Below are 56,023 nucleotides of genomic sequence, written 5' to 3' on the forward strand. Positions count from 1 at the left end.
AAGTCGGTCCTGGACGACCTGCGGGAGGGCAAGCCCACGGTGATGATGGCGCTGGCCCGCAGTGCCGCCGACCGGTCGCAGACCATCCGGCTGCGGGAGTTGTTCGGAAATCCGGCGTTGGACGCCGACGGCGCGGCGGAGCTGCGCGAAATCATCGAGGCGACCGGCGCCCTGGAGCGGATCGAGCAGATGATCCGGGTCCGCACCGAGGCCGCGCTCGGCGCCCTGCAGGGCGCGATGGTGGCGGACGAGGCGCGTGCCGCGCTTGTCGCGCTGGCCGGACAGGCGATCGACCGCCACGCGTGATCGGCGACTTTCGAACAGATCGACGAAAGTTGGTGCCGACTCACCGGAAGGTATGGACACATCGACACTCACAACTTAGTGTCGTGACCAGCACGGCAATGTTTCATCGAGGTGAACCGGCGGCGCGGTAACCACGACCCCCACCATCACCGCTACGGCATCCGGCGCGACGGCGCGCGCCCGCCTGGCAGTCACACGTCAGGAAGGGGCAGCACATGTCCATGAAGGACACTCCGCACCATCGATCCCGGCGACTGTCATCCGCCGGATCGGCACTGCTGCTGGCGGTCGCCGCCGGCACTGTCGCACTCGCCGCCGGCGCGGCCCCCGCACAGGCGCACACCATCGTCGCCACCGACTTCCAACAGGTCGAACTCGCCCGCGGCGTCACCGACATGGGCGAGCCGATGTCGCTGGCCGTGCTGCCGGACCGCTCCGTCCTGCACACCGCCCGCAACGGCACGCTGCGCCGCACCGACGCGAACGGCACCACCTCGGTGATCGGCACCCTGCCGGTCTACAACCACGACGAGGAGGGGTTGCAGGGCGTCGGGGTCGACCCGGGCTTCGCCAGCAACCGGCAGATCTTCCTCTACTACGCCCCGCCGCTCTCCACCCCCACCGGCGACGCGCCGGCCACCGGCACCGACTTCTCCGCCTGGAACGGGGTGAACCGCCTCTCCCGGTTCACCCTCAACTCCGACTTCACGATCAACCAGTCGAGCAAGGTCGACGTGCTCGACGTCCCGGCCAGCCGGGGCATCTGCTGCCACGTCGGTGGGGACATCGACTTCGACGCCGCCGGCAACCTCTACCTGTCCACCGGCGACGACACCAACCCGTTCGAGTCCGCCGGCTACTCGCCACTTGACGAGCGGACCAACCGCAACCCGGCGTACGACGCCCAGCGCAGCGCCGGCAACACCAACGACCTGCGCGGCAAGATCCTGCGGATCAAGGTGAACGCCAACGGCACGTACTCCATCCCGACGGGCAACCTGTTCGCCCCCGGCACGGCGAAGACCCGTCCGGAGATCTACGCGATGGGCTTCCGCAACCCGTTCCGGATCAGCGTGGACAAGGCCACCGGTGTCGTCTACGTCGGTGACTACGGGCCGGACGCCGGCACCACAAGCGCCACCCGCGGTCCGTCGGGCCAGGTGGAGTTCAACCGGGTCGCGGCACCGGGCAACTACGGCTGGCCGTACTGCACCGGCACCAACACCTCCACCGAGACGTACAACGAGTGGGACTTCGCCAGCAACGCCAGCGGGGCGAAGTACAACTGCACCGGCGGGCCGACCAACAACTCGTTCCGCAACACCGGCCTGACCACCCTGCCGCCGGCCCAGCCCGCCTGGATCCGGTACGCGGGCGACGCCGGCGCCCCTACCGAGTTCGGCGGCGGCTCCGAGTCGCCGATGGGGGGCCCGGTCTACCGGTACAACGCCTCGTCCACCTCCACCACGAAGTTCCCGCAGTCCTTCGACGGGCAGTTCTTCGCCACCGAGTTCGGCCGGGGCTGGATCAAGCCGATCCACGTCAACTCCGACGGCTCCCGGGGCACCATCGACACATTTCCCTGGGTCGGCAAGCAGGTGATGGACTCGGCGTTCGGCCCGGACGGCGCGTACTACGTGCTCGACTACGGCACCGGCTACTTCAACGGCGACGCCAACTCGGCGCTCTACCGCTTCGACTACGTCGGCGGCGGCAACCGGGCACCGACTGCGGTGGCCAGCGCCAACCGGACCTCCGGTGCGGCACCGCTCGCTGTCACCTTCTCCTCGGCGGGCTCGGCCGACCCCGAGGGCGGAGCGCTGACGTACTCGTGGGCCTTCGGTGACGGGACCACCTCGACCGCCGCCAACCCGACGAAGACGTACTCCACAAACGGCACCTACACCGCCACCTTGACCGTGCGGGACCCGCAGGGCGCCACCGGCAGCAGCAGCGTGCGGATCAGCGTCGGCAACACCGCGCCGACGGTCACCATCAACAACCCCGGCAACGGCCAGCTGTTCAGCTTCGGCGACACGGTGCCGTACAGCATCACGGTGACCGACCCGGAGGACGGCACCATCGACTGCACCAAGGTCAAGATGACCTACGTGCTCGGGCACGACCAGCACGGGCACCAGATCACCTCGAAGACCGGCTGCTCCGGCTCGATCACCATTCCGGTCGACGGTGAGCACGACGACGCGGCGAACATCTTCGCGATCTTCGACGCCGAGTACACCGACGCCGGTGGGCTGACCACGCACACCCAGCACACGCTGCCGCCGCGGCACCGGCAGGCCGAGTTCTTCGGCACCTCGTCCGGGATCAACGTGTTCAGCAAGACCACCGCCGAGGGCGGCAAGACCGTCGGCGACATCAACAACGGCGACTGGATCGCGTTCCAGCCCTACCGGCTGGGCAACGTGACATCGTTCAACGCCCGGGTCTCCTCGGCGGGTGCCGGTGGCACCCTCCAGGTCCGGGCCGGCTCGGCCACCGGCACCGTGCTCGGCTCGGCCACCGTCCCGGTGACCGGCGGCTGGGAGACCTTCGCCACGGTGACCGGCACGATCACCAGCCCGCCGACCGGCACGACCACGCTCTACCTGACCTTCGCCGGGTCGGGCACCGGGGCGCTCTACGACCTGGACGCGTTCACCTTCGTCACCGGCACCGCCACCAGCGGAAGTGGCCCGATCAAGGGGCTGGGTGGCAAGTGCCTGGACGTCCGCAACGCCGCCACCGCCGACGGCACGCAGATCCAGATCTACACCTGCAACGGCAGTGCGGCCCAGACCTGGGCGGTCACGCCGAACTCCACGATCAAGTCGTTGGGTAAGTGTCTGGACGTCGCTGGCGCCGGCACCGCCGACGGCACCAAGATCCAGCTCTACACCTGCAACGGGACCGGGGCGCAGAACTGGGCCGCGCAGGCCGACGGCACGCTGCGCAACGTGGCGTCCGGCAAATGCCTCGACGTCTCCACCAACAGCTCGGCCGACAGCACACCGGTCCACCTCTGGACCTGCACCGCAGCTGCCAACCAAAAGTGGACCCTGCCCTGAGCTGAGAGGAAGGGCCCCCTGTTGACGCCTAGTGTCGGACAAGGGGCCCTTCCTAACCGCAGTTAGGAGAGCGATATGCGCAGACTCCTGCGACCCGTCCTCGGTGCGGCCCTGGCCGCACTCGCCGTCATCGCCTGTACCACCCCGGCCAGCCCGGCCAGCGCCGCCGACGCCCCGTACGACGTGCTTGTCTTCTCCAAGACCGCCGGTTTCCGGCACGACGCGATCCCGGTCGGCATCCAGACCATCCGGGACCTGGGCGCGGCGAACAACTTCACAGTCACCGCCACGGAGGACGCGAACGCGTTCACCACCGCCAACCTCGCCCAGTACGAGGCGGTCGTCTTCCTCAACACCACAGGCGATGTGCTCAACGCCAGCCAGCAGACCGCCTTCGAGTCGTACATCGGCTCGGGCCGGGGGTACGTGGGTGTACACGCGGCCTCGGACACCGAGTACGACTGGCCGTTCTACGGCAACCTGGTCGGCGCGTGGTTCGCCTCGCACCCGGCGATCCAGCAGGCCAACATCAAGGTGGAGGACCGGGGGCACGCCGCGACCGGTCACCTGCCGCAGACGTGGACCCGCACCGACGAGTGGTACAACTACCGGACCAACGCCCGGTCGACAGCCCACGTGCTGGCCACCCTCGACGAGTCGTCGTACTCCGGTGGCGGCATGGGCGCCGACCACCCGTTGAGCTGGTGCAAGACCTACAACGGTGGCCGGTCCTTCTACACCGGTGCCGGGCACACCCAGGCGTCGTACGCCGAGCCGGCGTTCCGGACCCACCTGCTCGGTGGCATCCGGTACGCCTCCGGTCGGAGCAAGGCCGACTGCCGGCCGGAGACCGGCTACACCCCGCTCTACAACGGCTCGACGACCGGCTGGTCGCAGGCCGGCCCGGGTAGCTTCACCAACTCCGACGCCACCCTGACCTCGGTGGGCGGCATGGGGTTGTTCTGGTACAGCGCCAGGCAGTTCACCAACTACTCGCTGAAGCTGGACTGGAAGCTGGCCGGGGACGACAACTCCGGCATCTTCATCGGCTTCCCGCCGTCGAGTGACCCGTGGTCCGCGGTGGACAACGGCTACGAGATCCAGATCGACGCCACCGACGCGGCCGACCGCACCACCGGCTCGGTCTACACGTTCAAGTCCGCAGACATCGCGGCCCGCGACGCGGCGCTGAACGCGCCGGGGGAGTGGAACACCTACGAGCTGCTTGTCGAGGGCGAGCGACTCCAGATCTTCCTCAACGGGGTGAAGATCAACGACTTCACCAACACCGACCCGGTTCGCTCGCTGGCCGGCCACATCGGCATCCAGAACCACGGCACCGGTGACGACGCCTTCTTCCGCAACATCCGGATCAAGGAACTGGGCACCACGCCGCCGCCCACCGGCACGATCCAGGCCGAGGCGTTCAGCTCGGCCAACGGCGTCTCCGCGTTCACCAAGGAGGGCGCCAACGGTGGGCAGACCCTCGGCTACATCGACCCGGGCGACTGGGCCGCGTACAACGGGGTCAACCTGACCGGGGTCACCTCGTTCGCGGCCCGGGTCGTCTCCGGTGGTGCGGGCGGCACCATCCAGGTGCGTACCGGCTCGGCCACCGGCCCGGTGCTCGGCACGGTAGCGGTGCCCAACACCGGCAGCTGGACGACCTTCGCAAACGTCACCACCGCGCTCACCAATGTCCCGTCCAGCACCCAGAACCTCTACCTCACCTTCACCGGCAGCGGTACGGGGCTCTTCGACCTGGACGACTTCACGCTGGTCAAGGGCGGTGGCGGCACCCCCGGCGTCGGCCCGATCAAGGGCCTGGCGGGCAAGTGCCTGGACGTGCGCGGCGGCGGTACCGCCGACGGCACCCAGATCCAGCTCTACACCTGCAACGGCGGCACGGCGCAGACCTGGACCGTGTCCGGCTCGACCCTCCGGGCGCTCGGCAAGTGCCTGGACGTCTCCGGTGGTGCCACCGCCAACGGCACCAAGATCCAGCTCTGGACCTGCAACGGCACCGGCGCGCAGAACTGGGCGGCCCAGTCCGACGGCAGTCTGCGTAACCCGGCGTCGGGCAAGTGCCTCGACGTCTCCGGCAACAACTCGGCGGACAGCACCATCGTGCACCTCTGGACCTGCCTCGGCGCGGCCAACCAGAAGTGGACCCTGCCCTGATCGACGGGCGCGAGGGGTCGACGCTCACGGCGTCGGCCCCTTCCGCTCCAACGCCGACCATGCCGACCCGCAGATCTCGCCCGTCGCACGCGGCCCGTCCGCGCGGCGCCGTCGAGAGCGCCGACCGGGTGGGCGCGTTGCGGCGACGCGGGAGCCCGGCGCACAGCCGACTGCCGTACCTTGACCTGCATGGGGCGGTTCGGGCAGTGGCGCGGGATGGTGCTGGCGCAGGGGCACCGGCTGGGTGATGTGCTGCGCCGGCCCGACGAGCCGGCCGACGCGTTCGAGCCGACGGGCAGTCTGAACCGGCTCGACGCGCTGGTGGAGGGCTTCGCCGCCGGTCAGCCGGTGCGGTGGAGTCTGGCCGGTCAACCCCGGCCGTTGCCGGGGCCGGTCGACGCGGTGGCGTACCGGATCATCGAGGAATCGTTGACAAACGCGTGCCGGCACGCCCCGGGGGCGCCGGTCGCGGTCCGACTGCGCTACGACGCCACGGGCATCGCCATCGAGGTCCGCGACGAGGGCGCCGGCCCCCAGCCGTCAGGCGGTGGCGCCCAGGGAGCCGGGCGGGGCCTGCTCGGAGTACGCAGGCGCACCGAACGCCTCGGCGGCACGTTGTCCGCCGGTCCGCGCGCCGGTGGTGGCTTCACCGTTCGGGCCGCACTGCCGGCACCCGAGGAGATGGCCGAATGATCACCGGGCCGCGGGGCTTTCGCAATGGGGTGCCCCGCAAATAGGCTGGGGGCGGCGACCGTGCTGGTGGCCGGTGACCCGGTGGGAGGCGCAACCCGCCGGGCCCAGGTGTGTTCCGCACCCACCGGTGACCGCCCGGCACCGCGTACGCCCGGTCACCCTCGCCCCGGTCCGCACCTGGAATCCCCCATGACAACAGGGGAGAAGAACAATGGCGCGACCCATCACGCTCTTCACCGGCCAGTGGGCCGACCTACCTTTCGAGGAGGTCTGCCGGCTCGCCTCCGAGTGGGGCTACGACGGTCTGGAGATCGCCTGCTGGGGCGACCACTTCGAGGTCGACAAGGCGCTCGCCGACGACTCGTACGTCGAGCGCAAGCGGGAGACCCTCGCGAAGCACAACCTCCAGGTCTTCACGATCTCCAACCACCTGGTCGGTCAGGCGGTCTGCGACCACCCGATCGACGAGCGGCACCAGGACATCCTGCCGGCCCGGATCTGGGGCGACGGGGAGCCCGAGGGCGTCCGCCAGCGGGCCGCCGAGGAGATCAAGGACACCGCGCGGGCGGCGGCGAAGCTCGGCGTGAAGACGGTCGTCGGCTTCACCGGTTCGTCGATCTGGCACACCCTGGCGATGTTCCCGCCGGTGCCGCCGTCGATGATCGAGCGCGGCTACCAGGACTTCGCCGACCGGTGGAACCCGATCCTGGACGTGTTCGACGAGGTCGGCGTGCGGTTCGCGCACGAGGTGCACCCGAGCGAGATCGCGTACGACTACTGGACGACGAAGCGGACGCTTGAGGCGATCGGCAACCGGCCGGCGTTCGGGCTGAACTGGGACCCGTCGCACTTCGTCTGGCAGGAGCTGGACCCGGTGAACTTCATCTTCGACTTCGCCGACCGGATCTACCACGTGGACTGCAAGGACGCCAAGGTGCGCACCGGCGACGGTCGGCGTGGCCGGCTCGCCTCGCACCTGCCCTGGGCCGACCTGCGCCGCGGGTGGGACTTCGTCTCCACCGGGCACGGCGACGTGCCCTGGGAGGACTGCTTCCGCGCGTTGAACGCGATCGGCTACGAGGGCCCGATCTCGGTCGAGTGGGAGGACGCCGGGATGGACCGACTGGTCGGCGCACCTGAGGCGTTGCAGTTCGTCCGCCGGCTGGCCTTCGACGCACCGAGCGCGGCCTTCGACGCGGCGTTCAGCAGCAAGGACTGAGCGCAGCTCGGACAGACCACGGGCCGGTCGCCCTGCGGCGACCGGCCCGTCGACGTGCGATTGGTCAGAGCGTGCTGGCGTTCGTGCCCGAGCCGGACGGCTTGGTGCGGGGGTTGTTGGTGGACGACGGCGACCCGGAGGTCGTGCCGACCGTGCTGGTGCCCGCCTTGGCGCCCACGGTTGCGGGCGTGCCGGCGAACGCGTCGTCGGCGGCGGTCAGCTCCTGCTTGCCGGTGCTGCCGTTGCCGGTGCCCAGCTTCTCGCCCAGTTTGGTCTGGCCGAGCTTGTCCTTGCCCTCGCTGTAGAACTTGTTGGCCTGGGCCTGCGCGACCCCGGCCGCCTCCTGGACGGTCGGGTGGTCGAGCACCTTGCGGCCCCGAACAACGAGCTCCTCGTACTTTTCCCGGCCGGCACGGGCGCCCAGGACGAATCCCGCAGCCAGCCCGCCAAGAAACATGATCTTTCCGCGCATGGCGGCTCCTTCCGTACCTGACGCGCCGTCGCCCCGGCGAGTTGCCCCGTCGGGAGGCGACCTGTTCGCGCCTGCGTCCTCTGTCCGCAGCTAACTACCCATCCTGCTCTCCGCTCAAGCATGCTTGTGCCGGGATGGCGATTTACCCCCAATTGTCGATGCGTGGTGGGTCCTGGCCTGCGTACCTCGATCATCGGCAGGTCGGGCTGAACCCACTGGACCGCCACGGGGGGATGTCCTGTATTCTTTTCCCGTCGCACGGCGCCGGCGTGATCCGGAGGCGCGCGATGCACGATCCCCTGTAGCTCAATTGGCAGAGCAGCCGGCTGTTAACCGGCAGGTTATTGGTTCGAGTCCAATCGGGGGAGCAACCAACCCAACGCCCGTCACCCCCTCCCGGGGGGCGACGGGCGTCCTTCGTCGCGCCCCAAACCCCTGGTCGATCATGGAGTTGTGGTGCCGGTTTGAGGGGTTAATACACCCTTCGTCCACCACCACAACTCCATGATCGACGCGCGACGCTGGCGGGGATGACGCTGGTGGGGATGGCGGTTTTGGTCCGGTGCCGCCGGTTTGGCCGGCAGGATGGGCGATGAGGACGCACGGCTGCACTGCGTCGACTGTCGGGGTGGGTGCGGATGTCCGGACGAGGCGGTAAGGCCACGCTGATCGCGGTGGTGGTCGTGCTGGCCTGGCTGGTGATCGGCGGTGTGGCCGGGCCGTACGCCGGGCGGCTCAGCGAGGTCGCCACCAACGACAACGCCGCCTTCCTGCCCACCGACGCCGAGGCGACCCGCGCCCAGAACCTCACCGGCGACTTCGTCGACCGGCAGACCATCCCGGCGCTTGTCGTCTACGAACGGCCGGCCGGCATCACCGACGCCGACCGGCAGCGGGTGAGCGCCGACGCCGCCCGGTTCGCCCAGGTGCCCGGCGTGGTCACCCCGCTGCCCCCGCCCATCCCCAGCGAGGACGGCCAGGCACTCCAGGTCGTCGTGCCGGTGGACGACGCCGAGGGTGAGGAGATCGGCACTGTCGTCGAACAGTTGCGCGACATCACCGGCGGGGACCGTGACGGGCTCACCGTGGACGTCTCCGGACCGGCCGGCCTGCTCGCCGACCTGATCAAGGTCTTCTCCGCCATCGACGGGCCACTGCTGCTCGTCACACTGGTCGTGGTGCTGATCATCCTGTTGGTGGTCTACCGCAGCCCGGTGCTCTGGATCTTTCCGCTGCTCGCCGCCGGCATGTCGTACGCCCTGGCCTCCGTCTTCGTCTACCTGCTCGCCGACGCCGACGTGGTCAAGCTCAACGGGCAGGCCCAGGGCATCCTCACCGTGCTGGTCTTCGGGGCCGGCACCGACTACGCGCTGCTGCTGATCGCCCGCTACCGGGAGGAGCTGCACCGCCACGACCGCCCCTGGGACGCGATGCGAACCGCGTGGAAGGGCGCCGCGCCCGCCATCATCGCCTCCGGCGGCACCGTCATCGTCAGCCTGCTCTGCCTGCTGCTGTCGAGCCTCAACTCCAACCGGGCGCTCGGTCCGGTCGCCGCCATCGGCATCGCCGCCACCCTGCTGGTGATGCTCACCTTCCTGCCCGCGCTGCTGGTGCTCGGCGGCCGGTGGGCGTTCTGGCCGCGACGGCCCCGGGCCGACCAGGCCGACCCGCGCGCCGAACACGGCATCTGGAGCCGCATCGCCGGGTTCGTGGCCCGGCACGCCCGACCCATCTGGCTGAGCACCGCCGTCGTGCTGGCAGTGCTCACGCTGGGCCTCACCCAGCTCGGTGCCACCACGCTCGGACAGTCCGACCTGTTCACCAAGCGCACCGACTCGGTGGACGGCCAGGACGTGATCTCCCGGCACTTCCCGGCCGGCACGGGCAGCCCGGCCACCATCTTCACCACCGAGCAGACCGCCCGGCAGGTCGCCCAGGTGGCGCAGAACGTGCCCGGCGTCGCGGACGTCCGCCCCCGCACCGCCGGCCCGCAGACCGGCCCACCCGACCCCACCGCCACGCCGAAGGTCGTCGACGGGCGGGTGCAACTGGACGCCACCCTGGCCGACCCGCCGGACAGCGACGGCGCCGAGCGGACCATCCGGGAGCTGCGGGTGGCCGTACACCAGGTGCCCGGCGCGGACGCGGTGGTCGGCGGCTTCACGGCGATCAACGTGGACACCTCCGACGCCGCGAAGCGCGACCAGAACGTCATCATCCCGGTGGTGCTTGTGGTCATCGCGGTCATCCTGGCGCTGCTGCTGCGGGCGCTGCTCGCACCGCTGCTGCTGATCGGCACCGTGCTGCTCAGCTTCGGGGCCACCCTCGGGCTCTGCGCGCTGCTGTTCCGGCACGTGTTCGACTTTCCCGGAGTGGACTCGTCGTTCCCGCTGTTCGCGTTCGTCTTCCTGGTCGCCCTCGGCATCGACTACAACATCTTCCTGATGAGCCGGGTGCGGGAGGAGTCGGTCAAGCGCGGCACCCGCGCCGGTGTGCTCGCCGGCCTCGCCGTCACCGGCGGCGTGATCACCTCCGCCGGCATCGTGCTCGCCGCGACCTTCTCCGCCCTCGCCGTGCTGCCCCTCGTGGTGCTCGTCGAGTTGGGTACGGCGGTCGCGATCGGGGTACTTATCGACACCATCATCGTCCGGTCGCTGCTGGTGCCCGCGCTCGCGTACGACATCGGGCCGAAGATCTGGTGGCCGGGCCGGTTGTCCCGGTCCAACGGTGAGCGGGAGGCGCGCGATGCCGGTTGAGACGGACGTGGTCATCGTCGGCGGTGGCCTGGCCGGCCTGGCCGCCGCCCGCCGGCTGCACCGCGCCGGCGTGCCCTGGCGGCTGCTGGAGGCCAGCGGCCGACTCGGCGGCCGGGTCGCCACCGACGTCGTCGACGGCTACCTCATCGACCGCGGCTTCCAGGTGCTCAACACCGCCTACCCGCAACTCGGCACGCTGCTCGACACCGACCGGCTGCACCTCGGGTACTTCACCTCCGGCGTGCTGGTGCGCAAGGGCGACGACCTGCTGCGGCTGGTCAACCCGCTGCGCGAGCCGGCCGGGGCCCCAGGCACCGCGCTCGCCGGAGTCGGCACCCTGCTCGACCGGCTGCGCTTCGCCGCGCTCGCCACCGGCTGCGCCACACTGCCCACATCCCGGCTGCTCAGCGCGCCGGAGACCAGCGCGGAGACGGCCCTGCACCGGGCCGGCCTCTCCGACACGATCATCGAGGAGCTGCTGCGGCCGTTCCTGTCCGGGGTGTTCATCGACCGGGAGCTGGCCACCTCCAGCCACGTACTGGCGATGGTGTTGCGCTCCTTCGCCCGCGGCCGGATCGGGCTGCCCGCCGAGGGCATGGCCGCGCTGCCCCGGGCCATCGCCGCCCCACTCCCCGCCGACCTGCTCGACCTGGACACCCCGGTCGCGCAGGTCGCGCCCGGCCGGGTCCGCACCCAGGCCGGCGACATCCGCTGCCGGGCCGTCGTGGTCGCCGTCGATCCACCCGCCGCGCCCGCGCTGCTGCCGGCCCTGGCGACGGTACGCATGCACAGCTACACCACCTACTACCACAGCGCACCGGAGCCGCCGCTCACCGAACCGATCCTGCTCGTCGACGGCGACCGGCGGGAGATCGTGGCGAACACAGTGGTGCTCAGCAACGCCGCACCGACCTACGCCCCGGCCGGACGACACCTGATCGCCACCTCCGTGGTCGGCCCGACCGCGCCACCCGAGCTGGCCATCCGGGCCGAGTTGACCCGGCTGTACGGCCGATCCACAACCGACTGGACCCACCTCACCACCGTGGCCGTGCCGCAGGCGCTGCCCGCCGCACCGCCACCGCAGGGGCGGCTGCGCAAGCCCGTGTCGTTGGGGGAAGGCCTGTTCGTGGCCGGTGACCACCGGGACAGCCCATCGATCCAGGGCGCGCTCGCCAGCGGCTGGCGCACGGCCGGAGCGGTGATCGAGGAACTGCGCGCCGACTGACCGCCGTCCCGAACCGGCCGGCGCGCGCTGTTATATTCCTGTAGCCCATCGTGCTGGCGCAGGCGTGGGCGCCGGCCGGCGTGGTGCTGGCTGCTGATCGCCGAGCGGGATAAGATCCGGCGCGGTGTTTCGGGGCGGTAGCTCAGCCGGTTAGAGCAGGGGACTCATAATCCCTCGGTCGCGGGTTCGAGTCCCGCCCGCCCCACTTTTCCGCAGGTCACCGGCCCCGGCCTGGGCCGCTGATGCCGTGATCGAAGTCGGTGCAGCAGCGAAGTACAGCAGTGGACCGACCGCCAGCCTGACTTCCTGTGTCGGGACGCTCTCCGAAGCGGCGGCGGACGGGACAGCGGAAGGGCGGCTGATGACGGACGGACCGCTCGTGCGCATCAACCGATGTTGCTCGCGATGGGGCGGGCAGGGTCGCTTAGGTCGGCTGGGGCCTCGTTGTCGACGGCCGGACCCCGAACCAGTGTGGTGGATTCGTGGGTCAGTTCTGGCCAGGGCTTGCCACGGGTAGCCCTGCGTCCCTGGCGCATTCGAGCAGCCGCCGGTCGTAGGTGACGAAGGCAGTGAGTGCCGTGCCGGACTCGTTGGTCAGCACTTGGGCGGTGGCCAGGTGGATGGCGTCGAGGCTGCGGAGCGTCGGCTCGGCGAACGCGGCTGCAGTCGCACGGATCGTGCTGTCGATCTCCAGTCGGAACAGTCGGCCGACGGCCGACGGCACTCCGATCAACGCTTGCGGAGCTGATCGGCGCAGCGCTCGGGGCACTTCCACCTCGACAAGGGCGGAGGAGACCAGCGGCACGTCACCGTGCGTGTTGAGCCAGGAGACAAGGTCGGCGCTGCATATCTCCTGCCGAACCATTTTGACGACGGCAGCTGAATCGAGATAGATCACCAGCGCTCCTCATCGCGCATCGCGGCGAGCGAGGCAGCCACGTCTATGTTCTCGTCACCGAGTTTTGGCGGAAGTGGCACCGAGCCGCCGCCGGTGGGGGCGACGGCTCGTCCTGCCGCCACCAACTTGGCCAGTACCGACCTGTCATCGCCTACCGGAACAAGTCGCGCGATCGGGTGTCCGCGATCGGTGATCTCGACGGTTTCGCCGCCACTCACCCGGGCCAACACCTGGCTCGTGTTCTGGTTCAGCTCCCGGACACCGATGCGTTCCATAAACACGAGTGTAGAACTAAATGTTCTACGGTGCTAGTTCCTGCCGCCATAAGGGCTGCCTGTTCACCCGACTGAGGTCGACGTTTCCAGGCCACGGCGACTTGCCGGCGGTCCGGTGGCTCGTGTCGGCATCATTGCGCACGCTCCGAGGCTTGGCAGCGGGGCAGATTCAAGGTCAGCGGATCGCCTGCGATCGTGATCGCGCGGTTCGCATGGTGGTACCTCCGGCCCACCTCGTTGATCTTTCGTGCGAACCAGTTGACCGGTGCGGCGTGGCGCTCTGCTTGGCTGCCCGGCGAGGGACTGCGGCTGGTCACGGACCCGCCGCCGAATGTAGTGGCGTCAAGGGAATGAGGAACCGCGCGGCGAGGTACGAGCCGCTGACGGTGGCACGCCTGGGTGCTCTGCTCGTCGGATCCGATGAGACGCGACGGTGGCGGTTGGTGGCGGAGTTCCTTGAGGAGTACCGCGGGGAACCAGTCGAGATACGCGCCGAGTTGAACGTCGCGTGAGCCTCAATGATCCACTGCTGGACCGCGCGGCGATCGAGGATGCCTTCCGCCGGCTGGGGGAACGGCTGTCGAGGCGAGGCGTGGTTGATCCGCCAACACCTTCGGGCGACGGCAAACGGCAGGACAGGGCATGATGCTCGGATGACATTGGCCGAGATCTGGCCCGTGCGCCGTATACGCGTGACGACGTCCGTGCTTGAGCTGGCTGTACCGGGTGAGGACGAGCTTGCCGAACTGGCGATCCATGCGGCAGCCGGCATCTACGATCCGCAGAACCGCTTTCTGGCGCGTACGCCCGTAGCGGGATGGGAGTCGGGACCCTCTCCCCAGGCCGAGTGGTCGTTCCTGCGGTACTACTGGGCGTCCCTGGCGGACTGGCGGCCGAGCAGGTGGAACCTGGTAATGGCTGTGAAGGTCGATGGCGCGTGCGTCGGGGTGCAGGAGATCGGCGCGCAGGACTTCGGGATCACCAAGACCGTCTCGACGGGGTCATGGATCGCGCGGCGGTTCCAGCGGCGTGGTTACGGCAAGGAGATGCGGGGCGCCATCCTGTACCTCGCGTTCGCCGGGCTGGGTGCGGATCGCGCCGAGTCCGCTGCCTGGTCCACCAACGCGCCGTCGCTGGGAGTCTCGTGGTCGCTTGGCTATCAGTCGAACGGAACCACAATCCGGACTTTCGACGGTGCCCGCCAGGAGCAGATCAACCTGGTGCTCGACCGCGAACGGTGGGAGGGCCAGCGTGACGACATCGCGATCCACGGACTCAGCGACGAGGTGCTTGAGCTGATGGACGTTAAGCGGGCCGCATCCCGGTGATGGCCGCTTTTGCCGTGACAGAGCCAGATCCGCCACTACGGCCCCTGAGCGTGAACGAGGCAGGAGTCCTTCAGGCACTCCTCCGCCACCACTTCGCAGGTGTTGAGGAGCTCCGCGTGCAAGCGCGAGACGTCCTGGCCCGCCCGGGATGCGGCTGTGGATGCGGGACCATCCACCTCTTCCCACAAGGCAAGGACCTTCCCGCCTCACCGGCACAGACTCCGGTGCGCGTACAAGGGCAGTTTCCCGACCAGGAAGGGCAGTGGTTCGGAGGCATCTTGCTCTTCCTTGCCAGCGGGCAGCTCGCGGAGCTGGAGGTCCACTCGTTCGGTGACCCGTTGCCCATGCCGAATCCCGATCAGGTGCTCTGGTTCCTGAGAACCGGCGAAAGCGCCGGTGTTCCACTGCCCAACCAGCCGGAGCGAGGGCCGGCAGGAGATCAGTGACCCGAGAGCGGCCAGCGTGGCGAGCAGGTCAAGCCAGGCCGCTGCCGACCGCACCGACCAGGCGACATGCCGTGACGGGGCATAATCCCTCGGCCACGGGTACGGGCCACGTTGCCCGGCCCGACGCGGAGATCCGCCTTACCCACCCCGTACGGTTGCTGACCATGCAGCGGTTGGCGCTCTTCGATCTCGACAACACGCTTGTGGACCGTTCGGAGGCATTCCGGCGCTGGGCTGTCGAGTTCTGCGCCGATCGCGAACTGCCGGACGACGCGTTGGCCTGGCTGATCGCTACGGATCAGGACGGGTCCGTGCCCCGTGACTGGTTCTTTGGCGAGGTGACGCAGCGTTTCGGACTGGCAGCCTCGGTGGATGAAACATGGAGGCAGTACCGACGCCGGATGCCGGAGCTGGTGAGCTGCCGCGAAGAGGTGTTGGCGTCGCTGACGCTCTTGCGCGACGAGGGCTGGACGGTGGCGATCGTGACCAACGGTCAGGCCGACAACCAGTTGGGGAAGATCAGGCGTACTGGGCTGGACCGATGCGTCGATGCCTGGGCAGTGTCCGGGGAGTTGGGCATCCGGAAGCCGGCACGGGAGATCTTCGAGGCAGCGGCCCGTGGGTGCGGCCTCGATCTGTTGGGCGGCGGCTGGGCGATCGGTGACAGCCCTGTGCTTGATGTCGAGGGTGGTCGCGGGGCAGGGCTTGCCACCCTCTGGGTCAGCCGGGGGAAGGACTGGCCGGCGGAGCTCACCCCGCCTGACCGCACCGTCACGGACGTCGTGGCCGCTGTCCAAGTACTCCGAGGCGAAGACTCCTCCGAAGGCCAGCATGGGCCATCCGTGGGCCAGTAACCGTGGCGCGCAGCGGGCACGAGCGGGCACGAGACGCACCCTAGCGAGCCGGCAGCCGCAGGCGTTTCGGGCATCACAGCCGGTTGAGCACGCTCTTCCAAACTGACGGTCCGGGCCGCTCGCCCGCAGGCCGCATCTGGTCCGCAAGAGGCCAGCGGACGGCGGGGACTGCTGTGAGATGTCGAGGCGTTTCCGCTGCTGGAAGCCCACGTGGGCAGGTCGGCGAGGCGCCCGTCTTGATCTCGTGATTCTTCGGTCGCGGGTTCGAGTCCCGCCCGCCCACCAGCCGTTCCCTGGTCAGTCGTGCTGGCGATGACCGGGGCGCACCGCATCGAGGTCCGGACCGGCGCTCTCAGTCCGCACTGAGTCCCGCAACCGCACGATCCGCCGCCCGGTCGAGGCGGTCCGCCGCCTGGTCCAGGTCGTCCTCGAACAGGTCGACGTACACCTCGCCGGCCGGGGACGTGAGAGCCGACTCGTCATTGGAGTGGTCGGCGATCTGCGCGGCCGGGGGCTCGATCAGGAACCGGGGGAGTGGCACCGACCGGCGTTGCCTGCTGCGGTCCGCGTAGCCCACGAGCAGCTAGCTTGCTGGTAGGGGGTCGAGCCGCCATCTCAGTTCTCGTGCGGCCAGGTAGACGTGGGAGTGCTGCGCCATGTCCTCAGGTGTCCGAATATCACCCGTGGGATCGAGGTCCAGGTGCAAGAGGCCAGCGTCGTCCCGCACCACCTGGGGCTGATCGAGCATCACCCAAGAAAAGGTGTTGATGTCGACAATCTTGCGGTGCACCAAGCCGCTCAGCTCGATCGTGAGCTGTACCCATCCGGGCTGAGACGCGCGCTGGACGTCAACGACCACGGAAGCGGATTGCGCGGCATCGGGTCCGTACGTCGACCTCAGCGTCAACTCCCGGATGCACCCGTCGCCGCACTCCACGACGGAGAGAAGAGCGGGCATAGTCTCTGGCGTCAACGCACGCCAACCCTGCTCCGACACGTCCGAAGCCTACCCTCGGTCGCGGGGTCACAGGCGCGGACCGAGCTGTCTGATCACACCTTGAGGACGTCGACGCCGTACAGCGCTATCGACGCGTCGCGGGAGGCGAGAGCAGACGGCGGGCGGCAATGGCTTGGGCCTGGGTCACCGGGAGTTCCCGGAAGCCCGAGGCGGACGGGCAGCGCGGTCACTGCCCAGCCGGGGCCTCTGCGCCCTCAAGCAGTCGGGCCAGGCCGGTCAGGCCGGGGCCCAGCCTCTTGATCTGGTCGTCGAAGAGCAGATGGATCGTGCCGTCGGCGTCCATGGCCAGGCTGGCATGCCCGTCGTGCTCCTCGCCGAGCGGATAGAGCTGACCGGCCGTGGATCCGGAGAGACTGTCGAACCAGCCCTTCTGGCCGAGGCACAGCAGTGGGTCGAGGCGTACGCCGATGCGGGCGTGGTCCCGACCGGGCCCGCTCACCGGCACGACCAGCCCACCGAACTCGGTCAGGAAGGCGCGGGCGGGACCGTGCATGGCAAAGCCCTCCGGGGCGAGTGTCGACTCCCACGCGCCGACGTCCACCCGGCGGTGCGCTGACCAGCCTGCCGTCCTGAGTGCCCGGGCCGCACGCTTCGGCAGTACGCGGTCGTCTTCCCGCATCGCCGCACCTCTCTCCGGTCGAACTCGTTGCGCTGCACCGTACAGCTGTTGCCCCGACGGCCCGGGTCGGCGCCGACCAGCCGCGGCCGTGCCCCCAACCGACCGGGTGGGGGCACGGCCGCGGCTGGGTTCAGCGGCGGGTCGCCAGCTGTTCGAAGGCGTGCTTCAACCCGCGCCGGAACGCCTGGGAGCCGGGCCGTTCGACGAGCCGGTGCACCAGGTACGACAGCAGCAGCACCCCGGCCAGTGACCCGGCCAGCAGCAGCCAGCCCGGGAGGTGGCCGTGGCCGAGCCGCAGCGCCAGGAACACGACGTGGAAGTGGAGCAGGTACAGCGGGTAGGTAAGCGCGCCCAGCGTGGCGGTCCCGGGCCATCGCACCTTCCGGGTCCAGCCGAGCGCAACGCCGATCAGCACGGCCAGGGACACGGCGAAGAGGACCAGGGCGACGGGCGTGCTGATCGGGTCGGTCTTGCTGTGCTCTGCCGCCGCCACCTCGATCGAGCGGGCCGACAGGATCGCGCTTACCGCGAGCATGCACCACAGCAGGGTGTTCGGACCGAACCGGTGGACCAGGTAGAGCACGATGCCGCACACGAACAGCGGCGCCCACTTCGGCTCCAGCAGCTCGATGAGCAGTCGGGTGTCGGAGGCCTGGGCGAGCAGGGCGCCCACCAGCCACAGCCCACAGAACGCCACCACCCGGCGGTAGGTGAGGCCCGCCCAGACCAGCGCGGCGAAGAGCAGGTAGAACTTCGCCTCGACCAGCAGCGTCCAGTACACGGTGTCCAGGTTCGGTACGCCGGCGAGTCCCTGCAGCATTGTCAGGTTGGTGAGCACCTGCGTGAACGAGGGACGGTTGAACCCGGGGGTCGGCGACACGGTGAGGATCGCCGCCGTGATCAGCACCGCCACCACGTAGGCGGGCAGCAGGCGGACCGCCCGGGACGTCGCGAACTGGCTGAGCCGTCGGCCCCAGGAGCTCATGCAGATGACGAACCCGGAGATCACGAAGAACGCCGGCACACCCATCCATCCGTAGCGGCTGGCCTGCGCGACGACGTGCCCGAGGTAGCTGTCGACGTTCACGCCGTAGACGAACCCGACCATCGGTACGACGTGGAATGCGACGACCGACAGGGCGGCGGCGAAGCGCAGGACGTCGAGCATGTGCAGGCGGTCGCCGTCGGGGCGGGCGGGGGGTGCGGGCAGCGCCGGTGCCGGGTCGGGGGCCGTCCGGATCCCGTTGTCGGTGATTGTCACCCACGCACCTTAACGATCTTCGCGTTAGCCCGGACCGGGCGAATGGCCCACTCTGCCGTCCCCTCGGACACCCGGTGCTCGGCCGTCGGGCGAGCGTGCGGTCGGGCTCGTCGCCGGGCAGCCGGAACACCAAGATGATCTACGCGGGGCGTCGGTCCGCACGGTAGTCGTGCGACGGCGTCGTCACGCCGGTAGCGGACACGCGGCCCTGAGTGTCACTTCGCGGGCGGGCTGAGGAAGGCGTGCGGCGCTTCGGGCTTGTCGGTGAGGCTGTACGGGGGCTCGCGCAGGCCGTCGCGCAGGCTCACCAATTCGTCGATGAGTTGCCGCATCGCGGCGGCCTCGTCGCGGTCCGCCTTGATCGGCGCGTAGCCAGGCACGATGTTCTTGTGGTTGCCGCCGGGCAGGATGACCGGGTATACGCGACTGTGGTCGAAGTAGTACCGGTGCGCACTGATCTCTCTGACCACCCAGTTATCAGCCTCTGGCTTTACCATGACATGCGGCGACACGAGCGCTACGAGTGCCCGAGACTGACGGATTGCCTCCACTATTCTGCGCGGGAACTCCTCACCGGTTCGCGGGACGTCGCGGAAGACGTGCAGTCCGGCGTCCTTCAACGCCCTCTGCCACCGATCAGCGGCCTCCGCGTCGCCCCAGTTGTACGAGATGAACGCGTCGTACTCGAAACAACTGGCGGCGGTCAGGCGAAGATCTCGGTAGAAGGCGTCGCGCTGTTGCGCGTCCAACTCCAGAAGCCCGCTCTCCCGTAGGTGGAGAACACTGACCGGCTCTTCCTCGATGTGGAATTCGCGCTTCGGCAGGACAATGGTCCCGGGTAGGTTGACCCACAGGAGCGGATAGCCCTCACTCTCCGGCAGCGACCGCCTGTCGGGATCGGCGGGGTCCGACCTTGTTGCCTCTCGCAGTTGCCCACCGACCAGCAGGTATGCGCCATGACCGGCGCTTGGATCGCCCTCCACATGTCGCCCCGGGGCGTCTTCCTCCCGGTGCGCACTCTGCACCAGGTCGTACGCGAAATGTGTTGACCGCGTCCGCTCCACCTGGATCAGGTCGCAGTGCTGCTCGATCTTCGCGCGAATCTGCTCCCAGGAGCGCCCGCCGCGAGCGGTGGGGCCGGAGCTGTCGTTGCCGCCGAGGAACCGCACTCGCGGCCCGACGTGCTCGAGGGCCCGCGCCCGCATGAACCTACGGACATTTGTCCACACGTTCACCGGTAGCCGAGATTTCAACTCCTTGATGTCGAACGTGAGCAGTGTCGTGTCGGTCAAGGCGACCAGATCGGCAGTCCTGCGCCGCGACATGGCGAACGCCAGTTCACCGACGATCTCACCTTCTTCGTGGATGAAGTCCGGTTGCGCCAGGCTCGCGGCGTTGCCCTTTCTGCCGGGCAGGTAGACCCCGACCTGACCACGCAGAATGACGAACATCGTCTCGCCGCCGTCGCCGGTCCGGCAGATGTACTCGTTGTAGCTCCGCTCAACGAGTTGACCGGCCAGGATGGCGTCGCGGAGATCCGTCTGCGTGAGGTGTTCGAAGAACGGGTTCGGCTGGCCTCGAACCTCCGCGCGGAGATAGCCCAGATGGCGGCGCTGCAGGTTCCGGATCGCCGCCTCCGCCTCCCCGTCGCTGCTGTCGATCTGCAGGATGCGCTTCGCCCAGTAGATGGTCTCCCATCCGGCCCCCGCCCGCTCCGCGGATCCCAACCGTCGGCGGTCCTCCTCGGTCGGATCATCCCAGGCAGAGCGGTCGTCGCCCACGGACATGAGTTCGAGGTGCTGTTCCTGACCACTCTTGTCGCGGAGCCTCCGCTCGCAGTCGAAAGCCACACGCAGAGGAACGTCTGCGTCCTCGATCGCCCGGCGGAACGCGCGGGATACCAACACGCCGGCAGCCGGTCCGCGGCTCAGGAGCCATCCTGCTGTGTTGATGCCCCCGCCCACCGGCTGCCGCCGGCCGTCCGCGCCGGCCAGGAACCGCACGGGGCCGGCATGCGCAGTCACCCGTAACGGGACGTTCTCGTTCGCCGACCACCTACGCAGTGCCACAACGAGATCGAGCGCGGCAGTGTGCCAGTCAGCGCCACAGAAGATGACGTGACCACCGTCCCCACCGGAGGCCCACACGGCCATGTCTTCGCCTGCGGCCTCCATCGCTGCGGCAACGATGTGGTTGACGGCGGCGATGCGGCTCTCCTGAACCTGAATGTCAACAGTCGCGGAGTGGCCGATGATGTCGCACGAGACGATCGGGACCGCGGAGTCGCCGGGTGTCGTCTGCATTGCCACGTCGCCTCCAAGGTGTCGGCAGCACGGTGAGGTACCGATCAACCTGTCCGATCGGCCGCGTGGAGTCAAACCGGTCCCGCACAGCCCGAGCGTCCTCAGGTCGAGGAGCTGGTGGTGTGGTCCTGCGGGCAGTCGAGTCGCCGTGAGGTGGTGGTCGGGGCTCCGAACAGGACGGCGGGAATGCGGCACGGGCCGTCGACCGGTGACGGCCATACTGAGGCGGCAACCTCCTGATGCCCCTCGTAGCCCAGCGGAGGAGACCCGCGGATGCGCCCGTCCATCGCCGTCGTCGGTAGCGCCAGCCCGGACCGTCAGTACACGCCGGACATGAAGGAGATCGACCTCGTACCGGACGTCTGTGCGGCGGTCGGCCGGGAGTTGGCGCGGGCCGGCTGCGACCTCATCGTGTTCTCCAGCAGTGACGACTACATCGAGAAGGACGTCGTCCGCGGTTACCTGGCCGCGGTGCAGGCCCAGGACCGCGCGTCCGTCACGGTGCGGGCGCCGTTCGACAGGGTGACACCGTTCGATGTTCCGCCGCATCTCAAGCACGTCCTGCGCGTCCTACCGGACTCGGCCGAGGAGTGGGAGGTGTCGTACTACCGCGCGGTGTTCGAGGCGGACGGCCTCATCGTGGTGGGTGGCGGGCGGGCGACCCGCATCGCCGGGATCCTGGCGGTCGCCCGGCGCATCCCCCTCATCGCGATCGCCCACTTCGGGGGTGCCGCGCTGAGCGTCTGGCAGCACCTCGACCGACACCAGAACGATGCCACCCCCGAGGCGATCAGCCGAATGGCGGCGCCCTGGGGCGACGATGCGGCCGAGCAACTCGTGGCGAGCCTGGTGGACCAGCGTTCCCGGATGCAGGAGGCCGAGCGGGCCGCGCGGCGCGACCAGTCCCGGGTCCGGCGTGGACGGACCGTGAACGGTCTGGTGGCCGCGGCGGCGATCACCGTGGCGCTGCTCACCGTCATCCTGGCCTACGGCACCGGGACGACCCTCACGGCGGTGGGATACCTGATCGGTGGATCGCTTCTCATGGCCGCCGCCGGCGCCCTCATCAACGACACGTCCGCGGAGGAGCCCAACCTGCCGTGGGCGCTGGCCCGGGGCCTGGGTGCCGGGACCCTGGCCACCATGCTGTACATGGGCTCGCAGAAACTCACCAACCCTGACCCGCTCGACGCGGAGGCGACCCGGCGTCTCGCCTGGCTGCTCATTCCGCTGGGGCTCACCGCCGGGTACACACTGGACAAGGTGTTCGCCCGGCTGCGCAACGTCGACGCGCTCGCCGAAAAGCCATTCACCCAACCGTAGGCGGGCCAAGTGCACAGCACCACCGCCCAGCCGCTGACGGGCGACGGGCACGTCGCTCGCGCCCCCTCAGCCGAGGTGGAGCAGCAGCACCTGGTCGTCGCGGAGCCCGGCGATGCTGTCGCGCAGCAGTGTCAGCCCGTCCAGACCGGCAGTGCCGCTCTCCTCGAAGTCCATCCCCATCTCCTCGAAGTGGGCCGACAACTCCTCCGCGCGGTGCCCACCAGGGTCGAGCTGAGCCAGGAACCGCCGATGGGCCGGCGTGATCAGCACGGTCAGGCCGTGCACGCTGTTGATGGCCTCCGACTCGGCGTCGAACTCCGACAGTTGCAGGTCGACGCCGCGTTCCTCCAGGTAGGTGAGGACGTAGAGCAGGCAGTACCCGGACCAGTCGTACTCCTGCCCCGCGGTAACCCCGTGCTCGGCCAGGTACGAGCGCAGCGACGATGACGACTCGGTGGCCCGGCGGGCCAGCTCGGCGACGCTCGCCCTGGGAAGCACTGTCAGTGACGCGATTGCGGACATCACACCCTCCGTCGGACGACGCTGCCGTGGCGGCAGTCGGTCGGCTCGCCGGGCAGGCTACTGGGCGGGGGTGACACCGCCCCCGACGTCGGCCCGGGGCGAGCCGCGAGCTGGTGCGGCTGTCGGCGACGTACGACAATTTCCGGACGTCGGCGCGGTCGCCCGCCCAGTCGGTCAAGCAGGACGACCCGGGGCGGCCGACCCAGATCGGGTACGCCGACCTGACCCGGTAGGGCGGCGACATGGTCCACGGCACCCGCTACGAGTTGCTCGAACACCTGGTTGAGGCGGTCGGGTCCGTCGCCGTCGCCCACCCGACGCGGGTCGCCATCGACGGGCCGCCCGCCTCCGGTAAGACCACCCTCGCCGACGAGTTGGCCGTCATCCTGCGTGCACGGGGCCGCGACGTCATCCGCGCCACGATCGACGATTTCCTCCATCCCCGGGCGCAGCGCTACCTGCGGGGCGAGTTCTCGGCCGAAGGCTGCTATTACGACACCCACGACCACGGCAGGCTGAAACAGGTTCTGCTCGACCCGCTCGGTCCGGGCGGAGACCGGCGCTTCCAACCCGCGAGCTACGACCGGGCCGCGGATGCCGCGCTGTCCGCGCCGGTCACGACTGCGCCGGCCGACGCCGTGCTGGTCTTCGACGGCGTCTTCCTCCTGCGCCCGGAACTGATCGATCGGTGGGAGCTGCGCGTCTTCGTCTCGACGGCACTGGAGAGGACAGTGGGCCGTGCCGTGGTCCGGGAGCGCCGGGTGTCAGCACCGGCGGACGTCGAACGACGCTGGCGCGAGCGTTACATCCCCGCTCAGCAGCTCTATGCCGCTACGGTCCGCCCGGCTCAACGGGCGGACGTCGTCGTGCACAACGACGAGCCCCACCTGCCGGTCTGGGAGACCGCCAGATGAGGGGATCGGCGTTCCGACTGCCGGTGGCCCCGGGCGAGCCCGACGTGATGCGGGTTCCCGGCCACGACTGACAGTGCCGCGTGGTGCCGGCATCCAGCTGTGCGGTACACCTTGTGTGCCGGGCGCATGGTTGGCTCTTGATTCCGGCTACCGACAACACGTGGGGAGCACACCGTGACCGAGCCGTACCAGCCCCAGCAGCCGCAGTCGCCCTACCAGCCGGGCGGTCCGGTGTCCCCGCCGCAGCAGTACCAGCCGCACCCGGCCGGGCCGCAGGACCCCGGGTCGGCTCAGCCCGGCCACCTGCCGGCACCGCCGGCGGGCAGCTCGACCCGCACGCCGCTCCTGCTCGCCGCCGCCGCCTTCGTGGCCCTGCTGATGTTCGCGGCCACCGGATTCACCGTGTACGAGGCGTTCATCAAGGAGGACTCCGGGGTGGCCGCGTGCAAGGCGCTGGCCGGGGGCAAAGACCCGGATGGCACAGTCAACCGCTCCGGCGACATGAAGCTGACCGAAGCCGAGTACCGGCAGACCCGGAAGTTGTTTGAGGACTCCCGGTACGAGGACATTCGCACGCACGGCACCGCGCTCATGGACATCGCCTGGCAGATCTCGCAGCTGCCCAAGGGACAGGAGTTGGGTGCGTTCGCGTTCCTCGCGTCGGCGGAGGCCGCCACCACGGGCCTCGAGTCGGCCTGCGCCGACCAGGGCGTGGACGTCAATCTGAAGAACAGGTAGCGAGGCGCACGAGCGCCCTGACCCGGTGGCTGGCTCACCCCGAGCCGCAGGCGGCGCCCGTTCCGGGGCGGTGACGCAGCGGCGGGTCGGGGCTGGCTCAGGCCGCCGCGCTCACCGCTGTCACCCGATCCGTCAGGTCGCCCCGCGCCTGGGCCGGTACGCCGATCGAGGACATCGCCTCGACGTAACGCTGGTACGCCTGGGCGGCCTCGCCGTGCCGGCCCGCCGCCGTCAGCGTCCGGATGAACTCGCCGTGCACGCCCTCGTCGTGGGGTTCCAGCTCACGTGCCCGGCCGAGGTGCCGGACGGCTTCGTCGGTGTCGCCGACGGCGTGCGCCAGCGCGGCCAGTTTGCGTACCACGCGCAGGTAGACCCGACGTGCCTCCTCACGGGTCGGTCGGGACCAGTCGTCGTACGGCTCGTCCTCCAGGAAGTCGCCCCGGTAGCGCTGTTCGGCGAGCAGGAGCGTGGCGCGTGCGCCGTCTGTCGCACCGCGCTCGGCCAGCCGCAGGCCGTGCGCCGACTCGGCGAGGAACTCCTCGACATCCAGCTGCACGTGACCGACGTCGAGCGCCAGACTGGGGTGCGCGGCGATGATGAAGTGGTCCGTCGGCGTACGGCGCTGCGGGTCGAGGACGCCGCGGAGGGTGGACAGGGCCACCGACAGTCGGTGGCTGACCCGGTCCGGGTCCTGGGCGGGCCAGAGCATCTCGCCGAGCTGTTCCCGGGGCACCGCGCGACCGCGGCGGGCGGCGAGGATGCGGAGCAGGTCCCGTGCCTTGCGTGACTGCCAGGCGGTGGCCTGCACCTGCGTGCCGTCCACGAACACCTCGAACCGTCCGAGGGTGCGTACGGTGACCTGGGCGACGCAGCGGGGGCGCTGCCGGCCGAGCGTCGGTGGCGGCACGCCGGCAGCCGTCAGCCGCTCGCCGGCCAGCCGGGCGTCGACCCGCTCCTGGGGGTCCGCCCCCGGCAGCAGGCCGAGCAGCACCGCCAGGCGGTCCGCGGCCACCACCGAGCTGATGTCGCGCAGCGTCGCGGCGGCCTCCCGCCAGGCGTGGCGGGTGTCGTCGGAGTCGACGGCGGCGGCCCCGCGAAGCTCCAACGCCTCGGCGAGCGCGGCCCGGTCCCGGTGCAGGCGGGCGGCGGTGGCCGCCAGCAGCGCCACCTCGGCGGCCCGCTGGTGGTCGCCGGTGTCCAGGGCCACCCAGCCCAACGCGAGCCGCGCGGTCGCCGAGTCCGGGCCGCGTTCCAGTTCGACGGCGCGCTGGGCCAGGGCGACCGCCGTGGTGCCGTCCTCGGCGGCCAGCACGCGGGCCAACCCGGCGAGCGCCGGCACCTGGATCTGGTGGTCGTGCACGGGTTCGCTGGCGCGCAGCGCCTCCTCGTACGCCGCGCGGGCCAGGTTGGTCCGGCCCCGCAGGGCGTGCACGTCGCCGATACCCACAAGTGGGTACGCCACCTTGCGGGACCCCATGCGTTGCAGCAGCGGCACGGCGCGTTCGTAGCACCCGGCGGCCTCGGCGAGCTGACCGAGGTGGAAACGGGCCCCGCCCTCGTTGCACAGTGCCAGCGCGAGCATCGCGGCGTGCCCGTTGGCCTGGGCCAGCTCCACCGCCGGTCGCACCTCGGCAAGCGCTTCGAGATACCGGCCCTCGCCGACCAGCGCGGAGGCGCGGTTGGCGCGGATGCGGGTCACCTGGATGGTGTCGCGCGCCGCCTCGGCGGCCCGCAGCGCCTTCTCGTGATGCTCGTCGGCGGCCGGCCGATCACCGCGCAGTTTGGCGTCCAGGGCGAGCGCGGTGTGCGCGGCGGCGAGGGCCGCGTCGCTGCCGACCGCTGCCGCTGCCGCGAGGGCCCGTTCGGCGTTGCCCCGGCACGCCTCGGTGTCCCCGATCGTCCACTGGGCCGACGCGGTCCAGGCGAGCAGCCGGGCGTTGTCGGTGGACGGGTGCGGGTCGAGCACCCCGCGGTGGAAGACCTCAAGGGCGGACTGCGGTTCGCCGCGCAGATAGTGCACCAGGCCGTACTGCCAGGCGAGCCCGGCGGTGAGGGAGCCCCGCTGCTGGTCGAGCGCGGCGTAGACGGCGACCGCGGCGTCGAAGTCGCCGCGCATCTGCAGCGCCTCCCCGTAGAGCAGCCGTAGGCGGTCGGACCGGGCGTGCTCGGGGAGGGACTGGCAGGCGTCGACGACGGCCTCGGCGCCGCCCGCGGCGAGCAGTTCCGCGCCGTGGTCGGCGAGGATCGGCGCCGTCGCGTCCGGGACACCCGATTTCTGGTACGACCGGAGGGCCGGGACGAGGTGGCCGTGCTCGGCGTACCAGGCCGCCGCCCGGGCGTGCAGGCGTCGCGTCGCCGCCGGGCCCAACGGGAATCGACGGCGGGCGACGCTGGCGACGACCGGCACCATCCGGTACGCGGACCCGCCGCCGGGCACCGGCACGAGGATGCCGCAGCGGGTCAGTTGGTCCAGCCGATGGCCCGCGTGCCGGTGACCGAGGAGACGGCTCAGCTCGGGGTGGATCGGGTCGAGGTGGGCCGCGTCCCGCAGCAGTCGGTGGACTTCGGGCGACAGTTGGGCGAACACCTCCCGGGCCAGATAGGACTCCAGTGGCGTCCCCGGGTCGTCCCAGTCCGTGCCGGTGGTGGCAGTGGCCGCGATCAGGGTGACGAGCGCCGCCCAGCCGCCGGTCTCGGCGTGCACCCGGCTGGCGAGCGCCGGGTCGGTGAGCGCGTGGTCGGCGGCGAGAACGGATGCCACCTGTTCGGGCGGGAGCCGGAGATCCGCCGGACCGTACTCGGTGAGCAGGCCCGCCTGTCGCGGCGACACTGCCGGCGGGTGGCGGGTCACCAGGACGACCCTGAGCTGCGGCGGCAGCCGTTCCACAGTGTCCAGCAGGGTCTGGAGGAGGCGGCGGGGCAGGCGCGGAACGTCGTCGAGGACGAGCCAACTCGGTTCGTCGACGCGCGGCTCGGTCGCGGCAGCGACGGCGGTGAGCCAGTCCGGCCCGGCCGTCGCCAGCGCCGCGACGTCCGGTCCGTCGTACCACCGCACCGGGCGGTCGCCCAGCCAGCCTCGTACGGCGCGCGTCTTGCCGTAGCCGGCCGCGGCGACCACGACTGTGCACCGCCGGCTCCATTCTCGGTCCGTCGTGGCGTTCATCGGATGCCTTCCGGTCGACGCTGGTCCCGGTTTCATTGGGCGCCGTGCGGGTGGCCGGGCGTACGCGAGCGTCGCCGTTACGACACCGGAACCCGGCGTATTTGACGCCACCTTGACGGCGCTCTGAACCCCGCCTCGAAGGATGTCCCGGGAAGACACGCAGAGGGCGGCCAGTCCGGGTCCGGGCCTCGCGACCGATCGATGAGGAGTGGTGATGGTGAAATTGCTGTCGGGACGGGCACTGCTTGCGGTGCTTGTCGTCCTGCCGACGCTTACCGCGGGGAATGCCGCGCCGGTGAGCGCCGCCGCTGGGTCAGGCCCGGGGGTGTACGCCGACGAGCCGGTGGACCGCGACGTCGAGCTGGCGCGGCTGGGCTACCGCAACGGGGTGCGGGTGGTGTTCTCCCGCGACGAGTTGTCCGGCGACTGGGGTCTTCGTCAGGACGGCGAGATGGGCCGCAACGCGCCCCTGGCGTACGACGACAAGCAGAGCATGTTGCAGACGTACCTGAGCATCACGCCCCGGTCCGTGCCGGTGCCGCGGGTGCTGCTGTCGGAGCCGCCGGCCGGCACGCCCACCCCGCCGGAGCTGGCCTACCGGACCATCGTGGCGTCGGTGGTCGTCGCCGACGATCTGGCCGTGCCGACGTCGAGCGCGATGTCCACCGCGGCGACGATGACCTGTTGGGACCTGTACTGGAACTCGTACAACTGGGCCGAGCTGCCCGGCTACCCGAATCCGGGCACCGTGTGGCACCCGGCGAAGACGTACTACTCGTCCGACTTCGGCGGCATGAAGATGTACTCCTACAGCTACCTCGCCAACTGCGGCGGGTACGCCCGACACCGGATCTACTACAAGTCGTTCGGCGACTACTACAAGCACCACGACTACGAGGTGGCGTACGCCCACTGGCAGGCGGTCAAGAAGGGTTCGGTGCACCGCTACCGCAAGGTGCACTACGACGGCGCGGAGGGGGACACCCGCAACGGCAAGTACACCGGCTGACACCGCCCGACCGCCGGCCGTGTCCAGTGCGCGACGAACCGATCGAGCTTGCCGAGCTGCGGATCTAGCCTGATCCGGTGATGTCGACGGCGGGCGCGGGCGTACGGGTCAGCCTGCTCGGGCCGGTGGAGGTGATCGTCGCCGGCAGCCCGCAGGCGGTGAACGGCCTGCGGCGCAGGGCGATACTCGCGACGTTGGCGCTGCACGTGGGTCGGGTGGTGAGCGTCGACCGACTCATCGACGTGGTCTGGGGGGAACACCTGCCGGCCACCTCGGCCAACACGCTGCAGCGCCACGTCTCCTACCTGCGCGGAGTGCTCGGCGAGCCTGGATCGATAGTGGCCCGCCCGCCCGGTTACCTGCTCAACACCGGGCCGGAGTCCACAGACGTCCGGGCCGCCGAGCACCTCCTCGAACTGGCCCGTCGGTCGTCGGACCGCAACGAACGGGTGCGGCACCTGACGGCCGCTGTGGCGCTCTGGCGTGGCCCGCCGCTGGCCGACGTGGCCGGCTCCGCCTGGCTCGAGGAGCAGGCCGAACATCTGGCCCGCCTCCGGTTGGAGGCCGAACGGGCACTCGCCGAGGCCCGGCTGTCCGTCGGCGAGCACGCCCGGCTCATCCCCGGGCTGGCCCGGCTCGTCCGGCAGCACCCCTTCGACGAGCACCTGCACGCGCAGCTGATGCTCGCCCTGTACCGCGACGGCCGACAGGGCGAGGCGGTCGCCACCTACCGGCGACTGCGCGACGCCCTCCGGGACAACCTCGGCATCGACCCGAGCCCGCGGCTGCGGGACCTGGAGTGCGCAATCCTGCGCCAGGACAGCGCGATCGCCGCACCCGCCCCGGCCGCGCCGGCACCGACGTCGGTGGCGGCGCAGCTGCCGCCCCCCGTACCGACGTTCATCGGGCGCGCGGCGGAGCTGGCCGCCCTCGACGCGCTCATCGACCGGGGCGGCGCCGTGGTGGTGTCCGGGACCGCTGGCGTCGGAAGACAGCGCTTGCCGTGCACTGGGCGCACCGGGCGGCCGAGCGCTTTCCCGACGGGCAGCTCTACGTCAACCTGCGCGGCTTCGACCCGGGCGCCACCCCTACCGAACCGGCGCGAGCGCTGCACGGGTTCCTGGCGGCGCTGGGCGTTCCGGCCGCACGGATGCCGAGCGATCCGGAGCTGATGGTGAGCCTGTACCGCACGACAGTGGCCGGCCGGCGGCTGCTTGTCGTGTTGGACAACGCCCGCGACGCGGAACAGGTCCGGCCACTGCTGCCCGGCTCACCGGACTGCCTCACCATCGTCACCAGCCGCGACCGGCTCACCCCGCTTGTCGTCACCGAAAGCGCCCACCCGATAGTCCTCGACCTGCTCAGCCGTGGCGAAGCCCGCGACATGCTGGTCCGCCGGCTGGGGGAGCGCCAGGTCGCCGCCGAGCCCGCCGCCGCCGACCAGATCGCCGACCGGTGCGCGCGGCTACCCATCGCGCTGGCCGTCGTCGCGGCCAGAGCCGCCACCAACCGGCACTTCTCGCTTGGTGCGATCGCCGACGAGCTCGACGACCTGGACGCCTTCCACGGGGGTGACGAGGCCACCGACGTGCGGGCGGTCTTCTCCTGGTCGTGCCGACCGCTGAGCCCGGCCGCGATCCGGCTGTTCCGGCTGCTGAGCCTGCACCCGGGCCCGGACGCCTCCGCCCCGGTGGTGGCCAGCCTGGCCGGCCGTACCCCCCAGTCGATCGGGCCGCTGCTCACCGAACTGACCCGGGCGAACCTCCTCACCGAGCACACGTACGGGCGCTACGCCTGTCACGACCTGCTGCGCGCGTACGCCACAAGCCTGGCCGACGAGGCGGAGGCACCGGCCGACCGCCGCGCCGCGGTGCTCCGGCTGCTCGACCACTGCCTGCACACCGCACACGCCGCAGACCTCGTCCTGCATCCGCACTTCAGCGAGATCAGCCTCCCGCCGGCAGCGGCCGGCGTGACACCGGAGAGTCCCCGGAGCAGGTCGGCCGCCACGGCCTGGTTCACCGCCGAACTTCCCGTCCTGCTCGCCGCCGTACCACTCGCGGCGCGGCTCGGGTTCGAGGGACACGCCTGGCGGCTCGCCTGGACCCTGGCCGGCTTCCTGCACCGGCAGGGGCACTGGCAGGACTGGCTCGGCACGCAACGCATCGCGCTCGCCGCCGCGTCCCGGATCGGGGATCAGAGCGGGCAGGGCCAGGCCCACCGCAGCCTCGGTCTCGCCTGCTCCCGGCTGCGCCGCCACGACGAGGCCGACGATCACCTGCGGCGCGCGTTCGACCTGTTCACCGAGGTCGGCGACGACGCCGCGCGGGCACACACCTGCCTCAACCTCGGTCAGCTGGCCGAGCGGCGGGGGCAGCACCACGAGGCACTGCACCATTCCCGGCGGGCGTTGACCCTGTTCCGGCGGGCCGGAAACCGGGCCGGGCAGGGCTACACCCTCAACGCTGTCGGTTGGCAGGAAGGGCTGCTCGGCAACCACCACAGTGCCCTGCGATCGTGCGGCGAGGCGCTGCGGATGTTGCAGGAGGTGGGCGACGTGCAGGGGCAGGCCGACACCTGGGACAGCCTCGGCCACGCCCATCACCAGCTCGGCGACGACCGGCGCGCGATCGCCTGCTACGAACACGCGCTCGACCTCTTCACGCAGGTGAACGACCGCTACGCCGAGGCGGGCACGTACCTCAACCTGGGTGGCAGTCACCGCGCCCTCGCCGACCTCGACGCCACCCGTGCCGCGTGGCGTCGCGCCCTGACCATCCTCGACGAGCTCGGCGATGCCGGCGCCGACTCGGTCCGCGCCGACCTCGCACAGCTCGACGAGAGTCGGCTCCCCTGACGTAGCGCGCTTTCCGCGCCGTTTCCGGGCCGCTTCAGCGCGGCCCGGCACTCTTCGGACACCAGTTTCCGGAACGAGGAACGGAGTGTTCGATGACTCGCATGGCACGCCGCCTGGCGGTGATCGGGGTGGTCGGCGCGACGGTGCTGACCATGTCCACCGCGGCCGTGGCCCAGACCGACAAGCCACCGACGAAGCGCACCGACTGCGTGGTCGAGCATGTCGACGACCGCGGCGGACCCGTCCGCACCGAGACCGAGCCCGAGGGCCGGGAGTACGGCCAGTTCCGGTGCGTCGGCGGGCAGTGGACGTACGCCTGGGAGCCCTTCGGCGCGGACGACATGATCACGGCCGACGCGATCCAGATCAACCCGGCCGGTGCCGTCTCGGTGCGGCGGTTCACCGGTCCGGCGCTCGGCAACGACCTCACGGTGGGCGAGATCGCCGGCATCGCCCGCGCCGTCAGCGGCAACCGGGAGGTGTTCGTCGACCGCGCCATCGTGGCGGTCGACGACGGCAAGCAGCGGACCCCGGAGCAGATCGAGGCGCTGCTGGCCGGCAAGGACACCACCGGCGTACGGGTGCTGGACATCATCGAGAAGCCGGACGCCGCCAGGTCGACGAAGGACGTCATCGACGAGGCCGGCGGCACCCCCGAGACAACTGTCGTCTACTTCAGCCTGTGGGGCGCGATCAAGTCGGTGTTCGCCTGGATCGTGGACACGATCGGCGAGGTCGGCGAGTGGATCGACGACCACTGCGACTGGGGGTCCCCGAACGACGTGGGTGACATCGTCACCTGCCGCTGGTAATCCGCCCGACCCCAAGCACCGAGCATTCGAGACGAGGAAGAGATGACAGCTCTGCGGGACATCACCAGGCGCGTCACGATCATCACCACGGCCCTGATCGTCGGGCTGACAGCGTCGTACGCCCCGTCGCAGGCCGCCGATGACGAGGCCCGGACGACGATCACCGATCACCCCGGTGCACCGGGGACGATGCTCCAACGGTTCGAGAGCCTGACCGGGCGGCCCGTCGGCGACCTGGACACGGTGCTGGCCGTCGACGCCGGAGGCCGCAACCTCACCGGCGACCAGCTCGCGGCGCTCGTCGCCGGTGAGCGGGTGGACGGCGTCAAGGTCGTGGGCAGGATGCCGGGCAGCCGGGACCTGCTCGGCACGACAATGGCCGACCTCGCCGACGGCGCGTACGACGGCAGGGGTGACAGCGGGACGGCGACGTCACTGATCTTTGCCTCGTCGGTGCCCGGCGGCCGGAACTGGTGCCTGACCATGTGCGTGGCCAGCGGAAAGTCGGTCTGGGAGTGCCTGCTGTCGAGTCGGGGCGGCGACCAGATCTTCACAGTCGACCTGGCCGGGGACACCACTGTGGGTGGCGCGAAGGCGGCCTTCGAGAAGGCCAACGGTGTGGCCGTCAACGGGCCGTACAGCGTGGCCACGCTGATCGGCGATGGTGAGCCCACGGCGGACGAGGTCGAGATGCTCATCGACGGCAAGGACGTCGACTCGCTGCCCCGGGTGGCGACAGTTGACGCACCGGACCCCGGGTGGGCGTTGACCGACGTCGCCGAGAAGTCCGGCGTCCCGTACGCGAAGAAGACGACGATCCACATCTTCACCTTCGGACTTCCCCTCCTCGGGAAGATCCTCGTGGTCTGCGTCTCGCACGACGGCGGGAAGACCTGGAAGTGCGGCGCCCGCAAGTGGGGCGGGTTCTAGGCGAGTCCCCGCCAGGTCGACGTGCGGGTGAGCGGTTTACCGCAGAGGTATGAATACGACTCTGCGGTACACCGCTCACCAGCGGGCCCGGCTGCCCCCGGTTACGCGAAGCGGTCGGCGATCGTCGTCAGCCTGCTGACGTACGCCGGCCAGTCGTACTCCGCGGGGAGGCCGGCGGTCTCCCGCCGCAAACCGACCGCCTCGTCGTGCTGCTCGCGCATGATGTCGGCGTGACCGGCGTGGCGGGCGAGGTCGGCGATCACGTGGATGAGGATCTGCTGCAACGTCGCGTCCTGGTGGCCCGGCTGCCACCAGGGCACCCGCCCCGCCGCGTCGAGGGGAAGCTGGTCGATCGTCTCATCGGCGAAGACCCCCACCCGGCGGTACAGGTCGATCAGCCCGTCCTTCGTCTCATCCTCGGTGGCGTACCAGTCTGCCTGCGGGTCCTCGTCGAACGCCGACAGGGGGACCAGCTCCTGCGGTGTCGGGAACTCGCGCCCGAATGCGAGCCCGAAGTAGCCAGCCTCGACATTGAGGCAGTGCTTGACGACGCCCAGCAGGTTGTTGCCGGTAGCGGTGCGGGGCAACCTGGCCTCGCGCTCGCTGAGCCCGTCGAGCTTCCAGATCAGGTTGTCGCGGGTCAGCCGGAGATGGCGGTGCAGCGCGGTCTTCGCCTTGCCCAGATCAGCCATGCGGGCCAGTATTCCTCAGCCGGCCGACGGCCACGGGGTGCCGGCCGCGCGATCGGCGCGCTCGCGGACGGCGACCCCGGCCTCACCGCTGTTGTCGCAGCGGTCGGAAGTAGTGGCGGACCGCGTAGCGGGAGACCTCCGCACCGAGTTTCGCGCCCTCGACGTCGGCGGTACGGAAGTGGACGCCACCCCAGACCCGCGCGCCGATGAGCTCGTCGAGCGCCTGCGAGAAGCTGGTGAAGTGCCGGGTCGTGCCGGAGTCGACGCTGGATCCGCTGAACGCGACGTCGTCCCGGCCGAAGATGTAGCGGTACAGCGACATCCGCGCGCCGGTGCCGCAGGCGTGGCCGGAGGGGTACTCCGGGAAGGGGGGCGTGCCGAGCAACGGCTGCCAGCCCGGGTCGGCGGCCGTCCTCGGGTTGCCGTCCGTGTCGGCGAGCTGGATCGCGGTGACCGGACGCCAGTAGCTCCAGAAGTCCTTCTGGCTGAAGCACGCCACCCCGGAGTCGGCAACGATGAGGTCGGTCATCGCGAAGAAGCGCGCGGTGTGCAGGGCGTCCAACCGGCCGGTGGTGGCGAGTTGTCGCTTGATCTCCCAGGAGACGGATCGCCGGTCGTGCCACCAGATCGCGGCCTCGGTCTGGTCCTGGGTGCGGACCGTGCTCGTCGCACCGCCGACTGCCCGCACCTCGTTGAGGTCGCGGGCGTAGGCGCTGCTGGTCAGGCGGGGCGGCTCGGGGGCGCGGAACGTCGACGCGCGGGGGAGGAGGAACGGTCGCATCCGCCCGGTCCAGGCGCCCTGCGACAGGAACAGCGGCGGTGTGGGTCGCCACTGGCCGGGCACCGTGCCGGTGCGCCACTGCTGGTCCCCGAACGCGCCGTCGTCCTGCCGCGCCGCGACCATCGCGGCCGCCGTTCGCGCCCCGACCGCCACGCCTCTCTGCTTCGACAGCCCGTCGGGAATCGTGGCGATCGCCGCGTCGTACTGTGCCCGGAGCCGCTCCCGCTGGGCGGGGAAGAGAGCGGCCAGCACGTCGTGGGCGGCGGTGGCGACGGCGGCGTCCGCCGACTCCGTCCCGCTCGACGGCGGTGCGACGAGATACGGCTGGTACGGGGTCCCGGCGATCGCGTTGAGCGCGTCGTAGACGGCTCCGCTCACCATCGCGAAGCTGCGCACCTGCTCGTTGGGTTGCTGAGCCGCGACGTCCCAGATCGCCGTCTGGGCGTTGAGGTCCCAGGTGACCACCGGGTTGACCGGGCTGCGGTCGGTGACCGCGGCCGTGGCGCCCGATGCGGGCGCGGTGAACGTGGCGGCGACAAGCGCGCCGAGCGCGATGGCCGCGGGTATGGCGCGTGACCAGATCGTCAGACGGGTGGGGGCGCGGCTCATCATGATCTCCCCGTCGGTAGGTCGGCGAGGCGTGCCGTCGACAGCACGCGGCGCGCGATCGAGAATCGATGGCTGAGCGCCAATGGTATCGGCAGGCTCCGATATAAGCGACGAGATCAGCCGGTGGACTCGGCCAACCGGAGGTCGACGAACGGGATCGTGTCACCGTCGAGCAGGTACCTGTCGATCTCGACATAACCGTGCCGTTCGGCGAACCGCAGCCCGTCCTGGTTGGTGGCCAGGACAACGGTCTCGATGACCCGGGCGCCGACCTCGTAGGCCGCGGCGAGCGCCTCGTCGTACAGTCGCCCACCGAAACCCCGACGGCGATGTTCCGGCAGCACGCGGACGATCACCGTCGCCGTCGCCTGGTCGTCCATCGGCGGCCGAACCGTCGAGCAGCCCACGAGCGTGTCGCAGTGATAGGTGACGGTCAGGCGGTTGCGGTCGGCACGGGCGCGGATCTCGCCGACCGAGAGCGGGCTGGTCGGGATGATCAGGTTGTGGACGTACTGCCAGTCGGAACAGACGCCGTCGTCGCTGTCCGGCCGCACCGACTCGAAGCGAAGATCAGGCATCCGGACAGGTTAGCCGGGCACTATGGTTCTGGCGTGCACATCCGTTTCGACATTCCCGCCGACCCCGCCTACCCGGGCCGGGTGGCCGCCGCGCTCAGCCGGGTCCGCCTGCGCAGGTACGGCTACATCGGCGCGGTGCTGGCGGCGGTGGGGGTGGTCGGTCTCGTCCTCTCGCGCGGGTCCGACCGGGCCGACCAGCTCGCGCCGCTGTGGGTGGCAGTGGTGGTGGCCGGGCTGCTGTCGATGCTGTATTCGCCGTGGGTGCGGTGGCGGGCCCGACGTCGCTCCAGCGGCTACGCGGTCGAGGGCTCCTACGACATCACCGACGACAACATCATGATGAGCAGCGGCTCGCAGACCAGCGGCATCGCCTGGGACGGGGTCGCCCAGGTCAAGGAGACCCCCGAGTTCTGGATCGTGTACGTCGGGCGGATGCCGGCGACAGTCATCCCCCGCCACCTGATGTCCGCCGAGGACGCCGAGACGCTGCGTGCCCATCTGACCAGACGCGGCCTGCTCGGGTGACTGCCGTCGAGGTCGCGGGGACACCGCGCACTGCGTAGGTTGGTGCGGTGGAGGCCCGCTTCAAGCTCCGTAAGATAGTCGCCGGACTGGCGCACCTCGCCGAGGTCGCCGCGGTCGCCGAGCCTGCCGAGCAGGATCAGGTGGTCGTCTCTCCCGGTGCGTTCGACTGGTTGCGCGAGCGGTACGGACCGCATGCCGTGGTCGACAGGACGACCAACAGTGAGTTGATCGCGGAGGCGGTGGCCGGGGCGCGCTATGCGCTCGCACACGTACCGGGTCGCGACCGCGCCATGCGCGTGACACTGACGATGATCGGCGACTCCCCGGTCGACACCGGCGACGGCGACATCAAGTTGGCCGCCGCCGAGGCGGTGGCTGCCGCGCTGGGTGGCCGCATGGAACCGGCTCCGTACCTCGGCGCCAACGGCGCTGTCTTCCCGGACTAGCCACCCGATGGCCCGCGCGGGTCAGGGGGTGAAGGCGTGGTGGTAGGCGGTGGGCGTGGTGGCGAGCGCCGCGGCCACCGCCGACCGTGTCGCGGCCACCATCGAGTACGCGCGACCGGCTCCCACCCGGCCCACGCAGCGGAGGTAGGACCCCATGAGCGACCTCGCTGGAACCCGGTTGTGCGGGGTCGGGCCCGGCGGTGGGCCGCCCAGCACCGACGTCACCGGCCGTCCGGTGAGTCACGGCGTGGCCGCGAGGCTCTCCGCGCGGGTCGCGAGGATGCGGTGGCGGCGCACCGGGTACGGGATCGGGTGGGCGATGCTCCAGGCCGCGCCCGCGCAGACGACCTCCTTGTAGCGGGCCGCCAGAGCACCCTTGAGCAGGGCGCGCTTGGCCTGGTCGTCGGCGGTCACGTACTGGATGAGGCCGTCGCGGCGACCGAGGCTGATGCACTGGTTGTAGTAGCGCAGCGGGGCCTTCGGGATCTTCGTCCGACCGGTCAACCGGATGGCGATGGCGTCGGCGGCCTGCCAGGCCATCGGAATTCCCGAGGCGCAGGACATCCGCAGCGGTTTGCCGCCCGGCCCGTCGGCGAGCGCGGCGTCGCCGACCGCGTACACGTCGGGGTGGGAGACCGACCGCATCGTGGCGTCCACGACGATCTGCCCGGTGCCCGCGACCGTCAGGGTCGTGGCGGCGGCGATGGGGTGGACGGCGAAACCGGCCGTCCAGACGGTCACCTGGGCCGGGAGCACCCGGCCGTCGCCGGTGACCACGCCGGTGGCGTCGACCCGGGCGACGTCGGTGTGCTCGTGGACGGTGATGCCGAGCCGGGCGCAGACCCCACGCAGGTGCCGCTGCGCCTGTGCGGTGAGCCAGTCGCCGAGAGCACCCCGGGTGGCCAGCGCGACGTCGAGGTCCGGCCGGGCCTCCGCGATCTCGGTGACCGCTTCGAGGCCGGTGAGGCCGCCGCCGACGACGAGTACTGTCGCGCCGGCCGGGAGCTGGGCCAGCCGGTCGCGCAACCGCAACGCCGACGGTCGGCCGGAGATGTCGTACGCGTGCTCGGCGACACCGGGCACGCCGTGGTCGGCGGCGGCGCTGCCGAGGGCGTAGACGAGGGTGTCGTAGGCGATCTCGTCGGCGTCGCGCCCGTCGGTCAGCGCGACGGTCCTGCGGTCCACGTCGACGGCGGTGACCCGGGCCTGTCGCACCCGCACGCCGCTGCCCGCGTACACCTTGCTCAGCTCGTGGTGCTTGAGGTCCTGGCCGGTGGCGAGCTGGTGCATGCGGACCCGCTCGACGAAGTCGGTGTCGGCGTTGACGACGGTGATCTCGATGTCGTCGGGGTGCAGTCGCCGGGCGAGGCGCCCGGCGGCGACCGCCCCGGCGTATCCGGCTCCGAGGACGACGATGCGGTGCTTCATGGCGGCACTCCTGTCTCGGTGGTTGTCGCTTCCTGAACCGGACGGCGACGCGATTGCTGACAGGAGGCGGCTATGACCTGGGTCACCAGACGTGCAGGAGCGGTTCTCCGTGCTCGGCGGTGGACCACTGGCGCGTGGCGCGTTCGAGCTTGTCGGGGTTGACCTGGACGCGGATGGCCGCGACACCGTCGGGTGTCACCTCCAGGCACATGACGCCGACGACCCGGTCGCCGGTCACCACCACCACCGCCGGGCCGCCGTTGACGACCTCGGCGTAGAGGGCCGGGCTGCCGCTGACCAGGTTCCGCTTGACGTCGCTGGGCCGGAACAGGCCCCGCAGGAACTTCGCCACCGCCAGCGCGCCGACGATCGGCCTGGTCCGGGCCGGGATCTTGCCGCCGCCGTCGCCGACGCTTGTCGCGTCGTCGGTCAGCAACTCCACCAGTCGCTGGACCTGGCCGCTGTTGGCGGCCGTGAGGAACTCGGCGACGATCTTCCGCGCGGCGGCGCCGTCGACCTCCGCGCGAGCCCGTTCGCCGGTGACGTGCTGCCTGGCACGCCGGTAGATCTGCTGGCAGTTCGCCTCGCTGACGCCGAGGATCTCGGCGATCTCACCGTGCGGGTAGCCGAACGCCTCGCGCAGCACATACACCGCGCGCTCGTTGGGCGACAGCCGCTCCAGCAGGGTGAGCACCGCCATGGAGACCGATTCGCGCTGCTCGACGGTGTCGACCGGGCCGAGCATCCGGTCCCCGGCGAGGACCGGTTCGGGAAGCCACGTGCCCACATAGGTCTCCCGCCGGGCCCGCGCCGAGGTGAGCTGGTTGAGGCACAGGTTGGTGAGCACCCTCGTCAGCCACGCCTCGGGCGTCTCGACGTGCTCCCGGTCGGCGGCCTGCCAGCGCAGGAACGTGTCCTGGACGGCGTCCTCGGCGTCGCTGGCCGAGCCCAGCAGCCGATAGGCGATCGCCTCCAGACGGCCCCTGGAGCGCTCGAACACCTCGACCTCGTCCGGACTGAGCATGGCTCGATAGTTAACCACGCATGAGACCCCCCGCCAGCCGAATCGGACGGTAGAGCGCGGTGGCCGCGGCCGTCAGACAGATCACGACGGCGGCGAGGAGCGGCGGACGGGCACCGAGATGGACAGCCGCGGAGCCGAGGGGGATCGCCACGACGAGAGGCCCGAACATTGCGGTGTTGGCCGTCGCGCACACTCGGCCCAGCAGCGCCGACGGCGTGTGCGTCTGCACAGCGGTCACCGCCGCGACAAGGGTCCAGGGCAGGCCGACGCCGGCCACCACCGCCCCGAGGACAGTGGCCGGCCACCACGGCAGGCAACGGGCCAGGCAGCCGAGCGCGAACAGCGCCGTGCCGGCGACACCTACCGCGACGGCGCCCCGGGCCGCGATGAGCCGGCCGACGAGCAGGCCACCGAGGATGGAACCGGCGCCCTGCGCGCTGGCAAGCACACCCAGGAACGTCGTCGGCAGCCGCAGTTCGGTGACGACGACCGCGTAGATTCCCGCCGTCGTGAATCCGGACATGGCGATGGACACCGCGGCGAGCACGACCGGCAGGCGTGTCGCTCGCTGTCCGAACAGGACCACCAGTCCGGTACGCGGGCCGCCGCCGCGTTCGGTGGGTTGGTCGGCGGGCGTCCGGTTCAGGCGGAGCACCGCGTACAGGACGGCGACCACTACCGGCATGGCCGCGCTGAGCACGGCGACCGCGGAGCCGCCCCACCACGCGTAGAGGCCGGCTCCGGCGAGGGGAGCGACGAGTTTCATGCCCTCCTGGGCGCTGGAGCGCCACCCGTTGACGTGGCCGAGTTCGCTCGGCGCGAGTGCCGACGGCAGCAGCGCCGTCTCGCCGGCGTCGATGAGCACGTAGCTGACGCCGTAGGCGCAGGAGACGGCGAAGATGAGCCAGGTCTGCCCCGGCCCCCGCACCGTGAGGAGTGTCAGCAGTGCGGCGGCCAGCATGAGGTTGACGGCGATGACAAGCGGCCGCCGGGGTGCTCGGTCGAGCAGGCCGCCCAGCCACGGGCCGGCGAGCACCGGGGCGTACACGCAGAGGCCGGCGAGAGCGGCGAGACCTGTGGAGCCGGTGAGGTCCAGGATCCAGATGCCGGCGACCAGGGACATCGCGCTGCTGCCGAACCCGGACAGCAGGGAGATCGCCACGAACAGGCTTGCGTTGCGACGCATGAGCGCTCCGAGTTGAGTCGAGGTGACTCACATCCTCAGTCTTGAGTTGAACGCTGGCAATGCTGCCGGGCTCTGTCAACGCGCCGTTGACAGAGCGGCGTCGATCATGGTTGCGGCCGTTCGCGCGGGCGCGGGCAGGCGCTCGCCCGCTTCGGCGAGATCGGCGGCGAGGTGCACTGTCAACGCGTACAGCGAGCCCGGGGCGGCATCCAGCGCGGCGTCCACAGTGCTCCGCACGAGTGCCGCACGACGAAATCGCCCGTCCCACCGCCGATCGGCGTCGACCCACCGGCCAAGGTCGGCGACCGCCGACCGCAGCGCCGCGATCTGCGGGGGCAACCGGAGGTCGAGGTGCTGCCGTCGCGACCAGCGCGCCGCCGCCAGCCGCTGTCGACGCTGCTCGGCGGCCTGCCGGCTGCCCAGGCCGAGCGCCGTCGCGATCTGCGCCCACGTCGCGCCGTCGTGACGGGCCCGGTCGATGATCTCCAGCTCCTGCTCGTCCAGCCGGGCCCGGGTGGCGCGAACCTCAGCCAGCCGATCCAGCTCCGACGTCATCCGTCAACGTTACATTGACGTGCTCTCGTCGACTGCCGTCCTGGGCGTGCGGACCATGAACACATCCACCGGATCCTCGGTGTCGAGGGTGAAACCGTGCCGCTCGTACAGTCGCCGGGCCGGGCTGCCCCGCAACACGTTCAGCCGGACCAGTGTGCCGTCACTGTCGCAGCGGTCCAGCAGCTCGCGCAGCACGGCCGTGCCGATGCCGCTGCCCTGTAGCTGCGGGACCAGGTAGAAGTGCTCCAGCCAGTGGGCGTCCTCGTCCGGACGCAGCGCCACGCAGCCGGCGAACGCGCCGTCAACCTCGACCACCCAGGTGTACGCCGCCGCGAACCCGTCCCGCAGGCGCTGCCGCACCCGCTTGTCGTCGTACCGCCCCAGCCGCTCCAGGTCGGCCCGCAGCGCCACCGCCCGCAACTCGGCCACCGCCTCGACATCCGCTACCGAGGCCGGCCGCATCGTCCAGTCCGCCATGGTCCGCAAGCTATCGCGGCCCGGCGCTCTGGTCCCGGCGCAGCCCGTCGACGAGGAGTTCGACCATGCGACGTGCGTCGTAGCGGGGCTGACAGGCGCCGATGCAGAGATTGCCGACGCCGCGCAGCAACTCGAAGGCGGTCACGTCGGAGCGGATCTCGCCCGCCGCGGCAGCGGCGTCGAGCAGTTGCGCACAGACCGGCACGAGGCGGTCCAGGAAGTAGGCGTGCAGCGTCTCGAAGGTCGCGTTGTCGGACTGTAGCGCCTCGGCGAGGCCGTGCTTCGTGACCAGGAAGTCGACGAAGAGGTTGATCCACTCAGCGAGGGCGGCGTGCGGTGTGCTGCTGGCGGCCAGCAGGGTCGGCCCGGCCTCCGCGCACGCCTCGACCTGGTGCCGGTAGACGGCCACGATGAGGTCGGCGCGGGTCGGGAAGTGGCGGTAGAACGTGCCCACACCGACGCCGGCCCGGGCGGCGATGTCGCGTACGGGCGCGTCCACGCCCGAGGTGACGAAGGCCGCGGCGGCGGCGTCCAGCAGTGTCGCCTCGTTGCGTCGAGCGTCGGCCCGCTTGCGGGGGGCCGAGCGCCCCGATCCGCTGTCGATGTCGGCCACCGCGCTGTTACCCCCATCACTTGGCAAACGGAACAGTGTTCCGTATCGTTCGTGGCGGAACGTGGTTCCGCTTACTCAGGATGTCAGAGCGGGTGGGCCAGTGCCAATCACCCTTCCGTAGAGGAGCAGTCATGCAGTACCGCACCCTGGGGCGCACCGGCGTCCAGGTCAGCACCCTCGCGCTCGGCGCGATGAACTTCGGCAAGCTGGGGCACACCACCCAGGACGAGGCGACGGCGATCGTCGACGCCGCGCTGGACGCCGGAATCAACCTGATCGACACCGCCGACATGTACAGCCAGGGCGAATCGGAGGAAATGGTCGGCAAGGCCATCGCCGGACGCCGCGACGACATCGTGCTGGCCACGAAGGCCGGCATGCCGATGGGCGACGAGCGCAATCAGCGCGGCAGCTCGCGCCGCTGGCTCGTCACCGAACTGGACAACAGCCTGCGCCGTCTCGGCGTCGACCACGTCGACCTCTACCAGATCCACAGGTGGGACCCGACCACCAGCGACGAGGAGACCCTGTCGGCGCTTACCGACCTGCAACGGGCCGGAAAGATCCGCTACTTCGGCTCCTCGACCTTCCCCGCGTACCGGCTGGTGCAGGCAGAGTGGGCCGCGCGGGAACACCACCTGGGGCGTTACGTCACCGAGCAGCCCAGCTACTCGATCCTGCAACGAGGAATCGAGGCCCACGTCCTGCCCGTGACCGAGCAGTACGGGCTCGGCGTACTCGCGTGGAGCCCGCTCGCCTCCGGCTGGTTGTCCGGCGCGGTCCGGGCCGGCCGGGAGATCACCACCAGTCGCTCGGCGCTGCTACCGGCCCGCTTCGACCTCAGCGTTCCGGCCAACCAGGCCCGGCTCGACGCCGTCGAACAACTGGCCACCGTCGCCGACCAGGCGGGGCTCACCCTGATCCAGCTCGCGCTCGGGTTCGTCACCGCCCACCCGGCGGTGACCAGCGCGATCATCGGCCCCCGCACCATGGACCACCTGCACGCTCAGCTCGCCGCCGCGGACACCGTGCTCCCCGCCGAGGTCCTCGACGCGATCGACGCGATCGTCGCACCCGGGGTCGACCTCGCCGCCCACGAGAAGTTCGACACCCCGCCCGCGCTCCTCGACCCGGCGCGGCGTCGACGCTGACGGTGGTCGACGCCCGGCCTGTCGTATCGTGCCGGAATGGCACAGCCGGTGTGGGCGAACGGTGACGCGTACGAGGCGTACGTGGGTCGGTGGAGCCGCCTGGTCGCGGCGGACTTCCTGCGCGGGTTGGCAGTGCCGCCGGGGCGGAACTGGCTCGATGTGGGCAGCGGCACCGGCGCGCTGACCTCGGCGATCCTCACCCAGACGAATGCCGCCCGGGTGACCGGCGTCGACCCGTCGGAGGGGTTCGTCGCGGTCGCGCGGACCCGGGTCACCGACCCCCGGGCGGCCTTCCAGGTCGGTGACGCCCGGGCGCTACCGCTGCCCGATCGGGTCGCGGACGTGGTGGTCAGCGGACTGACGCTCAACTTCGTGCCGGAGCCCGCTCGGGCGGTGGCGGAGTTCGCCCGGGTGGTCCGGCCGGCCGGGGTGGTGGCCGCCTACGTCTGGGACTACGCCGAGGGGATGGCGATGATGCGGCACTTCTGGGCCGCCGCCGCACAGCTCGACCCGGCGTCGATCGAGCGGGACGAGGGCAGACGCACCACGGTGGGCCAGCCCGACACGCTGCACGCGCTCTGGGAGCAGGCGGGGTTGCGGGACGTGTCGGTCCGGCCGGTCGACGTGCCGACGACCTTCGTCGACTTCGCCGACTACTGGACACCGTTCCTCGGCGGTCAGGGGTCCGCGCCGGGGTACGTCGCGACGCTTGCCGAATCCGACCGGGCCGCGTTGCGGGAGTTGCTTGCCACCCGGCTACCGGTCGAGCCGGACGGGTCGATCCGGCTCACCGCGCGGGCCTGGGCGGTACGGGGCAGCGCGCCCGAGTAGCCGTCGCACCGGGCCCCGCCCAGCCCCGCCGCCGCACCTTGTCGCAAACCGGACAAGACGGTAAAGCCCCTGGTAGAGCACCCTTGGGGCAGGTGGAGGTAGACGGGTGGCGGGCCACATCCCGATCCTCCGGCCCGGCGGGGACAACATCGTCCGCACCGGTGCCGCCCTCACCCAGCCCGACCTCGAAACCGCGACGGTCACGGCACAGCTGCCGCTCCGATCGCGCGTACGACAGGCCGAGGCTGCCACCGACACCCCTGCGGGCGCCCGCAGCGGTGCCTTCGCCCACCGGGACAAGGACGTCAGCACCGTCGGCTGTCCGGCAACGCCGTCCGCCGGCCGTGTCCGCCGTCCCCGTGCCCCGCCGGCCTTTCGCACTGTGGACCCCGCCGGGGTCCGGCGTCGCTCGACCGCGCGCCGAGCCCTGGCGACCGAGCCAGAAAGGGCCCGACATGGCCGCTCCCACCGTGACCGCAGCCTTGAACGCATCCGTCTTCACGCCGGGTGAACAGATGCTGCTGACCGTGACCTACTCGGACGCCGACACCAAACCGCTGACCGTCACCATCGTGGTCACCGACGCGCAGGGCAACAGCAGCGCGCCGGTCAAGGTCACCGCGGTCATCGACCCGCTCGTCGTGACCGTCACCGACAACTCCGGACGTACCTGGACCCGGGTTTCCGACAACGGCTCCGTGGCCGTGTATCGGTCGGTGGCGTGATGCCCCGGGTCACCGTCCAGGTCCGCGACACCGCCGGCAACACCGCGACGGCCGCCGCCGACTACAGCCTGGGCCAACCCGTGCTCGGCGGCTACTACCTCTCCGGCGGCGCCGATCCGACAGCCGACATGGCCGGCGGCAACTTCCGGTCACTCACCCAGTACCGCAGCCTCGCCGACGGCTACATCTTCCCCGGCTACAACCGGCCCTGGCTTGTCAACCTGGGCAAGGCCGGGGTGCAGATGAACATGGTGCTGGAGTTGAAGCACTACGGCGCTTCGAGCCAGGGCGCGCAGAGCTTCGCCGTGGACGGCACCAACTACACAGTGCCGGAACCGACGATGACCATCCAGCAGCGACCCGGCACGACCTGGCCGAAGGCGTACGGGTACGGCCAGGTGATCAAGGGGCACTGCGACGGGTTGCTGGCCCGCGCGCTGTCGCAGTACCGCGCGCTCGGCTTCGGGGTGAACATCCAACTCGCTTCGGAACTGGACACCGATCACGAGTTCGGCACCACCGAGGACGGCAAGGCGTACAGCTGGGCCGAGTCGGACGCGCGGGCGGTGCAGGCGATGAACTACATCCTGACGTGGTTCACGGCGCGGACGCTGCCGGCCGGCACGACCTTCTCGGTGGGGCTGGGCGGCTTCGACAGGGCCTGCTTCCAGCGCACCCACCCGGAGTCGCTGATGTCCCGCCTCGACTATCTCCAGTGGAACGCGTACGCCACAAACGCCAGCCACACCGCGCTGGCCCGGTTTCGTCGCACCAAGGACTGGGCGGTGGCGGATCTTGGCCCGGTGGCGCTGTCCCGGCCGGTGATCATCGCTGAGTGGGGGGTGCGGGTGGCCGAAATCCCGAACCAGGCCGCCTGGATCGCCACAGTGCCGGCGGCGATCGCCCAGCTCAACGCCGAGCGTGGGCCACGGATCGTGCGCACCAACTACTTCAACTCCGGCTGGGGCACCCTCACGCCGAAGGCGACCGGGTTGACAGCGCTCCGCGAGGCGTACGCCAAACGGCCGTACGTCTGACGCTGGCGGCCCGGTCGGCATACCGCCGACCGGGCCGACCGGGGAACCCTATGCTCGGATCATGGAACTGCGGATCTTCACCGAACCCCAGCAGGGCGCCAGCTACGACCAGTTGCTCGCCGTCGCCCGCTGTGCCGAGGACGCCGGCTACGGCGCGTTCTTCCGGTCCGACCACTACCTGATGATGGGTGACGTGAGCGGCGAGCCCGGCCCCACCGACGCGTGGACCACGCTCGCCGGCCTGGCCCGGGACACCAGCCGCATCCGGCTCGGCACGTTGATGACCGCTGCCACCTTCCGGCTGCCCGGCCCGCTGGCGATCACCGTGGCGCAGGTCGACCAGATGAGCGGGGGCCGGGTGGAGTTGGGCATCGGCACCGGCTGGTACGCCGAGGAGCACTCCGCGTACGGCATTCCGTTCCCGTCACTCGCCGAGCGGTTCGACCGGCTTGAGGAGCAGCTCGCGGTGATCACCGGGCTCTGGTCCACACCGCTGGGGGAGCGGTACGACCACGCCGGCCGGTACTACCCGGTACGCGACTCACCCGCTCTGCCGAAGCCCGTGCAGCAGCCGCGCCCACCGATCCTGCTCGGCGGCATGGGCCCGAAGCGCACCCCCGCGCTGGCCGCCCGCTACGCCGACGAGTTCAACCTGCCGTTCGCCTCGGTGCCGGACACGGCGGCGCAGTTCGACCGGGTCCGGGCGGCGTGCGCGCAGATCGGTAGGGATCCGGCGGAGCTGGTCTGGTCCAACGCCCTGGTGCTCTGCTGTGGGCGCGACGACGCCGAGGTGGCGCGTCGGGCCGCCGCGATCGGCCGCGACCCGGACGAGCTGCGGGCCAACGGCCTGGCCGGGACGCCCGCCGAGGTCCTGGACACCATCGGCCGGTACGCGGAGATCGGCAGCGAGCGGCTCTACCTTCAGGTGCTGGACCTCGGCGACCTGGCGCACCTCGAACTGGTCGCCGACGAGGTGATGGCGAAGCTCTGAGGCGACGCCCGTCGCCCGGTGCGGCCAGCGGTCAGCCGCGGCGATGGGCGCCCACGCCCGGCCCGGACGCGCGCGGGTCCCTGAGCACGGTGTCCAGCCGTCCGTCGCGGTCACTGTCCACGTAGGTGATGTCGGGAATCCCGTCGCCGTCGACGTCGATCTGGACGACGTCGGCGACCCCGTCGCCGTCCAGGTCGGTGACCACCTGCACCGAACCGTCCAGGTGCCGCGTCACTATCGACTGTGGCCCGGCGGCGGGCGCGCGTGGCGCCGGGCCGGGCGTCGGCACCGGCGTCGGGGCCGGCGCGGGCGCCGGGGTGGGCCGGGGACCGGGCGTGGGCGCCGGATGGCTGGTCAACCCGTCGAACGATGCGCCCGCCTGCTCGACGCCGCTGCCGGTCGGGTCCAGTTCCTCCTCGGAGGGGTACACGTCGCCCCGAGGGGCTGGATCACGGTAGCTGCTCATGGGCGTAGGGTTCCCCGGCGATGACGAGAACAACCGTGCCCGATCGACCGGTGTCCCCGGTGGGCGGTTTGGCGGAAAATGCTGGGGCCGACGCCACGGTCATGAACGGGGGTCCGCGCGTGGAACTGCGCCGGAATCGGGGGGCCCGTGCGCTCGCTCTGGTGTGCGTACTCGGCGGGGTGCTGCTGCTCGTCTATCCCAGCGACGGCGCCCTGCTCCGGACGATCATCGCGGGGGGCGCTGTGGCGCTCGGCGTCGCGGCACTGGTCAGTGCGCTGCGACCGTTCCGGTTCGGGATCGGCGCCGAGGGGCTCACCATCCGACGGCCCGGCCTGCGTCGGGACATCCGGTGGGCCGAGGTCGACGCGTTGGTCCTCGACGAGCCGCCCCGCCGCGACGGCTACCGGAGACCGCCGCGACTGCTGCTGGTGCCCGGGCCGGGGGTGCCGCTGGAGCCGGTGACCGCCCGCCACCCACTCGACGGCCGCCCCGCCATCGAGTTGCTCGTCCTCGACCAGGTCCGTGAGCAGCCCGATCAGGTGTCCGCCGCGCTCACCCGGTACGCCGGTGACCGTTTCGTCGACCTGCTGGCGTTGCGCCGCGCCGCCTTCGCCGACCCGGACCTGCCGGTGGGCCTGCGGGGCTACCAGATGGACCGGGTCGACAGGTTGATCCGACGCGGCCAGGACGCCCTGCTGTCCGGGGACGCGCCGACCCGGCAGTCGGCCCGGGGTGAGATCGAACGCACGCACGCGGCAGGTCTGCCGATCGCCCAGCGTGGTTACCACACGGTTCAGACGGATACGGTTCTGGACGCCCTCGTCGCCGCGTTGGCCGACCACGAGACCACCGATCGGGAGACCGCCACATGACCGCGCAGGGACCGCAGGCCGGGTCGACCACCGACGTTCCGCGCCGCAACTGGGCTGGCAACGTGCGGTACGCCGCGAAGGCGTTCCACCGGCCCACGTCGGTCGACGAACTGCGCCGGCTGGTCGCCGACAGCACCCGGATCCGGGCGGTGGGCAGCGGGCACTCCTTCAACCGCCTCGGCGACACCGACGGTGACCTGGTCACCCTCGCCGGGCTGCCCCCGGTGGTCGAGGTGGACCACGAGCGCAGGCAGGTCACAGTGAGCGGGGCGATGCGCTACGGCGACCTCGCCCGACATCTGCACACCCAGGGGTACGCGCTCGCCAACCTCGCCTCGCTGCCACACATCTCGGTGGCCGGCGCGGTGGCCACCGCCACCCACGGCTCCGGCCAGACCCACGGCAACCTGGCCAGCGCTGTCGCCGGCCTGGAGTTGGTCACCGCCACCGGTGACCTGCTGCGGGTCGACCGCGACACCGACAGGTTCGCCGGCATGGTGGTCGGTCTCGGCGCGCTCGGCCTGGTCACCCGGGTCACCCTCGACGTGGTGCCGGCCTTCGAGCTGCGCCAGTACGTGCACCTCGACCTCGACCGGGAGGCGTTGGACGAGGCGCTCGGCTCGGCGTACAGCGTGAGTGTCTTCACCGACTGGCGTGAGCCCCGGCTGCGTGAGGTCTGGCGCAAGCAGTTGGCCGACCAGTCGCCGCCGCCTGCCGACTGGCTCGGCACCACCGCCGCCGACAGCCCCCGGCACCCGGTGCTCGGCATGCCACCGGAGAACTGCACCCCGCAGCTCGGCGAGCCGGGTCCGTGGCACGAGCGGCTGCCGCACTTCAAGCTCGGCTTCACCCCGAGTAGCGGCGACGAGTTGCAGTCCGAGTACCACATCGCGCGGACGTCGGCGGCCGACGCGCTCGCCGCGCTGGACGACGTGGCGCACCTGATCGCACCGGTGCTGCTGGTGTGCGAGTTGCGGACCGTGGCGGCCGACGAACTGTGGCTCAGCCCGAACCACCAGCGGGACAGCTTCGTCGTGCACTTCACCTGGATCGACGACACCGCGGCCGTGCTGCCCGTGGTGGAGGCCGTGGAGGAGTGCCTGGCACCCTTCGCGCCCCGCCCGCACTGGGGCAAGGTCTTCGTCACCGACCCGGCAACGCTCGCCGCCCGCTACCCCCGCCACGCCGACTTCGCCGCCCTCCTGACCGACCTGGACCCCCCCGGCAAGTTCCGCACCAACCTCCTCAACCGCTACTTCCCCCGCTAACCCCCACCCCACCCCCACCCCACCCCCACCCCCCGGCTCCCTTCTGCGTTGATCATGAAGTTATTGCCACGACACGCCGCACCGGGTGGCAATAACTTCATGATCAACGGGGCGGGGTGGGCTCAACGGGGCGGGGTGGGGGTTTGGGTTTGGGTTTGGGTTTGGGTTTGGGTTTGGAGGGTGGCGCTCTGGACCGCTCGGCTGATGTCGGTGGGGGAGATGATGCCGGTCAGGTGGCCGGTTTCGCTGACCACCAGGGCTCGGCCGTCGGCGCACTCCGTGAGTCGGGGGAGCAGGTCGTTGAGCTGTTCGCCGGGCTGGGCCAGGACCAGTTCGTCGGCTCGGCAGGCCACCTCGGCCAGCGTGGTCGAGGCCCGCCGCTCGGGCGGTACGCCCCGCACCCGGTCGACGGTGACCAGGCCGATCGGCCGGCCGTCCTCGGTCAGCGGGAGCGCCGAATGCCGGTACGCGAACAGGTAGTTGTCGACGAAGTCCGCGACGGTCATCTCCGCCGAGGCGGTCTGCGGCTGCGGCGTCATGACGTCACCCACCCGGATCCCGCGCAGGGCGCTGCCGGTGCGGGCCTGCCGCTCCTCCATCCCGGCCGCACCGATCAGGAACCAGCCGATCAGGGCCAGCCAGAGCCCACCGAACCCGACCCCGGACAGGAACTGCCACAGCCCCAGGCCGATCAGCAGGACGCCGAGCACCCAGCCGGCCCGCGCGGCGACCACCGACGCCCGGGTCCGGTCACCGGTGGCCTTCCAGACCGCGGCGCGCAGCAACCGACCACCGTCCAGGGGTGCGGCCGGCAACACGTTGAAGATGGCAAGCAGCACGTTGATGCCGGCCAGCCAGGCCACCGCCCCGAACAGCAACCCGCCCTGCCCGGCAAGCGCCAGCAGCGCCGCGATGGCCCCGAAGAACGCCCCGAGCAGCAGGCTGACCAGCGGGCCGACGCCGGCGATCCGCAGCTCCGCGCCGGGGTCGCGCGGCTCGCCCCGCAGCTCGGCCACGCCACCGAACAGCCACAGCGTGATGCCGTCGACCGTCAGCCCGTTGCGCTTGGCCACCACCGCGTGCGACACCTCGTGGGCGAGCAGGCCCACGAAGAAGACCACCGCCGCGGCCAGCCCGGCGAGGGTGTACGCCACGGACGAGCGGTCGGGGTACGAGCGGGGGAACTGGTTGGCGGCCAACCCCCACGCGATCAACGCGAAGATGACCAGAACGCTCCAGTTGACACCGACCGGCACTCCCGCGATCCGACCAAGTCGGAAACTGGCCCTCATCCCGCCGGGATACCCCGCCAGGCCGGCGGCATGCCGAAGAATCAGGCGCACCGCGTGATCGCCCGGCGCGCTGCCCCTCGACGGTCAGCGGCGGGGGGCCTCGCTGGCGATCGTCGCCTCCCGGGGCAGGGCGGCGGCGCGCAGTGCCCAGTCCAGCGCGTAGTCGGCGATCTGCTCCCAGCCGTCCTGCCCGACGGTGAAGTGTGATCGGCCGGGGAACTCCTCGTACGCGGTGAGCGCCCGGGACTTCTGGTAGAGCCCCGCGTTGGTCCGGACGACCGACGCCGGCACCACGTGGTCCGCACCGCCGGCCATCAGCAGTAGTGGCGCCCGGTCGATGCGTCCGGTGTCGACCCGGGCCGGAGAGCGCGGGTCCACGTTGGCGAAGGCACCCTCGAAGAACACCCGGCCGGCCCCGGGGACGGCATAGCGCTGCCAGGCCCGGTCGGAGTCCGCGCGGCTCATCGTGTTGCCGAAGGTGTAGGCGAAGTCGTCAGGGGTGAACGGGACGGCCTTGCCGCGGTTGGCGGGGCTGCGCAGGATCGGGAAGCCGGAGCGCAGCTGACTCAGCGGCACCTTGAGCACCCCCTTGATCGCCGCGGGGTGCACCCCCACCACCGCCGCACCGAGACCCCGATCGGCGAGGACCTGGGCGAACAGGCCGCCGAACGAGTGCCCCATGATGATCGGGGGTCGGGGCAACGCCCGGATGATCTTGTCGTAGTGCGCGACGATCGTGGCGATGCTCTGCTCGGCGATCGGGCCGGGGTCGTCGCGCAACTGCTCCACGGACCGGTCCATCCCGGGCCAGGCGGGGGCGATGACGTGCATGCCGCGCGCGGTGTACCGCTGCGCCCACCCCTCCCAGCTGCGCGGGGTCATCCAGAGTCCGTGGATCAGCACGACCGTGTCGACCCGACCCTGCGGCGTGGCACCCATCGCGTCCTCCCAGTGTCGCGGCGTCCGGCCCGGCGGTTACCCGCTGCCGCGCCTGGAATGCCTGCACCGCCGGGTTCCCTCAGGCTGCGTGGCGCCGCGCCCAGGACCGCCCCGGAACGGCCCCTGACAAATGTCACGGTCCGAACGTGACGACCGCTCCGGGCATCGAGGTCCGCGCCGCCGGAGCATGATTGACATGACCAGTACGCATCCGGCCGTCGAGTTGAACGGCCTCACCAAGACCTTCGGCGCGGTCACCGCTGTCGACGGGCTGAGCCTGCGGGTGCAGCCCGGCGAGGTGGTGGCGTTCCTCGGCCCCAACGGGGCGGGTAAGACCACCACCATCGACATGCTGCTCGGTCTGGCCCGCCCGGATGCGGGCACCGTCCGCATCCTCGGCGGCACCCCGGACGACGCGGTGGCCCGGGGCCGGGTCGCCGCCGTGTTGCAGACCGGCGGGCTGCTCAAGGACCTCACCGTCGGTGAGACGGTCGAGCTGAGCGCGCACTTCTACCGGCACACCCGCCCGACGGGCGAGGTGCTCGAGCGGGCCGGCATCGCCGACATCGCCGGTCGGGTCGTCGGGCGCTGCTCCGGCGGCCAGCAGCAACGGCTGCGCTTCGCGCTGGCGCTGCTGCCCGACCCGGATCTGATGGTGCTCGACGAGCCGACCACCGGCATGGACGTCGAGGGTCGGCGGGACTTCTGGCAGGCCCTCCGCCGCGACGCGCGGGCCGGCCGGACCGTCATCTTCGCCACCCACTACCTGGACGAGGCCGACGCGTACGCCGACCGGATCGTGCTGGTCCGACAGGGGCGCATCGTGGCCGACGGCACCACCGCGGAGATCAAGAACCTGGCCGCCGGCCGTACGGTCCGGGCCACCCTGCCCGGCGCCGACCAGGCCGCGCTGGCCGCGCTGCCCGGCGTTGACGCCGTCGAGGTACGCGGCGACAGCGTGCTGGTGCGCACCAGCGACTCGGACGCGATCGCCCGGCACCTGCTCACCCGGACCGACGCCCGGGACGTGGAGATCACCTCCCGCAACCTCGAGGACGCCTTCCTCGCCCTGACCACCGCGCACCCCGGAGCCTGAGATGACCGCACCCACCCCCACCCCCACCCGTGCCGTCGAGCCGGACCGCCGGCTGCCCGCCCTCGGCGGTTTCGCCCCGGGCGTCCTGCGCATCGAGCTGCGTCGGGTGCTGCGCAACCGCCGTACCCTCGCCTTCACGCTGATCATGCCCGGCGTCTTCTTCCTCATCTTCGGTCTGCCGCAGGGCGGGCAGTCGCTCGACAACGGCCGCCCGGTCACGGCGTACGTCATGATCAGCCTGGCGGTGTACGCGGCCATGGTGGCGACCACGAGCGCGGGCGGCGCGGTCGCCACCGAGCGGGCCCTGGGCTGGAGCCGTCAGCTGCGGCTCACCCCGTTGCGCCCGACCGCGTACGTGGCGATGAAGCTGGTCACCGCGATGACCCTCGGCCTGCTCGCCGTCGTCGTCGAGTTCCTGGTGGGCGCCGCGGCCGGTGTGCGCATCCCGGTGTACGTGTGGCTGCTCTCCGGGCTCGCGGCCTGGGTCGGCTCGCTCGTCTTCGCCGCGTTCGGCCTGTTCATCGGCTACCTGGTGCCGGCCGAGAACGTCATGCAGTTCATCGGTCCGATCCTGGCCGTGCTTGCCATGTTCGGTGGCCTGTTCGTTCCGGTCGAGGTGCTGCCGGAGGTGCTCCAGCAGGTCGCGAAGTTCACCCCGGTGTACGGCATGGGGGTGCTGGCCCGGGCCCCACTGACCGGCGACGGGGTGAGCGTGGTGGCGGTGGTCAACCTCGTCGGCTGGGCGCTGGTCTTCGGTGTCGGTGCGGCCCGGCTGTTCCGCCGGGACACCGCGCGGGTCTGACCACCACGACGGTTAGCGTGGACCCGATGGACCTTCCGACCGGGCAGCCCCGACCGGTGAGCCGCCACTGGCGGTTCACCGGCTGGCTGCTGGCCGCCGTGTGGCTGTTCTTCCTCAACGTGCCGCTCGCCACCGCGTTGCGCCAGCCCGAGCCGTGGCGGCGGCTGCTCGGCGTGGCCGCCCTTGTCGTCTTCGGCCTCGGTTACGTGCTGCTGTTCGAGTGGGCCCGCAAGCGGCGCCAGGCACTGTTGCCGATCCCGGTGGGTCGGGCGCGGGTCGGGCTGGTGCTGCTGCTCGCGGTGGGCCTGGTCAGCATCCCCGGCACCGGTGGGGACTGGCTGGTCACCCTGGTCTACGTGGCGGCCGCCGGGGTGTTCCTGCTGCCGGCGGCGGAGGCGTTGGCCGCGGTGCTGCTCTGCGCGCTGACCCCGGTGCTGGCGTCCTGGCTGGTGCCGGGTTGGCAGGCGGAGAACGGCGTCGTCTTCGCGGTGCTGCTCGCCTCGTTCGCGATGTTCGGGGTGTCCCGGCTGGCCCAGCGCAACGGGGAGTTGCAGGCCGCCCAGCGGGAGATCGGTCGGCTCGCGGTCGCCGAGGAGCGGGCCCGCGCCGCCCGCGACCTGCACGACATCCTCGGGCACTCGTTGACGGTGGTGGCGATCAAGGCCGAGTTGGCCGGCCGGCTCATCCAGGTGGACCGCGACCGCGCCGCCGCCGAGATCGCCGAGGTGGAGGCGCTGGCCCGCGCCGCACTGGCCGACGTGCGGCAGACGGTCGGGGCGTACCGCGAGGTCACCCTCGCCGGGGAGCTGGCCGGCGCCCGCTCCGCGCTGGCCGCGGCGGGCATCGCGGCGGACCTGCCGGGCGAGGTGCCGGCGTTGCCGGACGAGTGGGACCGACTGTTCGGGTGGGCGGTACGGGAAGGGGTGACCAACGTGGTTCGGCACAGCGGGGCGCGGTCCTGCACGGTCCGGGTGCACCCGGACCGGGTCGAGGTCAGCGACGACGGTCGGGGCCTGTCCACTCCCGACGCCAGCGGGCACGGGCTGGTCGGCCTGCGTGAGCGGGCGCGGGAGTTGGACGCCGTGCTGAGCGTCGGTCGCCGACCCGACGGGAGTGGTTTCCTGCTCCGGGTGCACGCCCCGGCGGAGACCCGGTGAGTGCCTCCGGCGCGGGACCGTCCAACCCGATCCGGCTGCTGCTCGCCGACGACCAGGCACTGGTCCGCGGCGCGCTGGCCGCGCTGCTGTCGCTCGAGGACGACCTGAGCGTGGTGGCGGAGGTCGGCCGGGGCGACGAGGTGGTGCCGGCGGCCCGCGACAGCGACCCCGACGTCGCGCTGCTGGACGTGGAGATGCCCGGCCTGGACGGGATCGCCGCCACCGCCGCGTTACGGGCCGCCCTGCCGAGCTGCCGCGTGCTTGTGGTGACCACCTTCGGTCGGCCCGGCTACCTGCGTCGGGCGATGGAGGCCGGCGCGAGCGGCTTCGTCGTCAAGGACACCCCGGCCCGGCAACTCGCCGACGCGGTCCGTCGGGTGCACGCCGGCCTGCGGGTGGTCGACCCCACGCTTGCCGCCGAGACCCTGGCCGCCGGGGTGAGCCCGCTCACCGACCGGGAGACCGAGGTGCTGCGGACCGCCCGTGGCGGTGGCACTGTCGCCGATCTGGCCGGGGCGCTGCACCTGTCCGAGGGGACGGTGCGCAACCACCTCTCGGCGGCGATCGGCAAGACCGGCGCCCGCAACCGGGCCGAGGCGATCCGGGTCGCCGAGCAGAACGGCTGGCTGCTCGGCGAGTGACCCCCGCCGGTCAGGCGGTCGGGGGCGGGGTGGGCAGCTTGTCGACAACCACCACGCTGCTGCCCGGGCGGACCTCGGCGAGCAACTCCCGTTGACCGCTGCGGGTCAGCCGGATACAGCCGTTTGTGGTGTTCTCGCCCAACTCGTCGTCGTTGTGCCAGGTGTGCACCCCGATGTGCGCGCCGCGCAGCCCGGCGGGCACCGACTCGGGGTCGTCGGGCACCGACCCGAGCGCGTAGATGTCCACCCCGCCGTAGACCTCCTCGGGCGGTGGGGTGCGGCCCAGGATGAAGGTCCGCCCGAGCGGGGTGTCCTGCCCCGACTGGCCGAGGCTGACCTCCCAGGAACGCACCGCCTTGCCGGCCCGGTACCAGGTGAGCCGGTGGACCTTGCGTTCCACCACGATCTGGTCGCGCAGCGCCACGGTGTCGAACCCACCGGGAGGCAGCCAGGCGAGCCGCCGATTGGCCGACGGCAGCAGGACCGCCGTCCAGCCGGCCCGCCGGTCGGCGATCGGCATGGTCAGCTCGACGCCGTTGATCGTTGGTTCGAGGAAGGCGCGCGGACGGCCGCCGGGTGCGTCGTACGCGGTGACCCGCCTGGTCGGGTGCGCACCCTCGGTCAACGCCGTGGTGTCCATGGTGGCCG

Annotated in this window: 55 protein-coding genes and 2 tRNA genes (2 of these 57 only partly in view); 33 read left to right on the forward strand and 24 right to left on the reverse strand. The window is 71.1% G+C overall.

Going from position 1 to position 56,023, the window contains the following annotated elements; genetic code table 11:
* The 5 genes from AB0B86_RS12365 to AB0B86_RS12385 all read left to right on the forward strand — a co-directional run.
* Positions 1–306 carry the 3' portion of a polyprenyl synthetase family protein gene (locus tag AB0B86_RS12365; protein WP_357405716.1) on the forward strand. It extends 762 nt beyond the left edge of the window, so 306 of the gene's 1,068 nt are visible here — the last part of the coding sequence; its start codon lies beyond the left edge, outside the window; the stop codon is at positions 304–306.
* A 215-nt stretch (positions 307–521) separates the two neighbouring features.
* On the forward strand, positions 522–3,374 hold the full coding sequence (locus tag AB0B86_RS12370) for a PQQ-dependent sugar dehydrogenase (RefSeq protein WP_357417779.1): 2,853 nt from the start codon (positions 522–524) through the stop codon (positions 3,372–3,374).
* A 75-nt stretch (positions 3,375–3,449) separates the two neighbouring features.
* Entirely contained in the window at positions 3,450–5,555 is a 2,106-nt protein-coding gene (locus AB0B86_RS12375; protein WP_357417782.1) for a ThuA domain-containing protein, read from the forward strand.
* Between the two features lie 189 nt (positions 5,556–5,744).
* Positions 5,745–6,248: an ATP-binding protein gene (locus tag AB0B86_RS12380; RefSeq protein WP_357417784.1), complete on the forward strand. Its 504-nt coding sequence runs from the start codon at positions 5,745–5,747 to the stop codon at positions 6,246–6,248.
* 211 nt (positions 6,249–6,459) lie between these two features.
* Entirely contained in the window at positions 6,460–7,467 is a 1,008-nt protein-coding gene (locus AB0B86_RS12385; RefSeq protein WP_357405723.1) for a sugar phosphate isomerase/epimerase family protein, read from the forward strand.
* Positions 7,468–7,531: 64 nt separating this feature from the next.
* Here AB0B86_RS12385 and AB0B86_RS12390 read toward each other — a convergent pair whose 3' ends face one another.
* Positions 7,532–7,939, reverse strand: coding sequence for a hypothetical protein (locus AB0B86_RS12390; protein ID WP_357405725.1), 408 nt, complete (start codon positions 7,937–7,939; stop codon positions 7,532–7,534).
* Positions 7,940–8,234: 295 nt separating this feature from the next.
* Between AB0B86_RS12390 and AB0B86_RS12395 the strand changes: the two genes are divergently transcribed.
* The 4 genes from AB0B86_RS12395 to AB0B86_RS12410 all read left to right on the forward strand — a co-directional run bounded on the left by AB0B86_RS12395 (position 8,235) and on the right by AB0B86_RS12410 (position 12,128).
* Positions 8,235–8,307, forward strand: a tRNA-Asn gene (locus AB0B86_RS12395).
* A 270-nt stretch (positions 8,308–8,577) separates the two neighbouring features.
* Positions 8,578–10,695, forward strand: coding sequence for an MMPL family transporter (locus AB0B86_RS12400; RefSeq protein WP_357417787.1), 2,118 nt, complete (start codon positions 8,578–8,580; stop codon positions 10,693–10,695).
* Positions 10,685–11,923 carry an NAD(P)/FAD-dependent oxidoreductase gene (locus AB0B86_RS12405; protein WP_357417789.1) on the forward strand — a complete coding sequence of 413 codons (1,239 nt, stop codon included), beginning with the start codon at positions 10,685–10,687 and terminating at the stop codon, positions 11,921–11,923. Before AB0B86_RS12400 ends, AB0B86_RS12405 begins: the two co-directional genes overlap by 11 nt.
* Before the next feature lie 131 nt (positions 11,924–12,054).
* Positions 12,055–12,128: transfer RNA gene (locus AB0B86_RS12410), tRNA-Ile, on the forward strand.
* Between the two features lie 282 nt (positions 12,129–12,410).
* Here the strand turns inward: AB0B86_RS12410 and AB0B86_RS12415 are convergent.
* Entirely contained in the window at positions 12,411–12,821 is a 411-nt protein-coding gene (locus AB0B86_RS12415) for a type II toxin-antitoxin system VapC family toxin (protein ID WP_357405731.1), read from the reverse strand.
* A complete protein-coding gene (locus AB0B86_RS12420) occupies positions 12,818–13,096 on the reverse strand; it encodes a type II toxin-antitoxin system prevent-host-death family antitoxin (protein WP_357405733.1) in 279 nt (92 codons plus the stop codon). The genes AB0B86_RS12415 and AB0B86_RS12420 overlap by 4 nt, the downstream gene beginning before the upstream one ends.
* 350 nt (positions 13,097–13,446) lie before the next feature.
* On the opposite strand from AB0B86_RS12420, the gene AB0B86_RS12425 reads away from it, so the two are divergent.
* The 3 genes from AB0B86_RS12425 (at position 13,447) to AB0B86_RS12435 (ending at position 15,724) form a co-directional block, all read left to right on the forward strand.
* Positions 13,447–13,608: a hypothetical protein gene (locus tag AB0B86_RS12425; protein ID WP_357417792.1), complete on the forward strand. Its 162-nt coding sequence runs from the start codon at positions 13,447–13,449 to the stop codon at positions 13,606–13,608.
* A 141-nt stretch (positions 13,609–13,749) separates the two neighbouring features.
* Positions 13,750–14,424, forward strand: coding sequence for a GNAT family protein (locus tag AB0B86_RS12430; RefSeq protein WP_357417794.1), 675 nt, complete (start codon positions 13,750–13,752; stop codon positions 14,422–14,424).
* A 610-nt stretch (positions 14,425–15,034) separates the two neighbouring features.
* Entirely contained in the window at positions 15,035–15,724 is a 690-nt protein-coding gene (locus AB0B86_RS12435; protein WP_357405737.1) for an HAD family hydrolase, read from the forward strand.
* Positions 15,725–16,076: 352 nt separating this feature from the next.
* Here AB0B86_RS12435 and AB0B86_RS12440 read toward each other — a convergent pair whose 3' ends face one another.
* From AB0B86_RS12440 to AB0B86_RS12460, 5 genes are all read right to left on the reverse strand, one after another.
* Complete coding sequence (locus AB0B86_RS12440) at positions 16,077–16,301, reverse strand: hypothetical protein (protein WP_357405739.1); 225 nt, start codon at positions 16,299–16,301, stop codon at positions 16,077–16,079.
* A 6-nt stretch (positions 16,302–16,307) separates the two neighbouring features.
* On the reverse strand, positions 16,308–16,721 hold the full coding sequence (locus AB0B86_RS12445) for a hypothetical protein (protein WP_357405741.1): 414 nt from the start codon (positions 16,719–16,721) through the stop codon (positions 16,308–16,310).
* A gap of 187 nt (positions 16,722–16,908) precedes the next feature.
* Positions 16,909–17,361 (reverse strand): SUKH-3 domain-containing protein, encoded by a 453-nt coding sequence (locus AB0B86_RS12450; RefSeq protein WP_357417796.1) that lies wholly within the window; start codon positions 17,359–17,361, stop codon positions 16,909–16,911.
* A 130-nt stretch (positions 17,362–17,491) separates the two neighbouring features.
* Complete coding sequence (locus AB0B86_RS12455; RefSeq protein WP_357417798.1) at positions 17,492–18,622, reverse strand: acyltransferase; 1,131 nt, start codon at positions 18,620–18,622, stop codon at positions 17,492–17,494.
* Positions 18,623–18,837: 215 nt separating this feature from the next.
* Positions 18,838–20,925, reverse strand: a complete 2,088-nt coding sequence (locus AB0B86_RS12460; RefSeq protein WP_357417937.1) for a TIR domain-containing protein — start codon at positions 20,923–20,925, stop codon at positions 18,838–18,840.
* 273 nt (positions 20,926–21,198) lie between these two features.
* Between AB0B86_RS12460 and AB0B86_RS12465 the strand changes: the two genes are divergently transcribed.
* Complete coding sequence (locus AB0B86_RS12465) at positions 21,199–22,248, forward strand: hypothetical protein (protein WP_357417801.1); 1,050 nt, start codon at positions 21,199–21,201, stop codon at positions 22,246–22,248.
* 66 nt (positions 22,249–22,314) lie between these two features.
* Here AB0B86_RS12465 and AB0B86_RS12470 read toward each other — a convergent pair whose 3' ends face one another.
* Positions 22,315–22,770, reverse strand: a complete 456-nt coding sequence (locus tag AB0B86_RS12470) for a hypothetical protein (protein ID WP_357405749.1) — start codon at positions 22,768–22,770, stop codon at positions 22,315–22,317.
* A gap of 242 nt (positions 22,771–23,012) precedes the next feature.
* Here AB0B86_RS12470 and AB0B86_RS12475 point away from each other — a divergent pair, with 242 nt between their 5' ends.
* Complete coding sequence (locus tag AB0B86_RS12475; protein WP_357405751.1) at positions 23,013–23,684, forward strand: uridylate kinase; 672 nt, start codon at positions 23,013–23,015, stop codon at positions 23,682–23,684.
* Positions 23,685–23,858: 174 nt separating this feature from the next.
* On the forward strand, positions 23,859–24,422 hold the full coding sequence (locus AB0B86_RS12480; protein ID WP_357417803.1) for a hypothetical protein: 564 nt from the start codon (positions 23,859–23,861) through the stop codon (positions 24,420–24,422).
* 97 nt (positions 24,423–24,519) lie between these two features.
* Here AB0B86_RS12480 and AB0B86_RS12485 read toward each other — a convergent pair whose 3' ends face one another.
* Positions 24,520–27,540: a BTAD domain-containing putative transcriptional regulator gene (locus AB0B86_RS12485; protein ID WP_357417805.1), complete on the reverse strand. Its 3,021-nt coding sequence runs from the start codon at positions 27,538–27,540 to the stop codon at positions 24,520–24,522.
* 259 nt (positions 27,541–27,799) lie between these two features.
* Here AB0B86_RS12485 and AB0B86_RS12490 point away from each other — a divergent pair, with 259 nt between their 5' ends.
* From AB0B86_RS12490 to AB0B86_RS12510, 5 genes are all read left to right on the forward strand, one after another.
* Positions 27,800–28,594 carry a hypothetical protein gene (locus tag AB0B86_RS12490; protein ID WP_357417807.1) on the forward strand — a complete coding sequence of 265 codons (795 nt, stop codon included), beginning with the start codon at positions 27,800–27,802 and terminating at the stop codon, positions 28,592–28,594.
* A gap of 80 nt (positions 28,595–28,674) precedes the next feature.
* A complete protein-coding gene (locus AB0B86_RS12495) occupies positions 28,675–29,766 on the forward strand; it encodes an AfsR/SARP family transcriptional regulator (RefSeq protein WP_357417939.1) in 1,092 nt (363 codons plus the stop codon).
* Positions 29,767–29,978: 212 nt separating this feature from the next.
* On the forward strand, positions 29,979–31,451 hold the full coding sequence (locus AB0B86_RS12500) for a tetratricopeptide repeat protein (RefSeq protein ID WP_357417942.1): 1,473 nt from the start codon (positions 29,979–29,981) through the stop codon (positions 31,449–31,451).
* Between the two features lie 92 nt (positions 31,452–31,543).
* Positions 31,544–32,263, forward strand: a complete 720-nt coding sequence (locus AB0B86_RS12505) for a hypothetical protein (protein ID WP_357405759.1) — start codon at positions 31,544–31,546, stop codon at positions 32,261–32,263.
* Positions 32,264–32,305: 42 nt separating this feature from the next.
* Positions 32,306–33,193: a hypothetical protein gene (locus tag AB0B86_RS12510; RefSeq protein ID WP_357417808.1), complete on the forward strand. Its 888-nt coding sequence runs from the start codon at positions 32,306–32,308 to the stop codon at positions 33,191–33,193.
* 101 nt (positions 33,194–33,294) lie between these two features.
* Here the strand turns inward: AB0B86_RS12510 and AB0B86_RS12515 are convergent, their stop codons facing one another.
* From AB0B86_RS12515 to AB0B86_RS12525, 3 genes are all read right to left on the reverse strand, one after another.
* Entirely contained in the window at positions 33,295–33,885 is a 591-nt protein-coding gene (locus AB0B86_RS12515) for a DinB family protein (RefSeq protein WP_357405763.1), read from the reverse strand.
* Positions 33,886–33,967: 82 nt separating this feature from the next.
* Complete coding sequence (locus AB0B86_RS12520; protein ID WP_357405765.1) at positions 33,968–35,275, reverse strand: vanadium-dependent haloperoxidase; 1,308 nt, start codon at positions 35,273–35,275, stop codon at positions 33,968–33,970.
* Between the two features lie 116 nt (positions 35,276–35,391).
* Positions 35,392–35,853, reverse strand: a complete 462-nt coding sequence (locus AB0B86_RS12525; RefSeq protein WP_357405767.1) for a GNAT family N-acetyltransferase — start codon at positions 35,851–35,853, stop codon at positions 35,392–35,394.
* Positions 35,854–35,886: 33 nt separating this feature from the next.
* Here AB0B86_RS12525 and AB0B86_RS12530 point away from each other — a divergent pair, with 33 nt between their 5' ends.
* Both AB0B86_RS12530 and AB0B86_RS12535 read left to right on the forward strand, forming a co-directional pair.
* Positions 35,887–36,378 carry a YcxB family protein gene (locus AB0B86_RS12530; RefSeq protein WP_357405769.1) on the forward strand — a complete coding sequence of 164 codons (492 nt, stop codon included), beginning with the start codon at positions 35,887–35,889 and terminating at the stop codon, positions 36,376–36,378.
* A 47-nt stretch (positions 36,379–36,425) separates the two neighbouring features.
* A complete protein-coding gene (locus AB0B86_RS12535; protein WP_357417812.1) occupies positions 36,426–36,824 on the forward strand; it encodes a hypothetical protein in 399 nt (132 codons plus the stop codon).
* Positions 36,825–36,845: 21 nt separating this feature from the next.
* Here the strand turns inward: AB0B86_RS12535 and AB0B86_RS12540 are convergent, their stop codons facing one another.
* The 7 genes from AB0B86_RS12540 to AB0B86_RS12570 form a co-directional block, all read right to left on the reverse strand.
* The gene (locus AB0B86_RS12540) at positions 36,846–36,980 is read right to left on the reverse strand and encodes a hypothetical protein (RefSeq protein ID WP_357417814.1); all 135 of its coding nucleotides are present in this window, start codon (positions 36,978–36,980) and stop codon (positions 36,846–36,848) included.
* An 84-nt stretch (positions 36,981–37,064) separates the two neighbouring features.
* A complete protein-coding gene (locus tag AB0B86_RS12545; protein WP_357417815.1) occupies positions 37,065–38,252 on the reverse strand; it encodes an FAD-dependent oxidoreductase in 1,188 nt (395 codons plus the stop codon).
* Between the two features lie 82 nt (positions 38,253–38,334).
* Positions 38,335–39,276 carry an RNA polymerase sigma-70 factor gene (locus AB0B86_RS12550; protein ID WP_357405777.1) on the reverse strand — a complete coding sequence of 314 codons (942 nt, stop codon included), beginning with the start codon at positions 39,274–39,276 and terminating at the stop codon, positions 38,335–38,337.
* Between the two features lie 10 nt (positions 39,277–39,286).
* A complete protein-coding gene (locus AB0B86_RS12555; protein WP_357405779.1) occupies positions 39,287–40,462 on the reverse strand; it encodes an MFS transporter in 1,176 nt (391 codons plus the stop codon).
* A 75-nt stretch (positions 40,463–40,537) separates the two neighbouring features.
* On the reverse strand, positions 40,538–41,017 hold the full coding sequence (locus AB0B86_RS12560) for a hypothetical protein (protein ID WP_357417818.1): 480 nt from the start codon (positions 41,015–41,017) through the stop codon (positions 40,538–40,540).
* Between the two features lie 9 nt (positions 41,018–41,026).
* Complete coding sequence (locus AB0B86_RS12565) at positions 41,027–41,494, reverse strand: GNAT family N-acetyltransferase (RefSeq protein ID WP_357417820.1); 468 nt, start codon at positions 41,492–41,494, stop codon at positions 41,027–41,029.
* Positions 41,495–41,504: 10 nt separating this feature from the next.
* A complete protein-coding gene (locus AB0B86_RS12570; protein WP_357406058.1) occupies positions 41,505–42,107 on the reverse strand; it encodes a TetR/AcrR family transcriptional regulator in 603 nt (200 codons plus the stop codon).
* 131 nt (positions 42,108–42,238) lie between these two features.
* Here AB0B86_RS12570 and AB0B86_RS12575 point away from each other — a divergent pair, with 131 nt between their 5' ends.
* The 5 genes from AB0B86_RS12575 to AB0B86_RS12595 all read left to right on the forward strand — a co-directional run bounded on the left by AB0B86_RS12575 (position 42,239) and on the right by AB0B86_RS12595 (position 46,842).
* Entirely contained in the window at positions 42,239–43,258 is a 1,020-nt protein-coding gene (locus AB0B86_RS12575; protein WP_357405784.1) for an aldo/keto reductase, read from the forward strand.
* Between the two features lie 36 nt (positions 43,259–43,294).
* The gene (locus AB0B86_RS12580; protein WP_357405786.1) at positions 43,295–44,089 is read left to right on the forward strand and encodes a class I SAM-dependent methyltransferase; all 795 of its coding nucleotides are present in this window, start codon (positions 43,295–43,297) and stop codon (positions 44,087–44,089) included.
* A 455-nt stretch (positions 44,090–44,544) separates the two neighbouring features.
* Entirely contained in the window at positions 44,545–44,814 is a 270-nt protein-coding gene (locus AB0B86_RS12585) for a hypothetical protein (protein ID WP_357405788.1), read from the forward strand.
* Positions 44,814–45,851 (forward strand): hypothetical protein, encoded by a 1,038-nt coding sequence (locus AB0B86_RS12590; protein WP_357417823.1) that lies wholly within the window; start codon positions 44,814–44,816, stop codon positions 45,849–45,851. Before AB0B86_RS12585 ends, AB0B86_RS12590 begins: the two co-directional genes overlap by 1 nt.
* 61 nt (positions 45,852–45,912) lie before the next feature.
* Positions 45,913–46,842 (forward strand): LLM class F420-dependent oxidoreductase, encoded by a 930-nt coding sequence (locus tag AB0B86_RS12595; RefSeq protein WP_357405792.1) that lies wholly within the window; start codon positions 45,913–45,915, stop codon positions 46,840–46,842.
* Positions 46,843–46,873: 31 nt separating this feature from the next.
* On the opposite strand, the gene AB0B86_RS12600 is transcribed toward AB0B86_RS12595, so the two are convergent.
* Positions 46,874–47,308, reverse strand: a complete 435-nt coding sequence (locus AB0B86_RS12600) for a hypothetical protein (RefSeq protein WP_357405794.1) — start codon at positions 47,306–47,308, stop codon at positions 46,874–46,876.
* Between the two features lie 119 nt (positions 47,309–47,427).
* On the opposite strand from AB0B86_RS12600, the gene AB0B86_RS12605 reads away from it, so the two are divergent.
* Entirely contained in the window at positions 47,428–48,180 is a 753-nt protein-coding gene (locus AB0B86_RS12605; RefSeq protein WP_357405796.1) for a hypothetical protein, read from the forward strand.
* Positions 48,177–49,448, forward strand: a complete 1,272-nt coding sequence (locus AB0B86_RS12610) for an FAD-binding protein (protein ID WP_357405798.1) — start codon at positions 48,177–48,179, stop codon at positions 49,446–49,448. The genes AB0B86_RS12605 and AB0B86_RS12610 overlap by 4 nt, the downstream gene beginning before the upstream one ends.
* A 122-nt stretch (positions 49,449–49,570) precedes the next feature.
* Here AB0B86_RS12610 and AB0B86_RS12615 read toward each other — a convergent pair whose 3' ends face one another.
* Together AB0B86_RS12615 and AB0B86_RS12620 are read right to left on the reverse strand one after the other, a co-directional pair.
* Positions 49,571–50,740: a site-2 protease family protein gene (locus tag AB0B86_RS12615; protein ID WP_357405801.1), complete on the reverse strand. Its 1,170-nt coding sequence runs from the start codon at positions 50,738–50,740 to the stop codon at positions 49,571–49,573.
* An 84-nt stretch (positions 50,741–50,824) separates the two neighbouring features.
* Positions 50,825–51,679, reverse strand: a complete 855-nt coding sequence (locus tag AB0B86_RS12620) for an alpha/beta fold hydrolase (RefSeq protein WP_357405803.1) — start codon at positions 51,677–51,679, stop codon at positions 50,825–50,827.
* Positions 51,680–51,875: 196 nt separating this feature from the next.
* Here AB0B86_RS12620 and AB0B86_RS12625 point away from each other — a divergent pair, with 196 nt between their 5' ends.
* From AB0B86_RS12625 to AB0B86_RS12640, 4 genes are read left to right on the forward strand one after another with little or no spacing between them, the layout of a single operon-like run.
* Positions 51,876–52,775: an ABC transporter ATP-binding protein gene (locus tag AB0B86_RS12625; protein WP_357405805.1), complete on the forward strand. Its 900-nt coding sequence runs from the start codon at positions 51,876–51,878 to the stop codon at positions 52,773–52,775.
* A 1-nt stretch (position 52,776) separates the two neighbouring features.
* A complete protein-coding gene (locus AB0B86_RS12630) occupies positions 52,777–53,577 on the forward strand; it encodes an ABC transporter permease (protein WP_357405807.1) in 801 nt (266 codons plus the stop codon).
* Between the two features lie 26 nt (positions 53,578–53,603).
* A complete protein-coding gene (locus tag AB0B86_RS12635) occupies positions 53,604–54,734 on the forward strand; it encodes a histidine kinase (protein WP_357405809.1) in 1,131 nt (376 codons plus the stop codon).
* Positions 54,731–55,375 carry a response regulator transcription factor gene (locus tag AB0B86_RS12640; RefSeq protein WP_357405811.1) on the forward strand — a complete coding sequence of 215 codons (645 nt, stop codon included), beginning with the start codon at positions 54,731–54,733 and terminating at the stop codon, positions 55,373–55,375. Before AB0B86_RS12635 ends, AB0B86_RS12640 begins: the two co-directional genes overlap by 4 nt.
* A 10-nt stretch (positions 55,376–55,385) precedes the next feature.
* Here AB0B86_RS12640 and AB0B86_RS12645 read toward each other — a convergent pair whose 3' ends face one another.
* Positions 55,386–56,023: the 3' portion of a L,D-transpeptidase gene (locus tag AB0B86_RS12645; RefSeq protein WP_357405813.1), read on the reverse strand. Its footprint extends 271 nt past the window's final position; only the last 638 of its 909 coding nucleotides appear in the window; the start codon falls outside the window, past its right edge; the stop codon is at positions 55,386–55,388.

It is taken from the genome of Micromonospora sp. NPDC049047 (assembly GCF_040649135.1).
Taxonomy (GTDB): Bacteria; Actinomycetota; Actinomycetes; order Mycobacteriales; family Micromonosporaceae; genus Micromonospora.

Excerpts from the sequence above, each read along its gene's own strand:
- AB0B86_RS12370 (WP_357417779.1), top strand. The coding sequence starts at position 522 with ATGTCCATGAAGGACACTCCGCACCATCGATCCCGGCGACTGTCATCC.
- AB0B86_RS12375 (WP_357417782.1), top strand. The coding sequence starts at position 3,450 with ATGCGCAGACTCCTGCGACCCGTCCTCGGTGCGGCCCTGGCCGCACTC.
- AB0B86_RS12380 (WP_357417784.1), top strand. The coding sequence starts at position 5,745 with ATGGGGCGGTTCGGGCAGTGGCGCGGGATGGTGCTGGCGCAGGGGCAC.
- AB0B86_RS12385 (WP_357405723.1), top strand. The coding sequence starts at position 6,460 with ATGGCGCGACCCATCACGCTCTTCACCGGCCAGTGGGCCGACCTACCT.
- AB0B86_RS12390 (WP_357405725.1), bottom strand. The coding sequence starts at position 7,939 with ATGCGCGGAAAGATCATGTTTCTTGGCGGGCTGGCTGCGGGATTCGTC.
- AB0B86_RS12400 (WP_357417787.1), top strand. The coding sequence starts at position 8,578 with ATGTCCGGACGAGGCGGTAAGGCCACGCTGATCGCGGTGGTGGTCGTG.
- AB0B86_RS12405 (WP_357417789.1), top strand. The coding sequence starts at position 10,685 with ATGCCGGTTGAGACGGACGTGGTCATCGTCGGCGGTGGCCTGGCCGGC.
- AB0B86_RS12420 (WP_357405733.1), bottom strand. The coding sequence starts at position 13,096 with ATGGAACGCATCGGTGTCCGGGAGCTGAACCAGAACACGAGCCAGGTG.
- AB0B86_RS12425 (WP_357417792.1), top strand. The coding sequence starts at position 13,447 with ATGAGGAACCGCGCGGCGAGGTACGAGCCGCTGACGGTGGCACGCCTG.
- AB0B86_RS12430 (WP_357417794.1), top strand. The coding sequence starts at position 13,750 with ATGACATTGGCCGAGATCTGGCCCGTGCGCCGTATACGCGTGACGACG.
- AB0B86_RS12435 (WP_357405737.1), top strand. The coding sequence starts at position 15,035 with ATGCAGCGGTTGGCGCTCTTCGATCTCGACAACACGCTTGTGGACCGT.
- AB0B86_RS12450 (WP_357417796.1), bottom strand. The coding sequence starts at position 17,361 with ATGCGGGAAGACGACCGCGTACTGCCGAAGCGTGCGGCCCGGGCACTC.
- AB0B86_RS12460 (WP_357417937.1), bottom strand. The coding sequence starts at position 20,925 with ATGCAGACGACACCCGGCGACTCCGCGGTCCCGATCGTCTCGTGCGAC.
- AB0B86_RS12465 (WP_357417801.1), top strand. The coding sequence starts at position 21,199 with ATGCGCCCGTCCATCGCCGTCGTCGGTAGCGCCAGCCCGGACCGTCAG.
- AB0B86_RS12470 (WP_357405749.1), bottom strand. The coding sequence starts at position 22,770 with ATGTCCGCAATCGCGTCACTGACAGTGCTTCCCAGGGCGAGCGTCGCC.
- AB0B86_RS12475 (WP_357405751.1), top strand. The coding sequence starts at position 23,013 with ATGGTCCACGGCACCCGCTACGAGTTGCTCGAACACCTGGTTGAGGCG.
- AB0B86_RS12490 (WP_357417807.1), top strand. The coding sequence starts at position 27,800 with ATGGTGAAATTGCTGTCGGGACGGGCACTGCTTGCGGTGCTTGTCGTC.
- AB0B86_RS12495 (WP_357417939.1), top strand. The coding sequence starts at position 28,675 with ATGTCGACGGCGGGCGCGGGCGTACGGGTCAGCCTGCTCGGGCCGGTG.
- AB0B86_RS12500 (WP_357417942.1), top strand. The coding sequence starts at position 29,979 with ATGCTGGTCCGCCGGCTGGGGGAGCGCCAGGTCGCCGCCGAGCCCGCC.
- AB0B86_RS12505 (WP_357405759.1), top strand. The coding sequence starts at position 31,544 with ATGACTCGCATGGCACGCCGCCTGGCGGTGATCGGGGTGGTCGGCGCG.
- AB0B86_RS12510 (WP_357417808.1), top strand. The coding sequence starts at position 32,306 with ATGACAGCTCTGCGGGACATCACCAGGCGCGTCACGATCATCACCACG.
- AB0B86_RS12515 (WP_357405763.1), bottom strand. The coding sequence starts at position 33,885 with ATGGCTGATCTGGGCAAGGCGAAGACCGCGCTGCACCGCCATCTCCGG.
- AB0B86_RS12520 (WP_357405765.1), bottom strand. The coding sequence starts at position 35,275 with ATGAGCCGCGCCCCCACCCGTCTGACGATCTGGTCACGCGCCATACCC.
- AB0B86_RS12525 (WP_357405767.1), bottom strand. The coding sequence starts at position 35,853 with ATGCCTGATCTTCGCTTCGAGTCGGTGCGGCCGGACAGCGACGACGGC.
- AB0B86_RS12540 (WP_357417814.1), bottom strand. The coding sequence starts at position 36,980 with ATGGGGTCCTACCTCCGCTGCGTGGGCCGGGTGGGAGCCGGTCGCGCG.
- AB0B86_RS12545 (WP_357417815.1), bottom strand. The coding sequence starts at position 38,252 with ATGAAGCACCGCATCGTCGTCCTCGGAGCCGGATACGCCGGGGCGGTC.
- AB0B86_RS12550 (WP_357405777.1), bottom strand. The coding sequence starts at position 39,276 with ATGCTCAGTCCGGACGAGGTCGAGGTGTTCGAGCGCTCCAGGGGCCGT.
- AB0B86_RS12555 (WP_357405779.1), bottom strand. The coding sequence starts at position 40,462 with ATGCGTCGCAACGCAAGCCTGTTCGTGGCGATCTCCCTGCTGTCCGGG.
- AB0B86_RS12560 (WP_357417818.1), bottom strand. The coding sequence starts at position 41,017 with ATGACGTCGGAGCTGGATCGGCTGGCTGAGGTTCGCGCCACCCGGGCC.
- AB0B86_RS12565 (WP_357417820.1), bottom strand. The coding sequence starts at position 41,494 with ATGGCGGACTGGACGATGCGGCCGGCCTCGGTAGCGGATGTCGAGGCG.
- AB0B86_RS12575 (WP_357405784.1), top strand. The coding sequence starts at position 42,239 with ATGCAGTACCGCACCCTGGGGCGCACCGGCGTCCAGGTCAGCACCCTC.
- AB0B86_RS12580 (WP_357405786.1), top strand. The coding sequence starts at position 43,295 with ATGGCACAGCCGGTGTGGGCGAACGGTGACGCGTACGAGGCGTACGTG.
- AB0B86_RS12585 (WP_357405788.1), top strand. The coding sequence starts at position 44,545 with ATGGCCGCTCCCACCGTGACCGCAGCCTTGAACGCATCCGTCTTCACG.
- AB0B86_RS12590 (WP_357417823.1), top strand. The coding sequence starts at position 44,814 with ATGCCCCGGGTCACCGTCCAGGTCCGCGACACCGCCGGCAACACCGCG.
- AB0B86_RS12595 (WP_357405792.1), top strand. The coding sequence starts at position 45,913 with ATGGAACTGCGGATCTTCACCGAACCCCAGCAGGGCGCCAGCTACGAC.
- AB0B86_RS12600 (WP_357405794.1), bottom strand. The coding sequence starts at position 47,308 with ATGAGCAGCTACCGTGATCCAGCCCCTCGGGGCGACGTGTACCCCTCC.
- AB0B86_RS12610 (WP_357405798.1), top strand. The coding sequence starts at position 48,177 with ATGACCGCGCAGGGACCGCAGGCCGGGTCGACCACCGACGTTCCGCGC.
- AB0B86_RS12615 (WP_357405801.1), bottom strand. The coding sequence starts at position 50,740 with ATGAGGGCCAGTTTCCGACTTGGTCGGATCGCGGGAGTGCCGGTCGGT.
- AB0B86_RS12620 (WP_357405803.1), bottom strand. The coding sequence starts at position 51,679 with ATGGGTGCCACGCCGCAGGGTCGGGTCGACACGGTCGTGCTGATCCAC.
- AB0B86_RS12625 (WP_357405805.1), top strand. The coding sequence starts at position 51,876 with ATGACCAGTACGCATCCGGCCGTCGAGTTGAACGGCCTCACCAAGACC.
- AB0B86_RS12630 (WP_357405807.1), top strand. The coding sequence starts at position 52,777 with ATGACCGCACCCACCCCCACCCCCACCCGTGCCGTCGAGCCGGACCGC.
- AB0B86_RS12635 (WP_357405809.1), top strand. The coding sequence starts at position 53,604 with ATGGACCTTCCGACCGGGCAGCCCCGACCGGTGAGCCGCCACTGGCGG.